Annotated in this window: 59 protein-coding genes and 2 pseudogenes (2 of these 61 running past the window's edge); 17 read left to right on the top strand and 44 right to left on the bottom strand. The window is 59.8% G+C overall.

The window, feature by feature from the left end; all coding sequences use genetic code 11:
- The 15 genes and pseudogenes from PK28_RS18590 to PK28_RS18525 all read right to left on the bottom strand — a co-directional run.
- Window positions 1–68 carry the 5' portion of a four-helix bundle copper-binding protein gene (locus PK28_RS18590; protein WP_044518425.1) on the bottom strand. The gene continues 274 nt to the left of window position 1, outside the view, so 68 of the gene's 342 nt are visible here — the first part of the coding sequence; it begins with the start codon at window positions 66–68; its stop codon lies beyond the left edge, outside the window.
- A 60-nt stretch (window positions 69–128) separates the two neighbouring features.
- Window positions 129–1,010: a hypothetical protein gene (locus PK28_RS18585; protein WP_197070540.1), complete on the bottom strand. Its 882-nt coding sequence runs from the start codon at window positions 1,008–1,010 to the stop codon at window positions 129–131.
- 290 nt (window positions 1,011–1,300) lie between these two features.
- Window positions 1,301–1,876 (bottom strand): helix-turn-helix transcriptional regulator, encoded by a 576-nt coding sequence (locus PK28_RS18580; RefSeq protein ID WP_044518419.1) that lies wholly within the window; start codon window positions 1,874–1,876, stop codon window positions 1,301–1,303.
- A 31-nt stretch (window positions 1,877–1,907) separates the two neighbouring features.
- Window positions 1,908–5,128 (bottom strand): annotated as a pseudogene (locus PK28_RS18575) (efflux RND transporter permease subunit).
- Between the two features lie 6 nt (window positions 5,129–5,134).
- Complete coding sequence (locus tag PK28_RS19455; RefSeq protein WP_048826648.1) at window positions 5,135–5,833, bottom strand: hypothetical protein; 699 nt, start codon at window positions 5,831–5,833, stop codon at window positions 5,135–5,137.
- A gap of 7 nt (window positions 5,834–5,840) precedes the next feature.
- Entirely contained in the window at window positions 5,841–6,377 is a 537-nt protein-coding gene (locus PK28_RS18565; RefSeq protein ID WP_231576268.1) for an efflux RND transporter periplasmic adaptor subunit, read from the bottom strand.
- Entirely contained in the window at window positions 6,347–6,982 is a 636-nt protein-coding gene (locus PK28_RS18560) for an efflux RND transporter periplasmic adaptor subunit (protein ID WP_044518414.1), read from the bottom strand. Before PK28_RS18560 ends, PK28_RS18565 begins: the two co-directional genes overlap by 31 nt.
- A complete protein-coding gene (locus tag PK28_RS19450) occupies window positions 6,966–7,577 on the bottom strand; it encodes a hypothetical protein (protein ID WP_048826646.1) in 612 nt (203 codons plus the stop codon). Before PK28_RS19450 ends, PK28_RS18560 begins: the two co-directional genes overlap by 17 nt.
- Complete coding sequence (locus tag PK28_RS18550; RefSeq protein WP_044518411.1) at window positions 7,577–8,824, bottom strand: TolC family protein; 1,248 nt, start codon at window positions 8,822–8,824, stop codon at window positions 7,577–7,579. Before PK28_RS18550 ends, PK28_RS19450 begins: the two co-directional genes overlap by 1 nt.
- Window positions 8,825–8,916: 92 nt before the next feature.
- Entirely contained in the window at window positions 8,917–9,444 is a 528-nt protein-coding gene (locus PK28_RS18545) for a heavy metal-binding domain-containing protein (protein WP_044518408.1), read from the bottom strand.
- 34 nt (window positions 9,445–9,478) lie between these two features.
- On the bottom strand, window positions 9,479–10,303 hold the full coding sequence (locus tag PK28_RS19445) for a DUF305 domain-containing protein (protein ID WP_048826644.1): 825 nt from the start codon (window positions 10,301–10,303) through the stop codon (window positions 9,479–9,481).
- A gap of 50 nt (window positions 10,304–10,353) precedes the next feature.
- Window positions 10,354–11,301, bottom strand: a complete 948-nt coding sequence (locus PK28_RS19440; RefSeq protein ID WP_156126591.1) for a DUF8832 domain-containing protein — start codon at window positions 11,299–11,301, stop codon at window positions 10,354–10,356.
- Between the two features lie 50 nt (window positions 11,302–11,351).
- Entirely contained in the window at window positions 11,352–11,483 is a 132-nt protein-coding gene (locus tag PK28_RS21195) for a hypothetical protein (protein ID WP_262489747.1), read from the bottom strand.
- A gap of 129 nt (window positions 11,484–11,612) precedes the next feature.
- Window positions 11,613–12,086, bottom strand: coding sequence for a hypothetical protein (locus PK28_RS18530; protein ID WP_156126589.1), 474 nt, complete (start codon window positions 12,084–12,086; stop codon window positions 11,613–11,615).
- A gap of 303 nt (window positions 12,087–12,389) precedes the next feature.
- Complete coding sequence (locus PK28_RS18525; protein ID WP_231576267.1) at window positions 12,390–14,000, bottom strand: hypothetical protein; 1,611 nt, start codon at window positions 13,998–14,000, stop codon at window positions 12,390–12,392.
- Window positions 14,001–14,276: 276 nt separating this feature from the next.
- Between PK28_RS18525 and PK28_RS18520 the strand changes: the two genes are divergently transcribed.
- Genes PK28_RS18520 through PK28_RS18510 form a run of 3 tightly spaced genes read left to right on the top strand, consistent with a single transcriptional unit; the run spans window position 14,277 to window position 17,567 of the window.
- Window positions 14,277–16,544 carry a heavy metal translocating P-type ATPase gene (locus tag PK28_RS18520; RefSeq protein ID WP_044518401.1) on the top strand — a complete coding sequence of 756 codons (2,268 nt, stop codon included), beginning with the start codon at window positions 14,277–14,279 and terminating at the stop codon, window positions 16,542–16,544.
- Between the two features lie 10 nt (window positions 16,545–16,554).
- Window positions 16,555–16,932: a cupredoxin domain-containing protein gene (locus PK28_RS18515; RefSeq protein WP_044518397.1), complete on the top strand. Its 378-nt coding sequence runs from the start codon at window positions 16,555–16,557 to the stop codon at window positions 16,930–16,932.
- Between the two features lie 11 nt (window positions 16,933–16,943).
- Entirely contained in the window at window positions 16,944–17,567 is a 624-nt protein-coding gene (locus tag PK28_RS18510) for a helix-turn-helix domain-containing protein (RefSeq protein ID WP_044518498.1), read from the top strand.
- Here PK28_RS18510 and PK28_RS20225 read toward each other — a convergent pair.
- Complete coding sequence (locus PK28_RS20225) at window positions 17,564–18,889, bottom strand: FRG domain-containing protein (RefSeq protein WP_156126587.1); 1,326 nt, start codon at window positions 18,887–18,889, stop codon at window positions 17,564–17,566. The genes PK28_RS18510 and PK28_RS20225 overlap by 4 nt on opposite strands.
- 195 nt (window positions 18,890–19,084) lie before the next feature.
- On the opposite strand from PK28_RS20225, the gene PK28_RS18500 reads away from it, so the two are divergent.
- The 4 genes from PK28_RS18500 to PK28_RS19435 all read left to right on the top strand — a co-directional run bounded on the left by PK28_RS18500 (window position 19,085) and on the right by PK28_RS19435 (window position 23,357).
- Window positions 19,085–19,717, top strand: coding sequence for a DUF305 domain-containing protein (locus tag PK28_RS18500; RefSeq protein ID WP_044518392.1), 633 nt, complete (start codon window positions 19,085–19,087; stop codon window positions 19,715–19,717).
- A gap of 78 nt (window positions 19,718–19,795) precedes the next feature.
- Entirely contained in the window at window positions 19,796–20,764 is a 969-nt protein-coding gene (locus PK28_RS18495) for a DUF4396 domain-containing protein (RefSeq protein ID WP_044518496.1), read from the top strand.
- A gap of 98 nt (window positions 20,765–20,862) precedes the next feature.
- Entirely contained in the window at window positions 20,863–22,110 is a 1,248-nt protein-coding gene (locus PK28_RS18490; RefSeq protein ID WP_044518389.1) for a type II restriction enzyme NmeDI-related protein, read from the top strand.
- 50 nt (window positions 22,111–22,160) lie between these two features.
- Entirely contained in the window at window positions 22,161–23,357 is a 1,197-nt protein-coding gene (locus PK28_RS19435) for a restriction endonuclease (protein WP_048826640.1), read from the top strand.
- An 87-nt stretch (window positions 23,358–23,444) separates the two neighbouring features.
- On the opposite strand, the gene PK28_RS18480 is transcribed toward PK28_RS19435, so the two are convergent.
- The 9 genes from PK28_RS18480 to PK28_RS18440 all read right to left on the bottom strand — a co-directional run bounded on the left by PK28_RS18480 (window position 23,445) and on the right by PK28_RS18440 (window position 28,745).
- Entirely contained in the window at window positions 23,445–24,353 is a 909-nt protein-coding gene (locus PK28_RS18480) for a DUF4238 domain-containing protein (protein ID WP_197070539.1), read from the bottom strand.
- Between the two features lie 46 nt (window positions 24,354–24,399).
- Entirely contained in the window at window positions 24,400–24,582 is a 183-nt protein-coding gene (locus PK28_RS18475; RefSeq protein ID WP_044518383.1) for a hypothetical protein, read from the bottom strand.
- A 94-nt stretch (window positions 24,583–24,676) separates the two neighbouring features.
- Entirely contained in the window at window positions 24,677–25,117 is a 441-nt protein-coding gene (locus PK28_RS18470; protein WP_044518381.1) for an arsenate reductase ArsC, read from the bottom strand.
- 35 nt (window positions 25,118–25,152) lie between these two features.
- Window positions 25,153–26,259, bottom strand: coding sequence for an ACR3 family arsenite efflux transporter (gene arsB / locus PK28_RS18465; RefSeq protein WP_044518378.1), 1,107 nt, complete (start codon window positions 26,257–26,259; stop codon window positions 25,153–25,155).
- Window positions 26,260–26,272: 13 nt separating this feature from the next.
- Window positions 26,273–26,767 carry a GNAT family N-acetyltransferase gene (locus PK28_RS18460; protein ID WP_044518375.1) on the bottom strand — a complete coding sequence of 165 codons (495 nt, stop codon included), beginning with the start codon at window positions 26,765–26,767 and terminating at the stop codon, window positions 26,273–26,275.
- Between the two features lie 12 nt (window positions 26,768–26,779).
- Window positions 26,780–27,553: a metallophosphoesterase family protein gene (locus tag PK28_RS18455; protein ID WP_044518373.1), complete on the bottom strand. Its 774-nt coding sequence runs from the start codon at window positions 27,551–27,553 to the stop codon at window positions 26,780–26,782.
- A gap of 72 nt (window positions 27,554–27,625) precedes the next feature.
- A complete protein-coding gene (locus PK28_RS18450) occupies window positions 27,626–28,090 on the bottom strand; it encodes a DUF6428 family protein (RefSeq protein ID WP_044518371.1) in 465 nt (154 codons plus the stop codon).
- 41 nt (window positions 28,091–28,131) lie between these two features.
- Complete coding sequence (locus tag PK28_RS18445) at window positions 28,132–28,482, bottom strand: ArsR/SmtB family transcription factor (RefSeq protein WP_044518368.1); 351 nt, start codon at window positions 28,480–28,482, stop codon at window positions 28,132–28,134.
- Complete coding sequence (locus PK28_RS18440; RefSeq protein WP_044518366.1) at window positions 28,479–28,745, bottom strand: hypothetical protein; 267 nt, start codon at window positions 28,743–28,745, stop codon at window positions 28,479–28,481. Before PK28_RS18440 ends, PK28_RS18445 begins: the two co-directional genes overlap by 4 nt.
- Window positions 28,746–29,340: 595 nt before the next feature.
- Between PK28_RS18440 and PK28_RS18435 the strand changes: the two genes are divergently transcribed.
- The 5 genes from PK28_RS18435 (at window position 29,341) to PK28_RS18415 (ending at window position 33,356) form a co-directional block, all read left to right on the top strand.
- Window positions 29,341–30,975 (top strand): class I SAM-dependent methyltransferase, encoded by a 1,635-nt coding sequence (locus PK28_RS18435; protein ID WP_044518362.1) that lies wholly within the window; start codon window positions 29,341–29,343, stop codon window positions 30,973–30,975.
- 106 nt (window positions 30,976–31,081) lie between these two features.
- Window positions 31,082–31,363, top strand: a complete 282-nt coding sequence (locus tag PK28_RS18430) for a hypothetical protein (protein ID WP_044518359.1) — start codon at window positions 31,082–31,084, stop codon at window positions 31,361–31,363.
- Between the two features lie 63 nt (window positions 31,364–31,426).
- Window positions 31,427–31,639, top strand: coding sequence for an antitoxin VbhA family protein (locus PK28_RS18425; protein WP_044518357.1), 213 nt, complete (start codon window positions 31,427–31,429; stop codon window positions 31,637–31,639).
- A gap of 122 nt (window positions 31,640–31,761) precedes the next feature.
- Complete coding sequence (locus PK28_RS18420) at window positions 31,762–32,076, top strand: antitoxin VbhA family protein (protein WP_044518354.1); 315 nt, start codon at window positions 31,762–31,764, stop codon at window positions 32,074–32,076.
- 89 nt (window positions 32,077–32,165) lie between these two features.
- Window positions 32,166–33,356, top strand: coding sequence for a Fic/DOC family protein (locus PK28_RS18415; protein ID WP_044518352.1), 1,191 nt, complete (start codon window positions 32,166–32,168; stop codon window positions 33,354–33,356).
- Window positions 33,357–33,385: 29 nt separating this feature from the next.
- Here PK28_RS18415 and PK28_RS18410 read toward each other — a convergent pair whose 3' ends face one another.
- The 17 genes and pseudogenes from PK28_RS18410 to PK28_RS18330 form a co-directional block, all read right to left on the bottom strand.
- On the bottom strand, window positions 33,386–33,931 hold the full coding sequence (locus PK28_RS18410; protein WP_044518350.1) for a hypothetical protein: 546 nt from the start codon (window positions 33,929–33,931) through the stop codon (window positions 33,386–33,388).
- 151 nt (window positions 33,932–34,082) lie between these two features.
- Complete coding sequence (gene traN, locus PK28_RS18405; RefSeq protein WP_044518347.1) at window positions 34,083–34,946, bottom strand: conjugative transposon protein TraN; 864 nt, start codon at window positions 34,944–34,946, stop codon at window positions 34,083–34,085.
- Window positions 34,947–34,958: 12 nt separating this feature from the next.
- Window positions 34,959–36,152 carry a conjugative transposon protein TraM gene (gene traM / locus PK28_RS19430; protein ID WP_048826637.1) on the bottom strand — a complete coding sequence of 398 codons (1,194 nt, stop codon included), beginning with the start codon at window positions 36,150–36,152 and terminating at the stop codon, window positions 34,959–34,961.
- Window positions 36,153–36,214: 62 nt separating this feature from the next.
- Window positions 36,215–36,775 carry a conjugative transposon protein TraK gene (gene traK, locus PK28_RS18395; protein ID WP_048826635.1) on the bottom strand — a complete coding sequence of 187 codons (561 nt, stop codon included), beginning with the start codon at window positions 36,773–36,775 and terminating at the stop codon, window positions 36,215–36,217.
- A gap of 39 nt (window positions 36,776–36,814) precedes the next feature.
- Window positions 36,815–37,350 (bottom strand): annotated as a pseudogene (locus PK28_RS19425) (TraJ family protein).
- A gap of 17 nt (window positions 37,351–37,367) precedes the next feature.
- Complete coding sequence (locus PK28_RS18385) at window positions 37,368–37,925, bottom strand: TraJ family protein (RefSeq protein ID WP_044518343.1); 558 nt, start codon at window positions 37,923–37,925, stop codon at window positions 37,368–37,370.
- A gap of 45 nt (window positions 37,926–37,970) precedes the next feature.
- The gene (locus tag PK28_RS18380; RefSeq protein WP_044518341.1) at window positions 37,971–38,357 is read right to left on the bottom strand and encodes a hypothetical protein; all 387 of its coding nucleotides are present in this window, start codon (window positions 38,355–38,357) and stop codon (window positions 37,971–37,973) included.
- A 36-nt stretch (window positions 38,358–38,393) separates the two neighbouring features.
- Complete coding sequence (locus PK28_RS18375; RefSeq protein WP_044518337.1) at window positions 38,394–39,041, bottom strand: hypothetical protein; 648 nt, start codon at window positions 39,039–39,041, stop codon at window positions 38,394–38,396.
- Between the two features lie 31 nt (window positions 39,042–39,072).
- The gene (locus PK28_RS18370) at window positions 39,073–39,720 is read right to left on the bottom strand and encodes a hypothetical protein (RefSeq protein ID WP_044518335.1); all 648 of its coding nucleotides are present in this window, start codon (window positions 39,718–39,720) and stop codon (window positions 39,073–39,075) included.
- A gap of 29 nt (window positions 39,721–39,749) precedes the next feature.
- Window positions 39,750–42,236 carry a TraG family conjugative transposon ATPase gene (locus PK28_RS18365; protein ID WP_044518333.1) on the bottom strand — a complete coding sequence of 829 codons (2,487 nt, stop codon included), beginning with the start codon at window positions 42,234–42,236 and terminating at the stop codon, window positions 39,750–39,752.
- A 28-nt stretch (window positions 42,237–42,264) separates the two neighbouring features.
- Window positions 42,265–42,597 (bottom strand): DUF4133 domain-containing protein, encoded by a 333-nt coding sequence (locus tag PK28_RS18360; protein ID WP_044518331.1) that lies wholly within the window; start codon window positions 42,595–42,597, stop codon window positions 42,265–42,267.
- Between the two features lie 9 nt (window positions 42,598–42,606).
- Complete coding sequence (locus tag PK28_RS18355; protein WP_044518329.1) at window positions 42,607–42,924, bottom strand: DUF4134 domain-containing protein; 318 nt, start codon at window positions 42,922–42,924, stop codon at window positions 42,607–42,609.
- Between the two features lie 49 nt (window positions 42,925–42,973).
- Window positions 42,974–43,801: a hypothetical protein gene (locus PK28_RS18350; protein WP_044518327.1), complete on the bottom strand. Its 828-nt coding sequence runs from the start codon at window positions 43,799–43,801 to the stop codon at window positions 42,974–42,976.
- A 221-nt stretch (window positions 43,802–44,022) separates the two neighbouring features.
- Window positions 44,023–44,787, bottom strand: a complete 765-nt coding sequence (locus PK28_RS18345) for a LytTR family transcriptional regulator DNA-binding domain-containing protein (RefSeq protein ID WP_044518325.1) — start codon at window positions 44,785–44,787, stop codon at window positions 44,023–44,025.
- A gap of 32 nt (window positions 44,788–44,819) precedes the next feature.
- On the bottom strand, window positions 44,820–46,688 hold the full coding sequence (locus PK28_RS19420) for a sensor histidine kinase (RefSeq protein WP_156126583.1): 1,869 nt from the start codon (window positions 46,686–46,688) through the stop codon (window positions 44,820–44,822).
- Between the two features lie 174 nt (window positions 46,689–46,862).
- Entirely contained in the window at window positions 46,863–47,564 is a 702-nt protein-coding gene (locus PK28_RS19415; RefSeq protein ID WP_048826628.1) for a hypothetical protein, read from the bottom strand.
- A 61-nt stretch (window positions 47,565–47,625) separates the two neighbouring features.
- The gene (locus tag PK28_RS18330; protein WP_044518323.1) at window positions 47,626–48,339 is read right to left on the bottom strand and encodes a ParA family protein; all 714 of its coding nucleotides are present in this window, start codon (window positions 48,337–48,339) and stop codon (window positions 47,626–47,628) included.
- 767 nt (window positions 48,340–49,106) lie between these two features.
- Between PK28_RS18330 and PK28_RS18325 the strand changes: the two genes are divergently transcribed.
- The 3 genes from PK28_RS18325 to mobC all read left to right on the top strand — a co-directional run bounded on the left by PK28_RS18325 (window position 49,107) and on the right by mobC (window position 52,444).
- Window positions 49,107–49,430 (top strand): plasmid mobilization protein, encoded by a 324-nt coding sequence (locus PK28_RS18325; RefSeq protein ID WP_048826626.1) that lies wholly within the window; start codon window positions 49,107–49,109, stop codon window positions 49,428–49,430.
- Entirely contained in the window at window positions 49,427–50,299 is an 873-nt protein-coding gene (locus PK28_RS18320; protein ID WP_048826624.1) for a relaxase/mobilization nuclease domain-containing protein, read from the top strand. Before PK28_RS18325 ends, PK28_RS18320 begins: the two co-directional genes overlap by 4 nt.
- Before the next feature lie 135 nt (window positions 50,300–50,434).
- Complete coding sequence (mobC, locus tag PK28_RS18315) at window positions 50,435–52,444, top strand: conjugal transfer protein MobC (RefSeq protein WP_044518321.1); 2,010 nt, start codon at window positions 50,435–50,437, stop codon at window positions 52,442–52,444.
- A gap of 17 nt (window positions 52,445–52,461) precedes the next feature.
- Here mobC and PK28_RS18310 read toward each other — a convergent pair whose 3' ends face one another.
- Window positions 52,462–53,283, bottom strand: a complete 822-nt coding sequence (locus tag PK28_RS18310) for a hypothetical protein (RefSeq protein WP_044518319.1) — start codon at window positions 53,281–53,283, stop codon at window positions 52,462–52,464.
- Window positions 53,284–53,353: 70 nt separating this feature from the next.
- Window positions 53,354–53,908 carry an NYN domain-containing protein gene (locus PK28_RS20650; protein ID WP_156126582.1) on the bottom strand — a complete coding sequence of 185 codons (555 nt, stop codon included), beginning with the start codon at window positions 53,906–53,908 and terminating at the stop codon, window positions 53,354–53,356.
- A 139-nt stretch (window positions 53,909–54,047) separates the two neighbouring features.
- Here PK28_RS20650 and PK28_RS18305 point away from each other — a divergent pair, with 139 nt between their 5' ends.
- Complete coding sequence (locus tag PK28_RS18305; RefSeq protein ID WP_044518316.1) at window positions 54,048–54,233, top strand: hypothetical protein; 186 nt, start codon at window positions 54,048–54,050, stop codon at window positions 54,231–54,233.
- Window positions 54,234–54,456: 223 nt separating this feature from the next.
- On the top strand, window positions 54,457–54,903 hold the 5' end (the start) of the coding sequence (locus PK28_RS18300; protein WP_044518314.1) for a DUF3945 domain-containing protein. It continues 1,764 nt past the right edge of the window; only the first 447 of its 2,211 coding nucleotides appear in the window; its start codon is at window positions 54,457–54,459; its stop codon lies off the right edge, out of view.

Below are 54,903 nucleotides of genomic sequence, written 5' to 3'. Positions count from 1 at the left end.
GCGCAATGCTCGCAGGCGGCGATGCAGGCGTTGAGGGCGTCGAGGAGGGATTGGTTCTGAGCGTGCATGGTTCAGCAGGTTAGGAGTGGATGGGAATGCTTTACAACTCCACCTTATACCCCCTAAGCCTACGCTGGTTTTGCATCAATTGCCCCGAGGCTTGCATCATTTGGCGCTGCCGGGTCGAGCGGTAGTTCCACCATTTTCTCGAAGGATAGGGAAAACCGATGCTCCTCTCCTACGCGCTTCTGATTGGAAGTGAAATCAACCCGCTTAAACGAGGCAGGGCCGTAATCTGCCAGCCACGTTTCCCCAATTAAGAGTGGGAAGACGGGTATATCAATAGTCTTCAAAGGAGGCGTAATCGCCAGGAATCGAACCTTATCGACCCGACTGAAGGGCAATGCCAACTGGAAATAGTAGTTGGCATAGTAGAGCACAAATACCTTTTCCGGGATGTCGGCTGGTGCTGTCTCGTTACGGGTGTAGAGCTGGGCAAAGGGTGCCGGAAATACCGGCGGCCCGGGAATGGAGTGCATCATCACGCTCAACAAGCCCATGCCCTGGGCCGCTTCATCATGCTCCTCCGAGGTAACGAACCGTTTGGCCCACGCATAGTCGGCCACTTCTTGCTCATCAAGTAAGCAAAGGGCCATTTTCAGCAACAGCTTGACCAGATGAATCGGAATGTAGCTGGGGCGAGTAGTTACCAGCTGCGCCGAGTTTGTAGCCGCATCAATGATGAGCGGGTCCTGGCCCTGAATCGTCTTGATGTGCAGACCTTCCGCGCCCATCGACACCTCCAGCCCGGTCTTGTTGTCCTTGAATTTGGGGACTTTCTTGTTCTTGCCTTTAATCTGGTTAAAGGTTCGGGCCACGCCCAGGTAGTTGGCGAACGAGTCTTCGTACTTCGCAAACAACGCGTTGCACGTGTCGCACTCGAAGTAGGAAAGAATATTGCGGTTGCCCATAAAGTCGGGCATCACGTGCGCATCCTTTCGGAACGACACCTCTGGTTCCGTTCTGCCACAAAACCGGCAAGCCCGAGGCGTGGGCGTCCCAAGATAAAATGGCGTGTCCAAAGGACCAACCATCATTTGACAAGTATATGCCCCAAAGAACTGTTGGGCACGCTGTTGATTTACTGCATCGGCCGGCATGGGTAGTTGCAGTGTTCTGGTAATTCTGGCCATGAAGAGGACGTGGTGCTGTGAAAGATTAAAGAGAAGCAAAACGCGGGGCGAAGCCTGGTAAGTTTCTAACTCGTCTTATTTGTCTTCAACAACCAGCAATGGTATTGCTAATCAATGTTCTGTGCCAAAACTACCTGTTGGCGATAGACGGAGGGCGAGCACTGCGCAAACCGTCGGAACTGCCCGGAAAAGTGCGCCAAACTGCCGTAGCCCAGCTGCCGGGCAATGCGCCCGATGTCGAGACGGGAAGTCTGCAGCAATTCCTGCGCGTAGGCCAGCCGCTGGCGGGTGATGTAGCTGATGAGGCTTTCGTGGCCAGGCAACTGGGCGAAGGCCGCGTGCAGGCGGCGGCTGTCCAGACCCACCTCCCGGGCCAAGGCGGGAATGAACTCGCGGTGCCGCAGCGTGTTGCCGGAGCGCCGCAGCAGCCCGGCCACGGCCAGCTTCACCTGGTCAACCAGTGCCTGCGCGGGGCTTTCTAACAGGGCAAAGCCCGCCGTAGTCAGGGCCTCACGAATACGCGCCCAGTCCAGCTGCTCGGCCGGGCCCGCTACCGTCGCCGCGCCCAGCCGCACGTCGAGCACCCGCAGGCCCAGGCCTTCCAACTCCCGCCGCACCACCCGAATACCGCGCGCGCAGACCATGTGCTTGATGTAAAGCACACAGCCGGCATCGTCGGGCATATGAAGCGGAGCGAGGGTCATAACCAGAAACTTAGACGGCCGGTTGCACCGGATTCAGGTCGGCGGGCGGGGTCAGGGGCTGGGCATCCAGCTCCTGCGGGTGAGCATCGAGGCTGACCTCGTGGTGGCCGCGCTGGTACTGGGCCAGGGCCTTTTCGCCGAAAAGCCAGAAGACGACCGGCGTGACGATGATGTCGAGGAAGGTGGAGCTGAGCAGGCCGCCGAGGATGACGGTGGCCACCGGGTAAAGGATTTCCTTGCCCGGCGCGTCCTTGGCCAGCGTGAGTGGCACCAGGGCCAGCGCGGCCACCAGGGCCGTCATCAGCACGGGCACCAGGCGTTCGAGCGAGCCCCGGATAATCATCTCCTTGCTGAACTTCTCGCCCTCGTGCTGCACTAGGTGGATGTAGTGCGAAATCATCATGATGCCGTTGCGCGAGGCAATGCCGGTGAGCGTGATGAAGCCCACCAGCGAGGCAATGCTGAACGTGCCGCCCGTGAGCAGCACGGCCACCACCGAGCCGATGAGGGCCAGCGGGATGTTGAGCATAATCTGCCCCACCATCAGCCCCGACTTGAAGTGCGAAAACAGCACCAGAAAGATGCCGGCCAGTGAGAAAAGGCTTAGCCAAAGAATCTTCTGCGAGGCCGACTGCTGGCTTTCGAACTGCCCGCCGTAGGTCAGATAGTAGCCCGCCGGCAGCTTCACATGCTGGCTGATGCGGGCCTGCACCTCTTTGACGGTGCTGCCCAGGTCGCGCCCGGCCACGTTCATCGAGACGGTAATGCGGCGCTGGGTGTTTTCGTGGTTGACGGTGTTCGGGCCGGGCTCGTAGCTCACGTCAGCGACCTGGCTTACCGGAATCAGCGCCCCCGAGGGCGTCTCGATGCGGGTCTGGGCGATGGTGGCGATGTCGTTGCGCTGGGCTTCGGGCAGCTTCACGATGAGGTCAAAGCGCTTCTGGCCGTCGAGCATCTGCGATACAACGTCGCCCTGAAACAGGGTTTCCAGCGTGGCCACCACTTGGCCCCGCTCCAGGCCGTAGGCGCGCAAAGCGGCGTCGCGGGGGCGCACCAGCAGCTGCGGAATCTGCACCTGCTTTTCCACCTGCAGGTCGACCACGCCGGGCACCGCGCCGGCCGCCGTGCGGATTTCGTTGGCGTAGCGGCGCAGCTCCAGCAAGTCGTTGCCGAATACCTTGATGGCGACCTGCGCCCGCACCCCGCTCAGCAGGTGGTCGAGGCGGTGGCTGATGGGCTGGCCGATGTTGACGTTCACGCCCGTAATCAAGCCCAGGCGCTGGCGCAGGTCGGCCAGGATTTCCTCCCGGCTACGCATCTTTTTCCCCTCTCGTTCCAGCTCCTGCTCGGTTTTGAAGGCCACCTCGATTTCCGAGTTATTGACCGACTCGGCGTGCTCGTCCAGCTCGGCGCGGCCGGTGCGGCGGGCGGTGTAGGCCACTTCCGGCAGCTGCAGAATCTGCTCCTCCCCCAGCGTGCCCAGCTTGTTGGACTCGGTGAGCGAGGTGCCGGCCGGGGCCGAGAAATTGACCGTGAGCGAGCCCTCGTTAAAGGGCGGCAGGAACTCAGTGCCGAAGAAAGGCACCAGCGAGGCCGCCAGCGCGAACAGCAGCCCGGTGACCGTAAGCACCATTTTCGGGTGGGCCAGGCCCCAGCCCAGCAGGCCGGTGTCCTTACGCTTGAGCCAGCGCACCAGGCCTCCCTCCTGCTCGGCCGCCCGAATCTGCTTCATCTTGGGCAGCAGGTAGTAGCAGAGCACCGGCGTGATGGTGAGCGACACGAACAGCGAGGCCACGATGCTGGTAATGTAGGCGATGCCCAGCGGGGCGAAAATGCGCCCCTCCATGCCTTCGAGCGCGAACAGCGGCAGGAACACCAGCACCACGATGATGGTGGCATACACGATGGAGTTGCGCACCTCCGAGGAGGCCGCGTAAATCACCTGCAAAGCCGGTTTGGGCTGCGGCAGATGCTGGTTTTCACGTAGTCGTCGAAACACGTTTTCCACGTCCACGATGGCATCATCCACCAGTTCGCCGATGGCGATGGCCAGGCCGCCCAGCGTCATGGTGTTGATGCTGATGCCCGCCACCCGGAACACCAGCGCCGTGACCAGCAGCGACAAGGGGATGGCTACCAGCGAAATGAAAGTGGTGCGCACGTTCAGCAGGAAGGCGAACAGCACGATGACCACCAGAATGGCCCCGTCGCGCAGGGCCTCCTCGACGTTGGTAATCGACGACTCGATAAAATCAGCCTGCTTGAACAGGCGGGTATTCACTTGCACGTCCCTCGGCAGCGAGGGCTTCAACTCGACCAGCGCCTTTTCCACGGCCTGGGTCAGGCCCACGGTGGCCGTGCCCGGCTGCTTTTCGATGCTCAGAATGACGGCGGGCTTGCCGTTCACGCTGCCGTCGCCACGCTTGAAGCGCGCCCCGAAGGCCACGGTGGCCACCTGCTTCACGCTGATGGGCGAGCCCTGCCGGTAGCCCACGATGATGTTCTCGATATCGGCCACCGAGCGCAGGCGGCCCAGATTGCGAATGAGCACCTCCGAGCCGTTGCGGTCGAAGAAGTTGCCGGTGGTGTTGAGGTTGGAGCGGCGCAGGGCTTCCTCCACCTGGGTCACGGTCAGGCCCGTGGCGTTCAGCCGGGGCATGTCCAGCAGCACCTGGTACTGCAGGTTGTCGCCGCCGATGGGAATGACCTGGGCTACGCCGGGAATGGAGAGCAGGCGCTGGCGTACCGTGTAGTTGGCCAGCGTGCGCAGGTCGGCCGCATTGGTCTGCTGGCCCCCGAGAGGCCCACGAGCATAATCTGGCCCATCACCGAGGAAATCGGCCCCAGCACCGGCGTAATGCCAGTGGGCAGCTGCCCGCTCAAGGTTTGCAGCTTCTCGGCCACAATCTGGCGGGCGGTGAAAATGTCGGTACCGTAGTCGAACTCCACGAACACCATGCCCAGGCCGATGGCCGAGTTGGAGCGCACAGCCGCCACGCCGGTGGCCCCGTTCAGGGCCGTTTCCACAGGCAGCGTTACCAGGGCCTCCACTTCCTCGGGGGCCATGCCGGCCGCTTCCAGGAACACGGTTACGCGGGGGCGGTCGAGGTCGGGCAGCACGTCCACGGGCAGCTGGCGCGCCGTGTAGGTGCCGGCAATGAGCAGGCCAACAGCAAAGGCCAGCATGAGCAGGCGGTTTTGCAGGGCAAATCGAATGATGCGGTCAAGCATGAGAATCTAGGGAAGAGCGGGTAAGAGAAGGCGCAGGCCGGGGCCGGGGCGCAGGCTGTCCACATGCGCGACGAAGGGTTGCGCCCCGGGGCGGGCGTGCAGGTGCAAGCGCGCCGGCTGGCGGCGTTTAGGAACTGGCAGCAGAAAGCCCACCAGGTCCACCGGCCCAGGGGCGAAGCGGCCGCGGGCACCCAGGCCCGAACCCACCACGTCGGCGGGGCTGGCCGTGGGGAAGGCCGCCACCTGCCACCACACGGCCGAGGGCTGACCCAACAGCCGGAAGGGCTGCCCGGCGCGGGTATCGAGGCCGGCTCGCCGGGCCGCTTCGCGGATAAAGTGCGCCAGCTGCGCCGGCGTGGTCACGGTGGCCGGCACGGCCCCCGCGTCGTTCCAGGAGGCGACCCGGCTCCGCAGCAACCAGGCCGCCCGGCCCCGGAAACCGACCGTGGTTTCGGTGGCTCCATCGGGCCGGTGGCGGGTGGTATGGGCCTGGCCGTTGAACACCAGCACCTCGCCGCCGCCCTCAGCCACGCCCACCGCGCAGAGCAGGGGCCGGGCCGTGAGCGTATCGAGCACCACCGCGCCGGCCGCCCACCGATGCTGCGCGGCCAGGGGCAGCGTCAGCACCAGCAACAGCAGGCCGGCCCCGCCGCGTTGCAGCGCGGCGAACAACCAGGGCAGGCGGCGAACGAGAGCGGGGTGCATGGCCGGGTTACTGGTTCAGGTAGATGGACTTGAGCTGGTAGGTGCCCACACTCACCACCCGGTCGTTTTCGTTCACGTCGCCGGCCAGCAGCACCGTCTGCTCGCCGTTGGCGGAGCCGGGCTGCACGTAGCGGATTTTGAAGGTTTCCGGGTCGGTGTGCACGAAGACCACGGGCTTGCCGTTCAGGTCGGTCAGGGCCGAAGTAGGCACCACCAGCTGCTTTTTGCCGCCGCCGCTGCGGCCCAGCACCTGCACGTTCACGGCCTGGCCGGCGCGAAACAGGTTAGTGCCGGTGGGGTCGAGTTCGAGCACCAGCTGGCGGGCCTGGTTCACCGGGTTCACCACGTTGCTGAACACCACCAGCCGGGCCGGGGCGCTGCCGGTTTGACCTTGCAGGCCTTCCACCTGAAACTGGGCTCCGGCCGGAATCTTGTCCAAGTCCTGGGCGAACACCTGGGCTTCGACGCGCAGCTTGCCGGGGTTGAGCACCCGAAATAGTTCGTCGCCCTGCGTCACCTGCTGGCCCACGGCGAGGGTAAACACGTCCACCGTGCCGCTGATGGGCGAGGTAATCGTGACGCGGCGGTTGCTGGCCTGCCCGTTGAGAATGCCGCGTTCTGGCGGGCCTGGCGTAGGCGCAGCTCGGCGGCCACCACGTCCTTGCGGGCCGCGATGTCGGCGATGGTTTGCAGGCGGGCGTAGTCCTGCTGGGCGGCCCGCAGTTCGGCCTGGGCGTTGGCTCGCTCGGTGCTGAGGCCGATTTGCTGGGTCGCGTCCAGGGTCTGGTCGATGACGGCCAGCACCTGCCCGGCGCGCACCGGCTGGCCTACCTTGGCCGACAGGCTCACAACGCGCCCGGTCTGGGGCACCACCACGCGCCCTTCGCCCCCGGCGGCCGAGGCCACGGTACCGTAGAGCGTCAGCCGGTTATAGGTATCGGAGTAGCCGGCCAGGGCCGTGCGCACCCCGAACAGGAACTGGCTTTCCTTGGGCAACGCCACGGCATCGGTCAGGGCGGACTCGGAGCTGGGCTTAGCTGCTTCGTCGTGCCCGGGGTGCGCCAGCAAGGCAGCGGGCGGGGGCAGCAGCACGGAAAAGGCCAGCCCAAGGGCAGCCGTGGCAGCGAGAAACTTATGCGTGGTTTTCATAAACAGCAGGCGTTGAGGTGGGGACGGCAGCGGCCGGGCGACGGCGGCGCATAACCAGGGCAGTGGCGGCAATGCCCAGCGCGAAGGCCCCGAAGAGCAGCAGCACCGTTTTCCAGGAGCCGATGAGGGGCGCGGCGACGGGGGCAGGAGCCGCCGCTACGGGCAGCAGCTTGCCGACTTCGATGCCGGAGAGCAGCATCAAATCGGCCTTGTCGCCGGCCACGATGTTCACGGCCAGGCTGTATTTCTTATTGGCCGGGAACGTGCCCTCGACCAGGTAGGCCCCCGGCGACTTTTCGGATACCGTGAATTTCAGGTCGGCCGCTTCCGGGCAGGTCACCGTCAGCTTAGCCCCCTTGATGGGCGCGTTGGTGGCGTAGTCCGACACGAACAGCCGCATATCGGCGTCTTCGCCTTTTTTCAGGGGCTCGAAGCGCAGCAGCAGCTCGAAGCTTTCGGACAGGGCGGCCACCGAGAAGGTGGTGGCCACCGGCCCGGCCGAGGGCTTGGCCGCGTCGCCGTGGTCTTCGCCGCCGTGGGCGCGGGCCCCGGTGGCCAACAGCAGGGCCAGCAGGAGCAGGAGGAGATTCTTCATTATTGTCCCCGCAGGTAGTTAAGTGCAACGATGGCCTGACGGTAGTCCCGGATGGTGGTCAGGTAGGTATTCTGAATGGTGAAGGCCTGGTTCAGGCTCTGTATCAGCACGAGGTAGCTGATTTCGCCGGCCTTGAACAGGCGCTGCGACTGGCTGATGATGGCCCGCGACTGGGGCAGGCCCGTCTGCTCGTAGTAGGTGAGCGAGGCGGCAAACTTGCGCGTGTCGGCCACCGCCTGCTGGTACTGGGTGCCCAGGTCGAGGCGCTGCACCTGCAGCTGGGCCTGCGCGGCCTTGCTGCGCGCCGTGGCGGCTTGCAGCTGGGAGCGGTAGGTCCAGAACCAGATGGGCACCGACACCCCGAACTGGAAGCGGTAGCGGTAGGGCGAGTCGCCGTAGGCCTGATTCTGATAGCCCAGCGTCAGGGCCGGGGTGCGCCGCGCCCGCACCAGGCTGATGCCCGACTGGCTCAACGCCACGTTCTGGCCGTAGTAGGCCAGTGTGGGGCTCAGGGCCACGGCGGCGCTATCCTGCGTGGGCAGCGTGCCCAGCAGCTCCGCGCCGGCGCGGGCCAGCTCGGGGCCGGTCTGGCGCAGGTCAGTATCGGCCGTGAGGTTGGCTTCCGGCTGCCCGAGCAGCAGGCCCAGCCGCCGCTGCGCCGAGCGCTGGTCCACCAGGGCCTGGTCGAGCTGGTTGCGCACTTGCCGGGCTTCGGCCTCGGTGCTCACGCGCTGCAAGGCCGTTACCTCGCCGGCCTTGAACAGGCGGTCGGTGGCCACTTGCAGCGCCCGAAACAGGCTGTCCTGGTAGGTGAGCTGGCGCACCTGCGCTTCGGCAAACTGCAGGCTCAGGTAGGCCTGGCGCACGTCGCGGCGCACGGTGGCCCGGTTCACGTCCAGGCCCCGCTCGGCCAGGGTGATGCCGGCCTGCGCGACCTGGGCCTGCCGGCGGTACACCGTGAGAAAGTCGATGGTTTGCACCACGCCCGGGGCCCACCGCTCGCCTGTGGGCGCGGAGAACAGAAAGTCCGGGTTGGTGGGCGAAAAGCTGCCGCGCTTCAGGGCGCGCTGCTCCGCGATTTCCTCGGCCGACTGGCGCAGGCGCGGATGCCGGCGCAGGGCCTGCTGCTCGGCGCTGTCGAGGCGCACCACGACCTGCTGCGCCCCCGCCGGTCCGGCCAGCAGCACCAGCAACAGTAGCAAGAGCACCAGCCCGGGCCGACGGCGATGAATGGGAAGATTGTTCATAAGCATTGGTTAGGCCGCTGGCCCCTCCGCCGGCAGCAGCCGACGGAAGGGAGCTGTACACGAAGGGTGGCCCGGAAACGGACCGCCGGCAGCTAGGATTTTTTGACCAGCGCCATGCCGCACTTCGGGCATTTGCCCGGCTCGGCGGCGGCCACTTCCGGGTGCATGGGGCAAGTGAAGGCCGCGCCCACGGCTTTGTGGGCGTGGGCCTCGTCCAGCTTGTCGAAGCGCACGGTCAGGGCTTTGCCGTCGGCCGTGTTCAGCGTCACGATGGCGGTGCGCACCTTGGCCCCGGCGGGTAGCCTGGCCGTGAGGTGGTCATCGCCGGCCAGGGCCAGCGGCACGGTCACGGTGGCGTTGGTGCTCAGCTGCACCAGCACCGAGCCGCTCATGCCCTTGTTGGGCACGGCGCTCATCTTGGCTCCCAGCAGGTAGAAAGCCAGTTCGGTAGGTTGGGCCACCAGCTCCAGGTGGTAGGGGCTGGCCGAGCGCACCACGCCGCCGTGGGGGGCCACGTGGGCGTGGGTTTCGCCCGCCGCCATTTCAGCGTGCTGGGCGTGGGCGAGGGGCGCGGCGGCCAGCAGGGCCACGGCGGCGAGGAAGGGGCGAATCATTTTCATGGGGCGGTTAAAAAGCAGGGTCGAAAGGGATGGGCTACGCTTTTTTCTCCAGGTCCATGCCGCATTTCGGGCACTTGCCGGGGGCATTGCTCTGGCCGCCGTCATTCATCGGGCACACGTAGGCCGCGCCGGCCGACTGCATTTTGCCGGCGTTTTTGGCGTGCCAGGCTTTGAATTGCTCAATCTCCTTTTTCTGGGCGTCAATCATCATTTGCGCCATCTCCTTGAGCTTGGTGTCCTTGCCGTGAGCCAGCTCGGCTTCGGCCATGTCCATTGCACTCTGGTGGTGCACGGTCATGAGCATGTTGAAGTTCATGTCCGGGTCGGCCACCGTCGCGGGCATATTTTTCATCATATGGTCCATCGACGTCTTCATCTGGGCCGTGAAGGGGTCGGCCGGGTCCTGCGGCTTGTAGTTGGTCGGGGCCGAGTCGAGGCGCTCGGCAATGGGCTCCAACTCACCGATTTCCTTCTGCTGGTCGGCCTTGATTTTCTCGGCCAGCTGGCGCATGGTGGCATCCTTGCCGTCGCGCAGCTCGATGTCGGCCATGGCAATAGCCCCCTTGTGGTGCTCCAGCATCATGTGGGCAAAGTCGTGGTCGGTGTTGCCCTTGGGCTTCATGGCGTCCATCTTGGCCATCATCTCGTTCATCGACGCCACCAGGGGCGAAGTGCCGGCGGCACCGTCCGCCATTTTCGAGTGGTCCATGCCGGCCATGTCGCCGGCCGCGGCGGTGGTATCGGCCGTGGCCGAAGTCGTTGCAGTGGCCGTGGCGTCGGCCGACTTATCGGAGTTGCAGCTGCCCAGCAGCAAGGTACCCGAACAGAGGGCGGCGAGTAAAAACGCGGACTTTTTCATGGGTTTGGGTTGGGAATTGAAAGTGAAAAAATGAGGTGCTGAGGTGCGGGCTAGGCCTTCACGTTGATGGTGAAGTCACTGGTGTGAATCTGCCCGCCGTGGTTGAATTGCAGGAACACACGGTACAGGCCGGGCTTTTCGAAGTTGGTGTTGAAGCCGATGACCGGGCCCTTGTCGGCCTGTTCGTTGGGGTGCACGTGCAGGTAGCGCTCGGTGTCCTCGCTGATGACCACCACGTGGCCCAGCGCCCCGAGGTACTTGTCGAGGTCCGTCACCGGCTGACCATTCTTGCTGAGCGTGATTTTCATGCCCAGCAGCTGCCCAACTTTCAGCTCCTTGTCAAAGGCGAGGGTGGCCTGGTAGCCATCCTTGCTCCACTGCATCTGGTCCTTGCTGAACTTGACGGGCGTGTACTTGGGGCCCTGCACGCTCACTACCTGGCGGCCGAGCTGATGGCCGCTGCCATCGGGCGTGTAGTCCTGAAACAGCACGTAATCACCGCCTTTGGGGAAGGTGAACGGGACTTTGTAGTTGCCATCGGCCGTGAACTCGGGGTGCTCGTGGTCGAACACCGACAGGTCCTTGCGGACGATGATGAGGTGGATTTTCTTCTCATGCACCACCGCCAGCGGCACCGGCGCTTTCTCGTTGCCGATTTCCTGCGGGGTGTAGGTGAGCGTGGCGGGCTGGCCGGCCACCAGCTGCATGGGCTTGGGCTCGAACTGCATCTGGTAGCTCTTGCCGTTGCTCACCTGGTCGTTGTGGACCAGCTCCATGCCGCACTTGGGGCACTTCTCGCCGGGCTTGGTGCTGGTCACCTCCGGGTGCATAGGGCAGGCGTAGGTATGGCCCCCGGCGTGCGCGGCCGTACTGTCGGGGGCGGTGCCGGTGGGCGTGGTAACGGTGTTGGTGGCGCTGCTGCTGGACGAATCTGAGGAGCAGCTGGCAACAGTGAAAACGCTGGCAGCGGCCAGCAGCGGAACAAGGAAACGGTTCATGAGAACGGGGAATGGATGGGAAATGCGGCCCTTGAAAGGGCCGTTGGGGCCTACGCCTGCCACTGCTGCCAGAGCACGAAGCCCAGCGCGGCAGCCAGCGCGGCGTAGAGCAGGTAGGACAGCCAGCGACGGCCCGGCCCACGGGGGGGCGGCGCGCTGGCCTCCTGGCAGCAACTCTTCATTGCGGGGGAGGGAAAACCAGGAAAATGGGGGAAGGGGGGCGTGGCCTAGCCACGCGGGCGAGCAAACGAAAAGGCCCGCCCCGGACATAGCGTAGCTATGCCGGCGCGAGCCTTAGCGCGTCGGAAGAATCAGACAGTCAGCGACTGGATGAAAATGCGGATGTCAGGTATTTTGGGCGGTAGGTGCTCTCTGGGCACCAGCGTGACCGCGCAAGTACGGTCCCACTTGCCGGCGGAGGGCCGGAAGTGAAAATCCATGGCTTCGGGCAGCAGCGCCGGAACGGGCACCAGCAGTTGCTTCTGCGCCGGCGAAGTCAGCGACGAAAGTAGCGAAGCCGATTTGTCCTTGCAGCAGTCATGGTTGCGGGTCGACTTGCTCGGGTGGCCGTCGTGCTTGCCGTGATGCTCGGCTACTGCGCCGTGGCCGTGGCAGCCCGGATGCGCGGGCTTCTCCGTTTCGTGGTGGCCCATGGCCGCCAGCTGAGGAGCTGCCGACGCCGGGTTTACGGTCGCGCACCAGCACTGCCCCACGAACACGTTGACGAAGACGAGCAGGAAGCTCGTCGCCAGCAAACGGCGGAAAGGGAACAGGCTACGGAACATAACGGGCGCTAAGCAACCGCAAAATTAGACTTATCTCCGGTAAGGAGTAGGACTGCTTATCTACCCGCAAGGCCGCGAAAGGGTTCCGTCAGCAGTATGGAAGCATTTGGAGTGAAACGGTAAAAAGGCCTAGATGAGCAGTTCAAGGCCATCAGTGGGTATATGCCGTGAGCAGCGAACCGTAAAACTGAGCAAAATTATGCAAGTGTGGCGCGTGATTTTATAAGGATACAAATGGCGAGAAGGTGAGTCTGGCAGGTGTACAGACATATTCTTTCTGTAGTTTGTCGGCCCACCCGCGGATTAAATAATGCCTTCCTCCGCCATGCGATGCAGGTTTTTGAAGTACGGATAATGTACTTCATAAGTAGTCCGGTCCTTGCGCCGAAATTCAAGGAATGGATAACGGTATTGAAATCCGTTGTCCAGAAATTCGCTAATATCCTTCACTGTCAATACCAGGAAAGCGCCGTCGTACTTGTAGATGGATGCGGTCATCAAGAAGAACACGGCCTGGACCGTCCAATCCGAAAAGTCAAATTCAGTGTTGAATTTGTGATTGAAATGGTCTTGTACTTGCTGCTTATGCTCGCTCACCCAGGCGTGCTTTCGCGCTAGTTTGGTTTCGTAGCCTTCCGCAAATTGCCGCTGCTCGCCCTTCCAGTAGAACACATCAAATCGGGGACGGTTGTTTTTGCACTCACCGACGTAAATCACCTTATCGGCTTCATTAAGAAAAATGATGTCGATTTCTCCCAATCCGGTGGTAGCGATATTGAACGCTTGTCCTTTGAGATTAAGCAGGCGCTTCAAATTAGTGTCGTGCGGCACACCGCGTTCGACCAGGATACCCGCAATTTGGTCAATCATGAGGTTCTCCCGGCGCGATTCGAGGCCTTTGGCGAATTCGCGCATCGCTGCGTTGGTCTTCCATTCATTAGGCAAGTGCCCCCACAACAAGGCGTTTGTTTGAAGCGCGTGCATGCTCTCATAAGCTTTGCCAGAGCCTACTATCCAGTAAGGATTACCGGTTTTATCTTGAAATTCAATGATGGGCCGGTAGATGAGGCGAGTATTGCTTTGCATCTTCTGAAAGGAGTCAGCCAGTGCCATCTTGTTAGCAGCGGTTAAAGTCAGTCCGGCATAGAAAGGGCGGGCATCATCTTGCTTATCAGCTGCTACTTGTTCCTCAATCCACTGCTCACGAGGAACGATAAACGTGCCCAGACCGGGGAGGCCCTGAAGAAAGTGGGTGAGGTTACTACCAAAATTGGCCTGAAGCGAATCGTCAAGCTCCTCGTTAATCCCTTCATATGCATTGTTGCGGTAGCTGGCTATATCCCGCTGCACGGTGTCAAAAACGTGATTGTAAGGGCTTTTCAGCAAGATAACCAAGCGGTTTTTCCAGCTTGACTGCAAAGCCACTGATTTCTCATACAGCGAGCAGATGTTGATGTACTCTTTTATCTCCAACGCATGGCCACCTAAGTACAGTAGTTCCTCTAATCGCGCTACATTTTGCGGGTTCACAAGGGCTTCACCCACGACCTGTTCGTTAATGTCTTCCGCAAACTGCTCCTTCAACACTGCTTCCATTATCAGCTTAAGCACCCGACGGGTATTGGGAAGCTCTTTTAAGTCCTGAGCCGATAGTTGGGCTTCAATCTCTGTACTCCCACTGTGAAACAGATTGGAGATTAGGACAGATGATTCATGCATTCGATGCACAAACATGAGGAAGCCAACACTTGAAGACGCGGTTGCAACCCGTTCGAAATTTTCAACGAGCAGAGCATAGATATCATCCAGTGCCTGACGGACAACCGCTGGGTCAGTGAGCTTGCCTACCCCGTATTCGAACCGAACCAGTTTGCTGATTTGCAGCCAATAGTCATCACTAAACCGGGGGTTCAAAGTAACATACCGTATATTCTTTACTCCTTGGGAGGGTAGGGCTAAGCTTTTCAGCATGTTACTGTGATTTAGATGAGCAAGGAAGAAACGTAACAAGGTAAGCCAGTAATGCCCCCTAAATGACAAATAAGGTGTGGGTGCACCCGTCAAATTATGCAATTCTGCGGCGGTATTTAGTACCAACTTCGCCCGCTGACAGCCGTTCCTTTGTAGCGTGATTATGGGCCTGCGCTAATGCGCTAACCTGCTCAGAAAACGCTTATTACGCTGCTCTTTATGGAACCCGTCACCAAAACCGAAACCCTTGACATCGAAGGCATGACCTGCGCCTCGTGCGCGTCCTTCGTGGAGAAGTCGCTCAGCCGCACGCCGGGCGTGCAGCGGGCGATGGTCAACTTTGCCACCGAGAAGGCCACCGTGGACTACGTACCTACCCAGGCTTCCCCGGCCACGCTGAAGGAAGCCGTTATAAACGCCGGCTATGGCGTGGTGGAGCGGGCCCCCGATACCAGCGCCGCCGAGCGCAGCGCCGAAATCGACCGCCAGAAAGCCGTGGCTTACCAGAAGCTCAAGCGCCGCTTCGGGGTGGCTGTGGGCCTGGCTCTCATCATCATGCCCCTGAGCATGCTCATGCTCTGGCCAGCGATAATGCAGCGCATCAATATGCAGTGGCTCAACTACGCCCTGCTGCTGCTCACGCTGCCCGTGCTGCTCTACTGCGGGCGCGAGTTTTACGTGTCGGCCTGGAACGGCTTCAAGCACCGGGCCGCCAACATGGATACGCTCATTGCCGTGGGCACCGGCGCGGCCTTCCTCTACAGCCTGGCCGCTACGGTGGTGCCCGGCTTTTTCACCAGCCGGGGCCTGATGCCCGAGGTGTACTACGACACGACGGCCACCATCATTGCCCTGATTCTGCTGGGTAAAGTGCTGGAGCTGCGGGCCAAGACTCAGACCTCGGCCGCCATGCGCAGCCTCATTGGCCTGCAAGCTAAAACCGCCCGCGTGGTGCGGCCCGATGGCGCGGAGGTGGACGTACCCATCGAGCAGGTGCAGCTGGGTGACTTAGTAGTCGTGCGCCCCGGGGAGAAGGTGGCCACCGACGGCCTCATCACCGAGGGCAGCTCGGCGCTCGACGAAGCCATGCTCACGGGCGAGAGCCTGCCGGTGCAGAAGCAGGTGGGCGACCCCGTGTTCGGGGCCACGCTCAACAAAACCGGCTCCTTCCGCTTTCGGGTAACCAAAGTGGGAGCCGATACCATGCTCTCGCAGATAGTGAAGCTGGTGGAGGATGCCCAGGGCAGCCGCGCCCCCATTCAGCGGCTGGCCGACAAGGTCAGTGCCATCTTCGTGCCCACGGTGGTGGTCATTGCCATTCTCACGTTCGTGCTGTGGTTTGATTTGGCCCCGGCCGGCACCCGCCTGCCGCTGGCGCTGGTTAACTTCGTGGCGGTGCTCATCATTGCCTGCCCCTGCGCGCTGGGCCTGGCCACGCCCACGGCCATCATGGTGAGCACGGGCAAGGGCGCGGAGCATGGCGTCCTGATTCGCAACGCCGAGGCACTGGAAAAGGCCTATCAGGTAAACACTGTGCTCTTGGATAAAACGGGCACCATCACCAAGGGCGAGCCCAGCGTGACGGATTTCTGGACGCTGCCCGGGCAGGAAGCTGGCCAGCTGCTGCAAGTAGTGGCCGCCGTGGAGCGGCAGAGCGAGCACCCACTGGCCGAAGCCGTGGTGCGCCATGCCGAGGCGCAGGGTGGGGCGAACCTGCCTGCCACTGGCTTCCGGGCCGTGGAGGGCAAAGGAGCAGCCGCCACTGTGAACGGCCAGGTCGTGCTCATTGGCAACCGCCGCCTGCTGGCTGACGAGGGCGTAAGCCTATCCCCTACCCTGATAACTCAGGCCGAGCAGCTTTTAGGTCAGGCCAAAACGGTGCTCTACATTGCCGTGGCCGGCCAGGCCGTGGGCTTAATTGGCGTGGCTGATACGGTGCGCGCCACCTCGGCCGCGGCCATCAAAAAGCTCCAGGCGCTGGGCATTGAGGTGGTGATGATGACGGGCGACAATGCCGAAACGGCCGCCCAGGTGGCCGGGCAGGTGGGCATCACGCGCTACTTCGCCGAGGTGCTGCCCGCTGATAAAGCCGGCAAGGTGAAGGAATTGCAGGCCGAGGGCCGCACCGTAGCCATGGTCGGCGACGGCATCAACGACGCGCCGGCGCTGGCCCAGGCCGACATCGGCCTGGCCATCGGTTCGGGCACCGACGTGGCCATGGAAGCCGCCGGCATCACGCTGATGCGCTCCGATTTGGGAGGCGTGGTGACGGCCATCGAGCTGAGCCGCCAGACCATCCGCACCATCAAGCAGAACCTGTTTTTTGCCTTCGTTTACAACACGCTGGGCATTCCCGTGGCGGCCGGGCTGCTGTACCCCTTCTTCGGCATTCTGCTCTCGCCCATGCTCGCGGCCGGGGCCATGGCCCTCAGTTCGGTGTCGGTGCTGACCAACTCGCTGCGCCTGCGCAGCTTCAACAATCATTAATTCCGCTCCTATGGATACGCCCGCCATTATGGTAACCGTCATCGGCCTGGCCCTCGCTGGCTTCGTGCTGTGGTACTTCTTTTTCTCGGCCCGCCAGACGGCCAACGCCGTGTCTTCGTCCAGTGGCGTGCAGGAGGTGGCCATCACCGTCAAGGGCGGCTACTCGCCCGACGTGATTGAGGTGGAGCGCGGCAAGCCCGTGCAGTTGAGCTTCTACCGCGACGAGGAAAACAGCTGCTCCGAGGAGCTGCTGATGCCGGATTTCAGCATTCGCCGCGACCTGCCCGCTTTCAAAACCACGCTGGTGGAGCTGCTGCCCAAAGAAGCCGGGACGTTCACCTTCACCTGCGGCATGGGCATGCTGCGGGGTAGCTTAGTGGTGAAATAATGCCGCATCCCATGAAAGCCGACGTCAGCATTGCCCACGTCCTGCCCCCGCCCGGTTCGCACCGGCTGCTGATTAAGAACATGGTGTGCCCGCAGTGCATCCGGGTGGTACGCGAGGAGCTGACGGCGCTGGGCCTGCACGTGCACCGCGTGGCGCTGGGCGAGGCCGACGTGTCCACGCCCGACGGCGCGGCTCCCGACTGGGCAGCCATCCGGGCCAGCCTGCAGGAAGCTGGGTTTGAGTTGCTGGAAGACCCGCGTGACCAGCTCGTGGACCGCATCAAAACCCTGCTGGTGGCCCTGATTCACTACCCGCCGCCCGGCCCGCGCCTGCTCAATTACTCGGATTATCTGGTGGAGCACCTGAGCAAGGACTACCACTACCTTTCCCATTTGTTCTCCGCTTCCGAAGGCCTCACGATTGAGAAATTCATCATCCGCCAGAAGGTGGAGCGCGCCAAGGAGTTGATTGGCTACGGCGAGCTGCCCATTGCCGAAGTGGCCCAGCAGCTGGGTTACAGTAGCCCGGCGCACCTCTCGCGGCAGTTCCGGCAGGTGACCGGCCTCACCCCGACCGAGTTCCAGCGGCTGGGGCCCGCGAGCCACGCCCGCCGCAGTCTGGACTCGCTGATTTAAGCAAACTCGGCTGCTGTCTTATCGAATATCGCCCAAACTACCTCGCGCAGGTGCTGTTGGTCTTGTTCCGGGAAAACGAAGGCATCCGTCATTCCCAGCTGTGGTAAACGTTCTCGCAAATGAGGGAGTAGGGATTTGTGAATGTTAAAGCAGTGCGAGTAGAAGTGGTTGGCATCGGGGTTGTCTTGGATAACCTGTTCGTGCACCACATACTCCATGGGCTCGGTAGATGAGCTGTTCCAGGCAAAGACACCTTTTTGATTGATGACGTTGGGGTTGTTTTCCAAGCCGATACGAACAAAATCGTCGCCCTGGTCTGAGAAATAAGAATTGGGAATCCGTTTGAGGTGTTTTACCTGGCAGAAGTAATTGGTGAGCCCGCCCCCCGGAAAAGAGGCCCGGGCCCATCGTAGTGCGGCAGCATCGTCGTTGGCAAAGTTGTTCATGTTCTCGTCCGAAAACGTGGGCGAAAAGCTCGCCATAATGCCCCGACGCTCTTTCAACGCTTCCACATTGGCCTGAAACACTTCCTTAATCAAGGGCAGGTTGCCCTCAATACTCATGGCCACCATTTCCCGCAGGCCAGCCTGAGCAAAACCTTGCTCCTCGATATAATATACACTCACGTAGTTGTCTATTTCCCGGGCGGGCGTAGGCTGGGCATCGGTGGCGCCCATCGCCGCAAAGTAAAGTGCCACTGGAAAGCTATAGGTCCAGTCCAGTAAGGGAGTGGGGCAGCTGTAATGCTGCAAAATGCTCAGCACGCTCACGTCGTTGCCAGCATCTCCCCCATTGGTTTCAATGTACTTTGCCAGGAGGCCACCGCAGTACAGTCGGGCGTTATCCATCAGCCGCTCTAAAAACAGTTGGTGGTCGGTGGGCTTCGTTTCGCGCTTATTCAGAATCCAGTTCCGCTGCATCGAGCTATACAGCATAAACTTAGCTTCGTTTATCCCCCGAAACAGGTGGTCGGTTTTGGGGGTGAACTCCGAAATGAGAGCTTCCAGCTCGGCCGGCGTATCAATGCGCTGTTGGTCAAAGTAATTGTTCTTCTGAACGAAAGACCCGTACATAGATAGGTGCTCGGGATGCAGCAACGGCGGTAGTTGCTGACTACCGTAGAGTGCATTTGCTAGGGCGCGCACCCGGGAAGTCAGCGTTTGAGGATTGACATGGCCGCTGCCATCAGGCATTTCCCGCACCTGTGTTATTTCCCTTACTAGCTGAGCGTCGCGGAGGGTAGCCCAACCGCCACCCTGCCCCCACTCCCACAGAATCTTTATCTTTTCGTCAAGTAAGCTTTGTTCGTCAGTAGGTTCCATAAGTTGATGTAAGGCGGCTGCACGAAGGTAGCCAAGTCATGGAAAGCAGGTTGCCGAACCAAAGTAGTGCCTCCAAATGCCATGGAATAGGCTGCTTAGGATAGAAATTATGCAAGTCTGCGCAGGCATCTTGTAAATCCAGTGGTACAGCAGGCCGTTTTAGAAATCAGGAAAACTTCACCACGACCTGATATTATGAAAAAGCTATTTCGCCTTCCCCTGCTGGCCATTTTGCTGGCTTCCATTACCCTCGTTTCCTCGTGCAGCAAAGACGACTCGGATAGCCTGAAAGTGCAGGCGCACGACCAGAACACCATGATGACCCTCATGCACGACATGATGAAGAAGATGGATGCCATGATGAAAACCCAGGACCCCGACCAGGACTACGCCATGATGATGGTGATGCACCACCAGGGGGCCATTACAATGGCCCAGGAGGAATTAAAAAATGGCAAGGACACCCAGATGCGGGACCTTGCCACCCGCATCATTGCCGCGCAACAGGCCGAGATTACACAGTTTAACGCGTTTCTGGCGGGGCACCGGGTGGAGACGCCACTCGTGCCAGCGTTTAACACGCGCCAGATGATGGCCATGGATAAGATGATGCGCGCCAACGACCTGCGCGTTATCACCGGCAATACCGACCGCGATTTTGCCCAACTCATGCAGGACCACCACCAGAGCGCCATCGAGACGTCGCAGGCGGATTTGGACCTTGGCCGTCATTCCGAAACTAAAGCCTTGGCGCGGCAGATAATTGACGAGCAAATGATGGAAATAAAGGAGATGCAGGAGTGGCTGCTGACCAACAAAGGCTACTAATCTCATCCTCCCCTTCAACTAAAAAGCAGCAGGCTACATGGCCTGCTGCTTTTTAAGTTATCCCCTCACCCAATGGAAATGCACAATACTCCCTGGGCTCCGGAATGGCTGCTGTGGGTCTGGTTCGGCCTCACACTGTTATCCGTGGCCTACGTCGCCTGGGACTTGTTTACCAGCACCCCGGAAATGAAAGTTATGAAGTGGGGCTGGGTGCTGGTCACCCTCTACACTGGGCCGGTAGGGCTGCTGGTGTACTGGTTTTCGTGCCGCGAGCCCTCGCCCGGCACCCATGAGACGTTCGTGGCCCCGCTCTGGAAGCAGGCCGTGGGCTCGACGATTCACTGCGCCGCCGGCGACGCCACCGGTATCATCGTGGCCGCCGCCATCACTGGCTACTTTGGTTTGAACATGGGCACCGATATCTGGATTGAGTACGCCGCCGGCTTCTTTTTCGGGCTTTTCATCTTTCAGGCCCTGTTTATGAAGGACATGATGAGCATGAGCTACGGGCAGGCCGTGCGCAGCTCGTTTCTGCCGGAGTGGATGTCGATGAACGCCATGATGGCCGGCATGCTGCCCACGATGGTACTACTCATGACCCGCGACATGCGGGCGATGGAAGCCACCTCGCCCTGGTTCTGGGCCTCGATGTCGGCCGCCACGCTCGTGGGCGTCGTGGTGGCCTATCCCGTCAACTGGTGGCTGGTCAAACACCAGCTCAAGCACGGCATGGGCACCGAGCGGGCTCTGGGCAAGGGCGGGGCCCCGGTTGACGCAGAACATCAGCACGCCGGGATGGTCATGGCCGGCATGACGCACGCCATGCCCCCAATAGCGCCCAGTTCGCCCGCCGGCCACCCCATGCCAGGAATGCGCATGGAGGGCGACGGCCAGGTATCGGCCGGGCGCAAAGCCCTGGTAACGGTGCTTACCCTGCTCATGCTGGCAGCGGGCTACTACGTAGCGGCCCGGTACGGGGACCTCGCTATGCGGCCCGGCCAGCCGATGAGCAAGCCGGAAATGGCCATGCCTGGGATGACGCATTAGCCCGCAACGGCAACCCGGACGACGGATTTTGGGTGCGGCGGCTTGCGGACCCCGGGGTTCTGCGCATCTTCGTGATTCCAATTATCCCGCCCCATTATATGTCTGCCGCGCTACCGCCCCTTATTCAGCAATACAAAGCTGATTCCGAGTCCGTTTACAACACCTGGTTCATCAATAACGAGGAGCGCCTGAAGGCCTTCCGCTCCATTCGGCGCGGGGTGCAGCAGGTGGTCAAGGACATCAAGGCGGGCAGCTTCGGCAACGATTTCAAGGGCACTTCGCTTGAATTTGTGCTCAGCGTTATCAGCGAGCAAAAGCAGGTGTTCCAGGGCGCGGCGCACCCCTTCTACTGGAAGCCCAAGCTGCGCATCCCCGACATCTACGAGCACGAGGACAACAAGCGGGCGTTCGGCCAATTCTTGGAAAGCTGCCTGGCGGCTACCACCGAGCAGCAGCTGCTGCGCGAAATCGACATTCTGGACTGCCGCAAAATCAAGGGGCTGGGGCCGGCCGTGGCCAGTATCCTCTACTTCCTGCACCCCACGCTGATGCCGCCCTGCAACACGGCCATCGTCAACGGCTTCAACGCCCTATTTGGGGAGAAAATCAAGCTGGGCTCCTGGTCCGAGTACCTGCGGATGCGCGACCGGCTGCGCGACCTTAATCAGGAGCACCGCCAGCACCTGAGCCTCGACTACGGCGCGCTGAGCGGGCTGCTTTTCGACGTGGGCGTGAAGAAGATGATTGCCGGCGACCAGCAGTTTGCCACCGACGAGGACCGCGACAAGTACCAGCAGCAGGCCCAAAAGCGCCACAAGGAGGTGCAATCCGAGGCGCAGGAGGAAAACCAGCACACCGAGATGCAGCACCACCTGCTGCGTGTGGGCAAGGCCCTGGGCTGCGACGTGACCACGGCCATCAACGACCGCAACCGTCTTTGCGGCGGCCAGAAGCTCTCCTTTCTCTGCCTCGACCAGCACCCCGAACTGCCCGTGCCGGCCGAGGTGGCCAGCACCATCCGCCTCATCGACATCGTGTGGTTCGCTCCCGGCACCAACCGCGTGGTAGCGGCCTTTGAGGTGGAGAAAAGCACCAGCATCTACAGCGGCATCCTGCGCCTGACGGACTTGGCGTTCTCCATGCCCGAGCACGAGACGGCGCTCTATCTTGTGGTGCCCGATGCCCGCGAGAAGGAAGTGCAGGCCCAGCTCTCGCGGCCGGCCATCCGGGCCGCCGGCGCGACCATCCGCTACATTCTGTTTTCGGAGCTGCGCCAGCACTGCGAGGCGCTATGCAAGTTTGGTGATTCGCCGGCGGCCATGCTGAAAATTGCGCGCTCGGTGTGAGGGACCGTGTCTGTACTTTAGTAGAATATTAAGAGTTGGCTTGACTTTTTATGGCCGAGTATCTGTATCTATGGTTGGTGTTGCTCGGATTTCTGGTCGGATTGGGGCTATTAGTAATTCGAAAAAACCGGCTTGATAAGCAGCTGGCGCAGGAAAAGAGTAGTCTTTACAAGGATTACCAAACCAGGAATTCCGAGTTAAACGTCCGGGAGAAAATACTCGACAAGCGGGCCGCTGATGTGGCTCGATTGGAAAAAGTGTTAACCGAGAAAAGCAAAAGCTTTCCTTGGCTGGCTGGTGCAATTGCGGACCTGGTCTTGCTTAACAACAATCAGGTTGCTGACTATTTGGCCTTTAAGCCCCGGCCGGCCAAGTCCTCTGCCCAGGCAGTGCGCGAGGTAGGGAAAGAGAAACGTATTCTGGCTGCTCAGTTGAAACACCTGCAATACGTTATCAACCAGTACGAAGGCCTGTTTCCATTTCTGACGGAGTTTCGCGAAGGAGAAATGGAGGAGGCGCTCCTGGAAATAAAGGATACGTATGGCGAGCAAGCACCGCAGGAGGCCGACCCAGTGAGTGTTTTTCTGACGGCTGGAGAATATAGCAGTCTCTCCACGACCGAGCGGAACCAGCGGGCCTTGGAGCGATATATGCAGGGCCGGAAAAGCCCTTACCAGTTGGGCCGTGACTACGAGCGCTTTGTGGGGTATTTGTATGAGTGCGAAGGCTATACCGTAACCTATTTTGGGATTGAGAATGGCAAGGAAGACTTGGGAAGAGACTTAATCTGTCGTAAAGACGGCAACACCCTAATCGTGCAGTGCAAGTACTGGAGCAAGCACAAGCTCATCCACGAGAAGCATATCAACCAGCTGTTTGGTACCACCGTCAAATTCTACCTGGACTCAGCGCAGAAAAAGTTAGCTGAGCAGCAGCTTCACCTTTTTCCGCAGTTACTTTCCGCCAGTAACATTCTGGGGGTGTTTTGCACCTCCACTGATTTGTCGGATACGGCCCGCAAGTTTGCCCAAGCTTTGGGCATCCAGGTGCGGGAGCAGGTCAGGCTGGGCGCTTTTCCGATGATAAAATGCCACATCAGTCCGGCAACGGGTGAACGGATTTATCACCTGCCATTTGACCAGATGTATGACCGAACCAAGCTGGATAAAGCAGGCGAGTTTTATGCCTTGACGGTAGCGGATGCCGAGGCTAAGGGCTTTAGAAGAGCTTGGCGGTGGCGTGGGTAGTTAACCGCACCCTGTTGAAGATTGCGCGAAACGTGGGGAGTAAACTTGGCTGATAATTGCTCAGGGTTTCGAATGTCGCTAAAGGAATTAGGCGATAAAGTCAAATAAGAGCTCAGTGAGCTTTTCTACTTGGTTTTGAGCTTGCATCACACTGTACATCTGCATGATGGTTTCCAAGTGCGTTTTGCTCATGCAGGCAACGTAACGCGTGGAATAGTGAAGGGTAGCCAGGTCCTTCTGGATAGTGAAAATTGGGCTTTTAATCCGCTTCTGGGCCCCGTGCTTGTAAATAAACGTGTCGGTAGCGCTTAGCGGAAAGATGAAGTCTTCTAATTTGCTATAGTCAGCATTGGGCCTTTCCAGCACGGGGCAGTCTCCAATCACGGAGGGAAACCGTTCATCGGGCTGCGAGTGAATAAACCAGCTGGCGTGAATGTCGGTAAGCTTGTTCTCGTCAAACAACGGCAGCAGAGGCAACAATATTCGCTTGGCCTCTTTGATAGCATCCGAATCCACCAACTGGTTCAGCGCATTCAGGTCGACTGGGTTAGCTTGGTCGATGGGCCGGATTTCAGCTTTTAAGTCGGCCAGGCTCAACTCCTCTTTCAGTCGGCCAAACTGCGGGTCGCTCGCCGGTATGCGCCATTTAAGGGAGCTGGCCAGCGCAACAATGCTCACCACTTCTTCGAGAGAAGCTTTTCGGGAGAGAAGGACATTTTGCAAATCGGCGGCGGCCTTGTCATCCAAAGCTGCATACAAGGCCTCCAGATGGTCTTTGGGCTGGCCGTGGAAGAGAACCGTATTCCGGTCCATCTCAAACAATATAGCCTTTGGGCTTTGCCGCTGCTTGGCTATTCTACCCGTCTGCTTATCAAGCAAGTAGAGCATTCCATCCGCATCCGCGAAATTCTTAATGAGGAATTGGGGAATGTAGTGGTGTCGGCGTGATACCTGCATCAGTGGTGGGCAACAATTAAAATAAAAAAGCGACTCCAATTTCGGAGCCGCCTTTTTACTGACAAAAGACAGAGTAGAAGTAGTGCTATTTGCCTCCCTTCTCTTTTCGCACGCCTTTGAAGGGCGTACCATCTTGCTTCACGTCCATGAACTGGCCGTTGGTGGTGTTCCGCTTCACGTATTGCTCCGTGACGGGGTTGAAAACTTGCGAACGGTCGCGCACTGCGCCGTTGCGGTGGCCGTCGCCGGCCGGTTTGTTCGTTGCCATATAGCAGGGCGAGAGGGAAAAACTCTCTTTACCTCAACGGTGAGTTTGAACGAAGAATTCCGCGTAAGGATTCACTAGCATAAACACCTATTATTCAGATGCTTTGAGTTGTCTTGAATTGCGCCTGCACGAAGTCGTGGGCATAGGCTTTCACCTGGTCGCGCACGCTCTGGAACTGGTTCATGATTTCTTCCTCGCTGCCCGTGGCCTTAGCCGGGTCGGGAAAGTTGTGGTGCAGCTTCTTGGCGGTAGACGGAAACACCGGACACACCTCGTTGGCATGGTCGCACACGGTGATGACGTAGTCGAACGGCACGGCCGCGTACTCATCGACGTGGTTGCTGGTGTGATGCGAGATGTCCACCCCGTCCTCGGCCATCACGCGCACGGCGCGGGGGTTGAGGCCGTGCACTTCGACGCCGGCGCTGTAGACAGCAGCCCGCTCGCCTAGCTCTTGGGCGAGGTAGCCGTGCAGCAGCTGGCTGCGGCAGGAGTTGCCGGTGCAGAGCACCAGCACGTTTTTCTTATCAGACATGAGCAGGGAAAAAAGCAGGAGGAAGAGGGGAAGAGTTACGCGGCCGAAGCCACCGTTTTGCCGCCGTACCAGCGGCGGCGGAACCAGAAGGCCAGGTTAACCAGCGCAATCAGCGCCGGCACCTCAATCAGCGGGCCGATAACGCCGGCGAAGGCTTGGCCCGAGTTCAGCCCGAATACCCCGATGGCCACGGCGATGGCCAGCTCGAAGTTGTTGCCAGTGGCCGTGAAAGCAATGCTGGCATTCTCGGCGTAGTCGGCCCCTAGGTACTTGCCGGCCGCGAAGCTGAGCACGAACATGATGCCGAAGTACAGGGCCAGCGGCAGGGCGATGCGCAGCACATCGAGCGGCACCTGCACGATGGTTTCGCCCTTGAGGCTGAACATGACCACGATGGTGAGCAGCAGCGCCACCAGCGTAATGGGGCTGATGGCCGGGATGTAGACGTTCTCGTACCATGCGTCGCCTTTCAGCCGGCGCAGGATGGTGCGCGAGAGAAACCCCGCCGCGAACGGAATGCCCAGGTACACGAGCACGCTCCGGGCAATGTCCCAGATGCCGATGTTCACCGCGTAGCCCTTCAGGCCGAAATAAGGCGGTAGCACGGTGATGAACAGCCAGGCCAGCACCGAGTAGAACAGCACCTGAAAGATGGAGTTGAGCGCCACCAGCCCGGCGGCGTATTCGCGGCTGCCATCGGCCAGGTCGTTCCACACGAACACCATGGCAATGCAGCGGGCGATGCCGATGAGAATCAGGCCCATCATGTATTCGGGCTTGTCGGGCAGCAGCCAGATGGCTAGGAAAAACATGAGCAGGGGGCCCAGAATCCAGTTTAGGAACAGGGAGAGGCCGATGATGCGCGTGTTTTTGAAGACCGTGGGCAGCTGCTCGTACTTGACCTTAGCCAGCGGCGGGTACATCATCAGAATCAGGCCGATGGCCAGCGGCACGTTCACCGTGCCCACTGAGAAGTAGTTGATGGCCCCGTTGATGCCGGGCACAAAGTAGCCCAGGCCGACGCCCAGCGCCATGGCCAGGAATATCCAGAGCGTGAGGCCCCGGTCGAGGCCCGAAAGTTTCTTTTCAGCCAGCGCGGCGGGGGCCGGGGCGGCGGGCAGGGGTTGATTCAGGGTTGTCATAGAAAATAGTGAATTAAGCGACCCCGACGGAGGAGCTGCGCCGCTCCATCTGCACCGTATTGCGCCACACGCCGTGGTGCTGGCCAATCCGTTCGCGGTGGCCGATGACGCGAAAACCCGCCTGCGTATGCAGGCCAATGCTGGCGCGGTTTTCCTCGAAGGTGCCGGCTTGCAGCGTCCAGATGCCGTGGGCCTCCGAGTCCGCAATCAAGGCCTGCAGCAGCTGCCGGCCCACGCCCTGCCCCCGGGCGTCAGTGGCGATGTAGATGCTGAGTTCGGCCACCCCGCCGTACACGCAGCGGCTCGACACCGGCGAGAGCGCAGCCCAGCCCAGCACCATGCCGGAGTCATCGACGGCGACCAGGCGGCTGTGGGCCAGGTGCGCCCGGTCCCAGGCCTCCCATTCGGGGGCCTGCGTTTCAAACGTGGCGTTGCCCGTGGCAATGCCTTGCTCGTAGATGGCACGCACGGCGGGCCAGTGGGTTTCCGCGAGTGGTTGAATGGTCATCGGGTTGGTAGCTTAATAGGCTTTGCGCAGCATGTCGGCGTATTCGTTCGGCAGCGGGGAGGCCTCCACGGCCTGGGCGGCTTTCTCCACGTCGTATTCGACCCGAATAAGTTCCGAGCGCACGCTGCCAGGGTCCGTGAGCTTCGTGTTTTCGTCGAGGTGCAGCAACTGGTAAGCCGCGCGTGGGTCACCGTCCTTGGGCTTGCCCACCGAGCCGATGTTGAGGGCGTGGCGGTAGCGGGTTTCGCCTTCCACTTCGTAGGCGAAGGTGCGGTGGTAGGGCTTGTGAGTATGCCCGAATAGCATAATATCGGCGTTGGCCTCGGCCAACACCCGCAGAAAGCTGGCCTCGGGCCGGTCTTCAAACAGGTACTCATTAATTTTGCGCGGCGAGCCGTGCACCATCAGCAGGTTCAGGGTGCAGGGCTCCTCCTGAAACTCCAGCCGCATGTGTTTGGGCAGCAGGCGCAGGTAGCGCCGCTCCTCGTCGCCCATGATATGGTTGGTATAGGCAATGCTTTGCGCGCCCAGGTCCTTTTCGGTGTCGGTTTTGTAAGCGCAGCCGCAGTTGCTGCTGGCCAGCCCGATGCCCTGGTCGTAGTTACCGGCCAATGTGGGGATGCCGCGGCGGCGCACCTCGTTAACCACTTCGTTGGGCCAGGGCGCGTAGCCCACCAAATCGCCCAGGCAGAAAATCATGTCGGGCCGGCGCTGCTCCATATCGGCCAGCACCGCTTCCAAGGCCGGCAGATTGCCGTGCACGTCGGAGAAAAAGGCAATTGTCATCGAAATCGGGCGGAATGGATTGGGGGATAAGTCACGCGGCGCGACCCGGGAGGGCCGCGCCGCGTGGTCATTTTAGCAGCACCCGCCGCCCGGCGTGCAGCCGCCGGCCGTTTGCAGCTGGGGCAGCGCGAACTGCTGGGCCGCCGGAATGCCGCAGGCATCCTGGGCCAGGCAGGCGGTTTGCTTGGGCATGAGCACGAAATCGGTGCCGTCGAAGGTCAGGCCGAACTTGCCGATGGTGGCCTGCTGATACTCTACTTCAATGTCCAAGTCTTCCTGTCCCAAGATTTTCTCCGAGAGCTTCAGGATGTGCAGGAATTTCTGGGGAGCTAGGCGGTGGTCGTAGTCACCGGCCTCCCAGAGCTGAAAGTTGGCCACGGTTTCCTGGCGCTCCACGCCGCCGCAGTCGATGAAATGCTTGCTCACCAAGCCCACTTCCGTGACGTGGAAATGGGAAGGCAGGTACTCGCCCGTGGGCAGGCGGAAGTTGATGGCGTCCACTTCGGTCAGGGCCTTTTTGATTTCAGAGATTTTCATGGCGTTGCTTCGTAAAAAGGGGAGAGTTAGAGGGAGGATGGTTAGCAGGCGCAGGCATCATCGGGGCCGCAAGCGGCGCCGCTCGTGGCCTCGATGAAAAAGGCGGTGAACTGCTGATGTACCTGTTGCAGCAGCTCGGTATTGAGGCAGTAGCAGACGGTGAGCCCGTCGATTTCGCCGCGTATCAAATCCAGCGCCTTTAGCTCTTGCAGGTGCTGGAACACCGTGGTGCGCGAGAGCGGCAGCTCGGCGGCGATGTCGCCGGAGATGCAGGTCTTTTTGCTGGCCAGGAACTGGATGATGGCCACTCGCGCCGGGTGGGCCAGGGCCTTGGCCACGCGGGCTAGGTGCTGCTGCTCTTCGGTGAAGGCGGCGGTTTTAGCGTAGGTCATGAGGAGGAATCGGGGAGTGCGTTGGGAATGGATGCTGGCGTGGCTGCCGTCGCGGCCAGCAGTTGGGTGAGCAGGATTTCGGCCCGCTGGTAGGCGCGCTGTTCGGCAGCTTTCAACCGCTGCTCGCCGCCGCCGCCGGGTTGGCCGTTGTAGCTCTGGGTCTGGAGCCGCAGGCCTTCTAGGACGAGGCATTCGGTGCGCAGTACCCGTTCGAGCACCACGCGCAGCAGGGGATGAATCAAGGTATCCGCGTTGGAAGACATAGCAGTCAGGAGCAAAGTCGGAAGTATGTCGCAAATATACGACATAGAATGACGTAAGTTTACGACATAGCTAAAATATTTCTTCCTGGGCGGAAAACGAGCTGTTTTAAGGTATTGCTGGCGGCGCGAGCCCATTGGGCCAGGCTATGCAGGAGTTCGCTGCGCTGCCGTGCTATTCACCGCTCCCGTTGGTCGCGCCCTTCCTATCCTTCTCGCAAAAAAATCCTCCCACCGGCCCGGCCCAGGCAGCGGCGCTTACTCGGGGGCGGGGCCGGCTCTCCTCTGCTCCCGCTGGTCGCGACGGAAGGCCTAGCCCCGCCCCCGAGTAAGCGCCGCTGCCTGGGCCGGGCCTTCCTCCTTGTTTAATGGCTGCTGGCCGAACCGGCAAGGGCCGGTACCGCCAGCGCAGTGTTTGAGCCAGCGTGCCGCTGGCAAAATCAATATGGAACAAAGGGGAAGAAGGGTTTAAGCGGCCAAAGCGGACAGTTGATTTTAGTGAAATATTGTTGTCTTTTTAGCAACAAAAACATTTGAAATGGCGTTTAATAGGATAAGCAAGTGGTTGTTCACTATCATTTTAGCCCCGTCAGACGTCATGCTTAATCCTGAATTCTTTCCTACCCCGGCCGCCGTTATTCAGCGCATGCTCGAACCGTTTTTCAATCCCGCTCCTACCGGCGACGAAGCCGAGAGCGGCGACCGGTACCGCCGCTACAATCCGGCCGCCGCGGCTTTGCGCAAGCTTACCATTCTGGAGCCCAGCGCCGGCAGCGGGGCCATCGTGGACGAGCTGACGGCCTGGCTGGACCGGGAGGATTACCATAGCCGCAGCGGCAAGCAAAACGTGTATTGCTGTGAGGCCGACCCCGAGCTGCGCGCCGTGCTGCATGACAAGGGTTACAAGGTCATTGCCAACGACTTTCTGAACTACCGGGGCGACCATTTTTTCGACCTCATTATTATGAACCCGCCATTTTCCAACGGCGACCGACATTTGCTCAAGGCCTGGGACGTGGTAGCTGCCGGCGGCGACGTAGTATGCCTGCTCAACACCGAAACGCTGGCCAACCCCTACACCGAAACCCGGCAGCTGCTGGCCCGCCTCATCGAGGACCACGGCACCAGTGAGGAGCTGGGGGCTGTGTTTGCCGAGGCCGAGCGCCCCACCAACGTAGGGGTTAGCTTGGTCCGGCTGCACAAGCCCGCCAAGGCCGACCGCCTCACGTTTGAGTTCAGCAGCCGGGGCCGCCGGGGGCCGGAGCTAAACGAAAACCTCTTCGCTAATGCCGTGGCCACCCGCGACGTTATCGGCAACATGGCGGCCGAATATGAGGGCCTGAAAGCGCAGTACGCCGCCTATTTGCAGGCCCGCGAAGGGATGAAGTTCTACGCCAAAAGCCTGTTGCGCAACGACTATCAGGACGTGCTTAAACTGGCCGAGGCCAGCTTGGAGCGCGGCAGCCTGCGCACGAGCTACAACAACTTCGCCGACGATATGAACCAGCAAATCTGGGGGCTGGTACTCGATAAGGTGAACATTCAGAAGCTGATGACGGCTGACGTGCGCCGCAACTTCGCGGCCTTCAGCAAGGCCCAAGGCTACCAGGAGTTCACTCACGAGGCCGTAGCTGAGTTGGTGGCGCTGGTGCTCGACAACCGCGAAACCATCATGGAACAGGCCGTGGAATCGGTATTCGACACCTTTACCAAGTACCACAAGGAAAACCGCCTGCACGTCGAGGGCTGGGTAACCAACTCGCAATGGAAAGTGAACCGCAAGGTGATTCTGCCCTACGCGGTGGAAGAAAGCTTCTCCGGCAAGGGCTTTCGGGTGAACTGGAGCCGCCGCGACGACTACGCCGACATCGACCGGGTGATGTGCTACCTGACGGGTGAGAACTACGATACCTGCGTGGGCATCGATACCGCCCTTGACCGCTACGGCAATCAGAACCCCAACCCGAACGGCGTGTACACGGTCTACAGCCGGTTCTTTGAAATCCGGGCCTTTAAGAAGGGCACGGTGCACCTGATTTTCCGCGAGGAATTTCTCTGGCAGGAGTTCAACCTTCGGGCCTGCGCCGGCAAGCAGTGGCTGCCCGGCCCTGAGATGACCGCCTATCGCGCCCGCCAGGACAAAGCCGCCACCGCGAAGACCCACCCCCTAGTGCCCGAGGCAGAGCCGCTGGCCGCGCCCGGTACCCAAATGCAACTGCAGCTTGCGGCCTGAGCACCGATGCCAGCGGGCGGGCTACCGTCCGCTGGCACGTGACCGGGTAAGTGGAGTATCGCCCTGCTCCTTCTCCCGTAATGCCGGGAAGCGTTATACTGCTTGCATGAAAACCCCCTCCCCTCCCTCGGCTCCGCCCGGTGCTGCCCGGCCGGCGGGCCAGCAGTTCAGCCACCTGCTGCGCCACGGCCGTTTCTCCTTCACCGAGCGCGAGCTGCAGGAACACCTGCAAATGACTTACCGCACTATCAAGCAGCGCGAAGCCGACCCATCCAGCCTGACCGTGGCCGAGGCGCTCCGGGTGGCCGAGTTGCTGGCCGTGCCCGTACAGACGGTACTGGACGCGGCCCTGGCCGATGTACAGACTGCTCAGCAGATTAATTCCTGAGCGGTGGCACAAGCTCTTGGTAATCTTGGCTGCTTGAAAAGCTACTAAATCGGGCAAAATAGCATGGTCATCAACCCGAAATTCAGTCCCAAAGAGGCAACTCAGGAGCAGCGCCAGGCGCTGGCGGACCGGGTCGCCGCGTTGAATGCGACGCAGGGCCGCAAGTTGAGCCCCTTTGCCGAGCAGTTGAGCCAGCGCTACATTAAAGGCGAGTTGAGCTTGGCCGAAGTAATCGCGCAGTTGGAAGGCTACTATCCGGTAGGTCAGAGCAATTAAGTCGGCTGAGTTGTTGTTGAGGGAGAAAGCCACGCATTTTCCCCTCTTGTTCAGGCTAAGCAACCGGGACCGATTAACCGCTCAGGACCGCCCTTATCGCCAATTCTACGTATCTTGTATCGATGGAAAAGACTCCGTATTTCTCCGAAAACGAGCGCACCGAGCAGCAGCGCCGTGACGTGGTAAAGTTTGCGGTGGGCGTGTCGCTGAGCCAGAGCCAGCCACCCTCGGCGCAACTGGTCGAGCTGCAGAACCGCTACATTGCTGGGCAGATTGACCTGGAGCAGCTGGCCGCTGTGCTCGATGCCGAGTATGGTCCCGCGCCCGGCCCGGACCCGCACGCCAAGTACGTGCAGGGCGAAGGCCCGCTCGTGGAGCCGGCCCAACCCTACGAACCCTATCTGCAATTCGAAGAGCGCATCGTGAGCCTGGCCTAATCAGCTGGCGCTGCTGCATTTTGTATTCTCCGCAAAGCCTGGCGCGTTGCCGGGCTTTTTGCTAGGCTTGCCCTGGTACTTACCACCTTATGGCCGACCTCTTTGCCAACCCCGCCGATGGGTTGCTCTACAATAATGTGCGCGCCACCAGCGAGGTGCAGCTCGACCGCCTCGAAGCTGACCTGTCCATCAAGCGCCTGATGCTCATCCGGGCGCAGGTGGGGCTGGCTACCCCCCGGCCGGTCGATGAGGCCATCGTGGGTCCGGCTTATCCCATTCCACCTACCCCATTGCGGTTTGACGAGCAGTACCTGCGCGCCATGCACCGGTATCTGTTTCAGGATGTGTACCCGTGGGCCGGCGAAACCCGCCAGGACCGAGCTTTTCAAGGCTACAAGCCGGCCCCCAATGTGCAGGCCGACCACCTGATGACCTATGCCAACCACCGCCGCGTCGGTGCCGACGTGGAAGCGCTGGCGGAACAGCTCACGGCCGAAAACAATCTGAAAGGCCTGCCCAAGCCGCAGTTCGTGGAGCGGGCCGCCTACTACCTCGACCACTTCAACCACGTCCATCCATTTCGGGAAGGCAACGGCCGCATTATGCAGGCGGTGCTGATGCAGCTGGGCCACCAGGCCGGCTACCGCATCAGCTTTGAAAAAGTCTACCGGGATTTCAACCTGGCGCGGGACACCGGTGTGGTGGGCGTTTCCGCCAATCAGCACGAGAACCAGACCCGCCTGCGCTACCTACTCGACGCGGCGACCACGCCGCTGCCCGGAGCCGCCGGCCTGCTGGCCCGCCTGCCCAGCCAGGCACAGCCCTTGGAGGCACCCACGCTGGAAGTAGCGCGTATCGAGGCGCTGCGCGAGCTGAAGGCCAGCAGCCAGCGGGTGGGGATTCGCCACGCGGAAGAAACCGGGGCTGCACTGAAGGCGCCCAATGGGGCGGTGCTGACCTCGCCGGTGATGAACTACGTGCAGGCCGCCATTATGGCCCGGCCGGCGGCGCTAACGGAGCAGGCCACGCTGGATGAGCTGAAGAGTGCCTACCTCGTTATTGCCCGCTCGGCCAAGCCCCAATTTAGTGATAAAGCCATCCTGCAGCGCTTCACCCAAGCCACCGAGCAGGCCGTGAAGCTGCATCAGCCGCAGCGCGTGGCTCCGCAGCAAGTAATGATGCCGACGGAACCCAAAGGGGCAGTTGTGCCACCGGGTACGGCAACGCCTACCCAACAAAAAGCCCCCGCGCCGAAGCGCCGGGGGCCGAAATTGCGATAGTCTGGTGTGAAAGAAATCAGCTGTACATATTAGCGAAACGCCCAGTGGTAGCCCCGGCGGTAAGACCACAGCGCAAGGTTGGGGGCAACGTCTTCGGTAAAGCGGTAGCGTCCATAGGCAAACAGGGCAAAGGCTGCCCCGAGGCCCCAGCCCCACACTGCGCTGGCTGTAGGAAACGAACTGATGACGAATAGTCGGACCAGCCAGCCGGGCAGCAGGCACGCAACCGCCACGCACACCGAAAACGGCAATAGCCACAGCCAGCCCTCGCGGCGATGCAGGGCAATCACGACTCCTTTCAACCAATAGAGGCCGGCATAAAATAAGTAGGCCAGGGCACCGATTCCCAGCAAGCGGATTGCGCCAAGCGTAGGCCCGAGAAAATCCATTGGAGCCATCACAACGAAACCCAGCATCAGAAACGGAGCCGCCAGTAATACTTCCACCGCCAGGCGGGTCCCCGCTATCAACACCCAGCCAATCAGCTTGCCAAGTCCTTGCCCCACCTGCCGCGAGGCTTGGTAGGAGTACTGCTCGTTGCGGCCTTCGTCGAGTCCTCTCTGGTAGTCTGACATAGAAGTGCAAATAGTGGAAGGGAACCTGCCTCACCGCTGTTTCAGCAGGAAAACGAATGCCCTTGGTCTGCTTCTAAACGGCGGATGAAGGCGCGGTGTTCCTTTTTGGACGTTTATGAGCTGGTGGTCCGCATCGGTAATGAGCCAAATGCTACCTGAACGTGCGGGCTTTCAGCAGGTCGGCGTTGGCGAGCTTGAGCTTGACGTTGCGCCCGCCGCCCTTCTCGTACACCTCGATGATGAGTTGCTTCTGCTCGGGGATGGTGAATTTTTTGAAGATGTAGACCTGTTCGAGTTTGCCTTTGGCATCAATCTTTTTCAGCCCCCCATTGAAGACGTAAATGGGCGTGATTTCCAAGGCCTGCTCGGCCGTGCGCTTGGCCACCTGCTTGTCCTGAATGTAGAATTTGACGAAGTCCACGTCGTAAGTCACGTTCGACTTGTTGGCGATGTGCAGCGGAAAAAACAGGGTTTCCTGCTTATAGCCCACGTTGCCGGCACGCACACTGAGTTGATTGGCACTCTCGCTGGCCGAAACACCGCCTGCTGCCAGCGCCTGCCGGGAGTAAGCGTCCAGATTCCCTTGCGGGATGGGTGAGTTCGACAGGATGGCTTCCCCCTGCGCCGACGAGGCAGACCCAGCCGCGCCCAGGTCGAGGCTGAGCACCTTAGGGTCGTGCTGGTAGTTCACCACGAAGGAGTACAGCTTTCCATCCGAGGTGAGCACCGTCATATTCGACTCGGGGAATCCGGCCGAAGCCGCTTTCACGCGCACGATGTTTTCCGCGCCGGTAGCCTTGGCCGCAATCAGGCCCGAACTACCCAGGTCGACGTAGGTGACCGGAAAAGGAAATACCAGGTGGGTCGTTTTCTGGTCGCTGATGTAGAGCGGATAGGTCGGCAGCTTGTTGGCTTCCGAGTATTGCAGCATCCGGGCGGCCGAGGTCTGGGCCCGCACCGGGGCAGCCGCCAAGCCAAGTAAAAGGGCACTGGTAGCGAATAGGGTGGTTTTCATGGGAAGGAGTCGTTAGTCTTTGTCTACTTTGAGCATCACGTTGTAGCCAGCCTTCAGGCGGACCTTGACCAAGCGTATTTTCTTCTGGCCAATGCCCTTCACGGCGCTCACGGCCACGCCCGCTGCGGCGGTCGCGGGGTTAGCACTCATGGTCATCATATCGGCCGCGCCTAAGCTCTCCGCGCCGGCCTGCTTCGCGGCATCGCGGGTGATGGCCCCGGGAATGTGCAGGCCTTCCAGCCCGTCCACGTCATACACTTCCAGCGCCGCCGGAAACACGCTGTTGCCCGATTTCAGCGTTTCGATAGCAATACTTAGCCGCTCACCGGCCAGGCTGCACTTGCCGTAGATGAAGGTGTTGGCAGGCAGAGAGTGGCCGTTGATGACGGCCGACTCGGTTAGCCGCATCTTCACCAGCGAGCCGCTGACGACTTCCTGCGATTCGTGAATGACGGCCGGCAGCGTGTTGCCATCGCCGCCCGTACCGGTTTCAGCATCAAAGCCCTGGAAGGAAGCCGTGCGCTTGCGTCCCGGCCCATTGGAGCCCAGGCGCGATACTACGGCATCATCATCCACGGCGCGCAGCCGGGTACTGGGCTTCTTCTTTTTAGGGGCTACGGCCACCGCCCGAGGAGCCGCCCCGCCCCCACCGGCGCTGTTCGACTGGGCCAGCATCGCGGCCATTTGCAGCTGCGCCTTTTGCTCGGCCAGGTCGCGTTCGTGCTGCGTGCGCATCAGCTCCATTTGTTCCTGCGGCGTGAGGGCTCCGGGTTGGGCGGCCGGTGCAGCGGTGGTATTGGCCCCGCCATTGAGTTGGGCCTGCTGGGCAGCAATCAGCTGCTGCTGGGCGGCGGCCACCGATTTATCCACCGAGCCACTGGGCCCGGCTTTCCCATCGGCTCCAATGCCGTAGGACAGCCCGGTGCCTTTCGCCGTATCCAGCTTGGCATCGACCAAGCCCCGGTTCCGCATCGAATCCACCGGGCTGGCGTAGGCTTCTAGCTTGCTGGTGGTGATGGTGGCTTTTTCCGCCTTGGGTAGGTTGGTGTTGAACCCGGATTCGGTGCTCTGCGCTGCGGCCGGCGTGCCCTTGCCACCTCCGCCCAGATAGAACAACACGGCCAGAAAAGGCACGCCCACCACCGGCAGGAAGGTAGCCATCTTGCGGGTGCGAAGAAATTGCGCGTCGTGCGGTTTGGTTTCCATGGGAGCAGATTAGCGGGGCTGGGTGTTCAAATCCTCGTTCTTCAGTACCCGCCAGTTCTCCATCAGAAAGCCGTGGGGTTGTTTTCCGAGCGAGTAACGTCGCGCAGCGAGCATTCTGAGAGGAAGTTGCGGTTCGTAACCGAGGTGGCCCGGATGACCCGTTGGTGCCCGTAGCAGCGGGCTACCATCGGCCGCGAGTTGGTGACCACGACGCTGTCCACGGTCATTTCCAGGCTGATGTTGGCGGCAATCAAATCATTGTAGAAGCCCTTCTCTTTGAAGTTCTCATACTGCCGCTTGGCTGAATTGTCGGCCAGGTACAGTGCCTTGTTGACGTTGCTGTCGATGGCCTTCTGGTCGGGGTCAAGGGTGAAAAACAGCTCGTGAAAGCGCGTTACATGGCTGCGGGCTTCCACCGGCCGGTTGGCCCGCGCATCCTGCGCTCCGGCCGTAAGCAGTTGCCCGCCCTCCAGCACGTAGATGCGGTTGGCGGCCGCGTTGGTGGACTGAAACGCGAAGTAGGCAATGGTGCCAGCCAACACCAGCACCGCGACGATGAAGAGCAGCGCCAGCGTTTTGACCTGCTGAAAAGCCGAGTCGATGGTTTTGAGGGACGCGAACATGACGTAATGGATAAGTGGAAGAATAGTAGGCCGCTCCGGCTAGCCGCGCAGGCGGTTGATGCGCTCGCGCACCGCTGTGCCTGCCCGGTGCCCGAAGGATTCGCCCCGCGTGGCGTTGCTGCCACTGCCCATGCCGGCTAGGCCCTGCCCCGCGCCGACAGCAGCTCCTAAGCCATCGGCCCCGGTGCGCAGGCCTGCTCCGCCCGTGGCCCCGGCAATACCGGCCGCCCCCACCGTGGTGGTGGTGATAAACGAGGTAGCGGCGCGGCCCACGCCCGAGCCGTCGATAAGCATATCGGCTGCTTTTGGGACCATCAGATAGCCCACGATGGCCAGTACCAGCAGGCACAGGTAGCCGATGTCGGCCGACTCGACGCTGCCGCCGGCCTGCAGCTGCTGGATGTTGCTGTTGAGCATCGTGACCTGCACGTGGCCAGCACGGCAGCATAGATGTTAGCCACCGGCACCCAGAGCGAAATCGTGATGAAATAGCCGAACCACTTCATTAGTCCGCCGCCAAAACCGGGGATGATGGCAATACCAAACGCCAGCGGCCCGGCTACGCTGAGCAGCACCAGCAGGAAAGTAGAAATCAGGCTAATGGCCAGCTTAGCGGCCAGTGCCCCAGCTCTAAGATGGATTTGGTCCACTCCCGGAAGTTCTGGCCGACCGAGTATTGCACCTGATTCATAGCCAGTGTGGCCTTTCGGCCAATGTCCAGCGCACCGAGCTTGCCCAGGTCTTCCTCGTACTTTTCGTTTATCTGCATATCCGATTTGGCTTTGGCATCGGCGGCCAGTCGGTCCCGCTCACCCGTCAGCCGGTTCACTTCCCCCAGTTGCCCGAGGCGAATGGCATCGGTGCCGTGGGCCACAGCCATGGTGATGCCGCGCAGGCCCGAGCACAGCGGCACAAATAGCAGAATGGCCAGCCCGATGGCGAACGGCCGCAGCAACGGGAAGAAGTCAATGGGCTCGGCCCGGGCAATATGGCCCCACACCCGGCTGCTGATGAATAGCAGTGCCCCTACCCCACCAATGGCGCGGCCCAGGTTGATGAACTGCGCGGTGAACGTCAGCATCTCGGTGTAAATCCCTTCGAGCTTTTGCTCATACAGGGCCATGTTGAGGTCGATGGAAGTTGGGTCCATGGGGTAGTTCGAAGGGTGGAGGGATAGGCAGTCAGGAAAAGCAGCTTAGGGTAGGTAGTGCTCGTCGTGCACGTTGGCCAACCGCCGAGTGCCCCGGGCCAGAATGCCTGCTTCCTTGGTGGCCAGCTCTCCGACCAGCGCGGTTTGCGCCGGGTCCTGGGCCTTGGCCGGGTCGAGTTGGTCTAGGGCGGTCAGGTTGTCTTGGCTCTGTTGCACCATATCGGCGAAGCGTTGCTCCGAATCCTTGATGTGGGCCGGACTAAGCTTTTCGGGGCCGGTGAGCGTGCCGAGCAGCGCGACGTACTGCTTTTGCTGAGCCAGCAGCTGCTCGTGTTGCTGGTGAATTGTGGCCACGCGCGGGTCTGGCTTGACCACCTCGGAACTGCAGCTGGTAGCCAGCAGCACCAAGGGTAGGAAAAGGAAAGTTTTCATAAGTCGGAAGTAGGAGTTGGGTAGGAAGCTGCCGCGCTAGCGCGCCGTCATGAAAGCGCGCATCGATTCGCGGTCCTGCACCTGCTGGGCCTGTTGTTGCGCGATGGCCCGGCACTTGCTGCTGAAGTAGTTCATCAGGTTGTGCTGCTCGCTGATGCGGTCGGCGATGTTGTCGATGAATTCGATGCGCTCCGGGTCGGTCATCTTCGCCTTGCTGGCGCTGAGCACTCCCGCCAGCTCGCCCATCAGGGCAATGTTCTCCGTGAGAATGCCCTGGTACACTGTTGAGGCCTCGCCGAGCTGGGTAGCCGATAATTGCTTGGTGCGCAGCTCTGGAATGATGGCCGAAAACTGGCTTATCATCTCGCTCTGATGCGTGTAGATTTCCCGAACCCGGCGGTAGTTGCGCACGCCGGCGCTGATTTGCAGCAGGCTGCTGTACCACTGGTCGTGCAGCGCCTGCGTCTGGTCGATAACGCCCTTAATCTGGCCGCTGACCTTGGTCATATCGCCCGCCAGCACCTTGCCTTGGCCGAGCAGGGTAGTCGAAATACCTTGGTGCACGACCTGCTTACGGGACTGGTCTTCGGCAATCGGGGCCGAGATTACAGCCGGCATTTGCGCGTAAGCCGGGCCTGCCAGCAAGGCCAGCGCCACAACGAGCTGTTTTGTGCCTGATTTCATAGTAGATAGCCGGGAAAAGTGGAAGTAGAACTTAGCGGGTACCCATCAGCGCATTGAGGGCCTGCGCATCCTGCGCTTTCTGCTCGGCCAGGTGCATCTGCACGAGGTTGCGCTGGGTGAAGTAGTTGATAAGGCCCAGCTGGTCGGTGATTTTCACATCGAGCTTGTCGATGAAGCGCATCCGGTCGGCATCGGTCATTTTGAGCATAGCCGGACTCACGATGGTCTGCAAATCCGAGAGCGTGTTGGCACTTTCAGTCAGCATCTTGGTGTAAATCGTCGTCATGGCCGATAGCTGTTCCGGGGCCACGTAGGGCGACTGGCGCAGCGTTTCAATGGCCGTCGAGTAGTTCTGAATGATGCGGCCCTGCTTCTCAAAAACTGACTGCACGCGCCGGTAGCCGCGCACCGCCGCGCTGACTTGCAGCAGGCCGTCGTACCAGGTTTTGGCCAGCTGCAGGTTCTTTTCCGAAAAGACCTTGGTCAGTTCCTGCTCCTTCACGCCGGCTTTCACGAGCACATTGGCCGCCGAGGAAAGGCCCTTCATGGTGTTCTGCAAGCCGGTTTGCACACCCGACTGCACTTCGAGCACCGGAGCCGTCACCACGAGCTGCGCGGAGGCTTTAGTGATGCCAAGGCCCAGTAGGGCCAGGCCCAGGAGCGTGATTCTCGTTTTCATGTTTTTCCCTTTGGTTGAAATCAGCCGCCCTACCCTTCGCGGAGCTCGTTGGCGAAAAGCTTAATAGCCGTGGGCATATCGCCGGTCTGCTTGAGCTTCTCAAACAGCCGCACTTTCTCGGTTTCCTCGGTGGTGTAGGTCACGTATTCTTCCTTGGACACCTCGATGGCGTAAACCTTCGACACGACCCCACCCAGGCTGATGAATACCTCCGTGTAGCGGCCCCGCGTGGCCTTGTTGTCGCGGTTGATGCTCAGCACCAGGTCTTTTTCCTTAGGCGTGAGCGAGAGCAGCGCCTGAATCTCATCGAAGCGGTTGATGAACTTGCGCTGGTCGAGCAGAATCTTGCAGTCCGAGTTATTGATGATGGCGTCCTTGACAATCTCGTTGCCGATGATGTCGTCGATTTCCTGGGTCACCACGATGGCCTCGCCGAAAAACTTGCGCACCGTCTTAAAGAGGTACTTGATGTAGGCGGCCATGCCGGGCGTGGTGAGGGCCTTCCAGGCCTCCTCAATCAGAATCATCTTCCGCACCCCTTTCAGCTTGCGCATCTTGGAGATGAAGGTTTCCATGATGATAAGCGTGACCACCGGAAACAGAATGGGATGGTCCTTAATGTTGTCCAGCTCGAACACGATGAAGGGAGCCTGCACGAGGTCCAGCTCTTTCTCGGAGTTCAGCAGGTAGTCATACTCGCCGCCCCGGTAGTAGGGCTTGAGCACGTAGATGAAGTTGTCGATGTCGAAATCCTTCTCCCGGACCTTCTCCTCCTCCAGAATCTTGCGATAAGGTCCTTTAACAAATTCGTAGAACGTGTTGAAGCTCGGCTTGATAAGCGCGTTGGCTTCCAGCATCACGTAATACAGACTCACGGCCGTGGAGAGCGATACGTACTCCGACTGGCTCACGCTTTCGTCGTCCTTTTTCCAGAGCGCCTGCAGCAGCGTTTTGATGGATTCCTTCTTCTCCACATCCAGCTTGCCCGAAATCAGGAAGGGGTTGAAGGCAATTGGGTCGTCCTCCTCGTAGGTGAAATACACCCCGCCCACCAGCTCACAGAGGCCCTTGTAGGAGTTGCCGGTGTCCACCAGCAGCACGTGCGCGCCCTGCTCGTAGTACTGGCGCACCATGTGGTTGGTGAAAAACGACTTGCCCGAGCCCGAGGGGCCGAGCACGAACTTGTTGCGGTTGAAGATGATTTGCTTCTTCATCGGCTCATCCGAAATGTCCACCAGCACGGGCTTGCCCGTAAGGCGGTCGGAAAGCTTAATGCCCTTGGTGGCCCCGGTGCTGCGGTAGTTGGTTTCGGAGGCCCAGAAGCAGACGGCCTGCTCGATGAAGGTGTAGAAGGTTTCCTCGCTGGGAAAGTCGCCCGCGTTGCCCGGAATGCCGCCCCAGTAGAGCGCGGCGATGTCCACGGTGTTCTGCCGGGGCTTGCAGTTCATGGCGTTGAAGGCGGCGTTGACCAGCTTGCGCACCTCGGTCAGCTCCTCCTCGTGCCGGCCCCAGGTGAGCACGTTGCAGTGCACCCGCACCGGCCGGCGCTTGTGGGCAATCAACTCATTCAGAAAGGCATTGTAATACTCGAAGTTGATGGCGTTCTGCCGCGAGTAGAGCGAGAGCGAGTTGAGCCGGTCCTTCTTCTGCTCGAAGGTTTTCACCGTCTTGGTGGTGTTATCCAGGAACACGTACTGGTTCAGGATATGGTTGGCACCCAGCAGCAGCCCCAGCGGGGCGGCGAAGCTGATGGGGAAGTCCGAGTACTCGGTGCTGTATTGCTCGTAGCGAATGTCGGTTTCCACCGACGTGGGCAGGTCATCGAGGTTGGCCACCGAGAACATCTGGCAGAACTCCGCCCCTACTTTCAGCCCTTCGGTCAAGTCGAGGTCGACCTGCAGCGCCTGGTCGGACAGGTCCAGCGCCAGGTACTTTTCCAGCAGCCCGGCCTTTTCGGCCGTACCGGCCAGCTCATCCGAGGTCAGCCGGTGCGAGCGGATGTAGGGCGCGTTGGTGGGTCCCACTCCTTCCAGCGTGCGTACGAACTGGCCCACATTGTCGAAAAAGCTTTCCAGCACCTTGGTGTCGAGCATGTCCTTGGGCACGATGTTGCGCCGGGCCAGCAGCCCCGAGGTGCTGCCCCAGTTGGGCCGCTCCGACGAGGTTTTGGTGATGTAGAGGTAGCAGAAGTGGTTCAAGAACGGCCGCTCGTTGAAGTGGCGCTCGTAGGCTGAGGAAAGCAGCGTGCGCTCGGCCTCGAAGCCGGGGGCGTATTTATCCTCCACGTACCAGTCCTGCTTGTGCACCACGCAATGGTCGGGCAGCAGGCGCACGGCCTTCACGAAAGCCGCCTGCAGCTGGGCGTAATCGTCCCGGGAGAGGGTAAAGATTTCGGGCAAATCCAGTCGGAACGCCACGGTCACGTCCGCATTTTTCGAGATAAGGCAATCCTTCTCCACCTTGTAGATGGGCTGCTTGGATTCGAGGGAAACGGAGGGCAGAACCTTATTGCTCATAAGCTGAAGAATGCACCCAAACCAGCCGCTAGGCGCGGCTGGTCGGGTCCTCGTTGAGGCGTTGGAATAAGCGGCTGTGCCGGTTGGTGATGTACCTGGGCGAGGAGCGCCGGGCGGCGGCCTTCATCAGCCCGTGCTCGCCGTAGCGCCGGTTCAGGGCAAAGACCCCGGCCCACATGCCGCCCCCGGCCAGGAAGGTGACCAGCACGGTGAGCACCAGCGGCACGCCCAACAGGTAGCAGGTCACGAACAGGGCGAACACCAGCCCGATGCCGGCGGCCAGAAAGTAGATGTTGCTGCCCACCAGGCCCTTGAATTCGACGGGCTTGTTGATGCCGCGATTGAGGTCGTAGATGGGCATGGCGGCGGCCTAGAGGAAGAACGAGCGCACCACCGTGGCCACGATGACCAGGAAAATCATCGAGCCAAACCAGGACACGGCCGTTTTCTGCGTGTCCTGGTCGCCGGCGTTCCATTTGCCATACACCTTGATGGCTCCCACTAGGCCCAGCACCGCGCCGATGGCGTACATGAGCTTGGTCAGCGGGTCGAAGTAGCTGGTGACCTGGGTGGTGGCATCCTGTATGCCGGCCGTGCCATTGCCACCCCCGGTCTGGGCGTAAAGCAACTGCGAGCTGAGGAGTAGGACCGCGAGGGCCAGCGAGGTAATGAAGGGTTTCTTTGTCATGGCAATGGAAGTGGAATCGGGAATCTGAGAGGTTGGAAAGAAGCGCCGGCTACTCCTCGTCGGGGCCGAACAGGTCATCCAGTTCGGCGTGGTTGAGGGCCATCTGCCGGGCCATTTGCTCGGCCAGGCTGGTGCCGGCCAGCTCGATAGGCTGTGCAGGCTGTTGGCCGGTTTGCAGCAGGGTCAGGTATTCGGCGACCGAAGCAGCGGCCACCAGCTTGGGCGGGTCCACAGGGACAATGTCTAGCCGCGAGGCCACCGGCTCATCGAATGTGGCCAGCGGCTTGTAGCTATCCGCCATTGGGGCTAGCTGCACGGTTTCGGGCTCCAGTACCCCATCAGCGGCCGTATCTGCAGTCACAGGCTCCGTGGGCAGGCTGTGAGCTTCGCGCCGGACCAGCGCAGCCAAGTGCTCATCGGCTTGGTCGGCTTCTTCGGTGCGATTCTCATCCTGCGCCTGCGCCTCGTCACCCGCGGCGGCCGATGCCTCCATCGGGGCGGTGTCGCTGGTGCTTTCGTCGTGGCCAGTGGCCGTGCCGGTGGAATCGGGCAGCGCCCCGCTGACCAGCGGCTCGGCCGCTGCCGGCAGGTTCTGGTCCGCCCCGGCTTCGGGACGTTCCGCGTTATCGGCGTCTTCCTGGGTTTCCGTGGCCACTGGCGTGACTTTTACAAAGGCTGAGGTGGGGCGCACAAGCGAGGGAGGCGCCACCACGCTGCTGCTCGCGCCGGCGAGCTGGGCACCGGCCATTTTTTTGCCCGGCGTCAGCAGGGCCGTGAGTTCCGCCCGGTAGTAGAGCAGGCCCACCACCAGGTAGTAGAGAAGAACCACAACCAAAACGAAAAGGCCAAACTGGCCCCAGGAATAGGCGCTGAGCATCGCGGGGAAATAGCGTGGCACCCCAGGCCGACCGGCCCGGGCGTGAACTTGCCAAACCGTGATTTGACGCTACAAACCTATCCGGGCTATAAACCGCTTGGGTAGAAAGTTGACGAATGGTTAGAATTCAATGGTGAGGTGCAGCCCCGACACACGAACGGCACGCAGCTCCGGGGGTAAAACCGGGCTGCGTGCCGTTGAAATGGCCATTGGGGCGGGGACTAGCCCACCAGGTGAATGCGGTTCTTCAACTCGTCCTTGCACGAGCGGCTCACCGGCACGTACTCCTTGCCCAGCAGCACGCTGCTTTCCTCGTAAGCCTGCACGTGGTCCAGATTCACGATGTGGGAGCGGTGGGTTTTGAAAAACTGGTCGGGCAGCTTCTGCTCCAACTCCTTCATCGTGGAGTCGAACACGAAATTCTCCCGTACCGTGTGCATTCGCACGTAGTTCTGCAGGGCCTCGAAGTAGAGAATGTCGGCGAGCAGCACCTTGACGTGGCCGGAGCCCTTGCGCACGAACAAGTAATCCTTGAACTTGGGGCAGCGCTCAGCCGGCCCCAGTACTTCCGTGCCGGCAGCATTGGCGGCATCTAAAACAGGGCCGGTGGGCCCGGCCTGGTAGGCGTTGTAGAGGGCCAGCTCCACCTGCACCCGCAGGGAGTCATCGGTGAAGGGCTTGACCAGGTAGCCGTAGGGCTGGGCCAGCTTTGCGCGGTTCAGGGTGTCGGCGTCGGAGCGGGCGGTGAGAAATACCACGGGCACGGCAAACTGCCGGCGAATGAGCAGGGCGGCCGCGATGCCGTCGCAGTCGCCGGCAATATTGATGTCCATCAGCACCAGCTCTACGGGCTGCGTGGCCAGCACGCGCAGGGCCTCATCGCTGTTGTCGACGGGTTCGAGCGGGGTGTGCCCCAGCCGAACCAGCGTGCGTTCTATCTCGGCGGCAATAAGCAATTCATCTTCAACTATGAGAATGGTAGACATAGGGTGGGATAAGGGGCATGCCGCGTGGCTCGTCATTCACGAGTAACCTCCATGCGTGTGCCCGTGGGAAAGGAACCGGTCACCGACAGCTTCGCTTTCAGCTGTTTGGTGAGCGTGCGGACCAGCTGCATACCCAGGGAGTGGGCCTTCGCCGGCGCGTCCTGGGCCGGCATTCCGGCCCCGTCATCGGCGATGGTGAGCTGAAAGCCGGTGGGGCGGCTGGCGAAGGAAACGTGCAGGTTGCCCTGGGCAAGGTCCTGAAAAGCGTGCTTGTACGCATTGGTCACCATTTCGTTGACCACCAGTCCCACCGTGCTGGCCTCTTTGGGACTCATGATTACCGGGGCCAGGTCCGTACTCAGCTGGATAGCTTGCTCGGGCTTAGTAAGCGCCGTTTTCAGAGAATCAAGCAGTTCGCGCAGGTACTGGTCCATGCGCACTTCGGCCAGATTGTCGGCTTGATATAAGAATTCATGTACCATGGCCATGCTCTGAATTCTGTCCCGGCTGGCGGTTAGCGCGGCCACCAGGGCAGGCTCGGGCAGGGTGCTGGCCTGCCAGCCCAGCAGGCCGCTTACCAGTTGCAGGTTATTTTTCACCCGGTGGTGAATTTCCTGCAGCAGCACCTCCTTTTCGGCTACGGACCGGCAGTTGGCCTGATTGGCCACGGCCAGCAGGGCTTTTTGCCGCCGCAGCCGCCAGTACAGCCAGCTGCCCACCCCGATGGTCGTGGTCAGCCCGCCCAGCAGCAGCCACAGCGAGTGCAGCTGCGCCCGCTGGCTGCGCTGCTCAAACTCGGCGGCCCGCTTCTGCTCCGTCAGCAGCTTCACGTCGTAGCGCACCTGCAGCTGGGCTAGGGCCTGCGCCTTGTCTCCGTTGAACAGAGAATCGCGCAGGTCCTGGGCCCGGTTGTCGAGGTCGAAGGAGCGGCGCATCCGGCCCTGGTCGGCGTGCGCCCAGGCCAGGTTGGCCAGCGCGTCGGCCTCGTAGTCGGGCATCTTCAGCTCGCGGGCCAGGGTGAGGGCCAGTTCCGCCATCCGCTGCGAGACGGCCGGCTGGCCTTGCAGCCGGTACACACGGGCCAGTGCCAGGGCCGAGCTGGCGGTCTGGGGCCTAAATCCGTGGCGCTGCATGATGCGCAGGGCCCGGTTCATGTTCGTCGCCGCTGAATCCAGCGTGGCCGTGGTCTGGGGCTTAATCATGGCGTACACCTCGCCCCGGAACTGGTACACGTAGCCCAGGCCCCGGGCATCCTTGGCGCGCTGCATGTAGGGCAGGGCCCGGGTCGCATAGTGCAGCACCGAGTCGTAGCGCTGCATCACCAGAAAGGTGTTGGCCAGGTTGAGCAGCAGCCCGCCCCGCTCGCGGGGTGGAACGTTGCCCACGGCTCCTTGCTGCTGGTAGGCCTGCCGCATGTACTTCAGGCCCCCGGTCACGTCTTTGGTATCCACTGATACCAGGCCCATGCACTGCGTGAAGCGCCATTCGTCGGGTAGCCGGTGCACCCTGGCCACGCCGGCGCCTTCCTGGCTGTACTGCATGGCGGCCACGTAGTCGGCCGCCCGCTCACAGTTCACCACCAGCTGGTACAAGCCATCGGCCACGCGCGGCCAGTCCCGCCGGTGGCGGGCCAGCTGCACGGCCTGCTCCCCTACCCGGCGGGCCTCCGGCTCATCCTGCGCAAATAGCGCGTCACTTAAAGCGCGTAACGTCTGAAACCGGACCGAGTCCGGCAGTTGCCGCCGCCGGGCCACTTCGCGCAGCGAGTCAACGGTGGCGCTGTCCCCGGGCGAAGCCAGGCTGTTTTCGGCCGGCAAACCAGTTGCGCGGGCTACCGTACCGGCCCACAGCAGGGCCAGCACGGTCAAACGCTTACCGCCCGCCACGTCGCTTCGACGCACCTTGGGGGCTGGAAATGGAAGTACTGCTGTTGCGCATTGCTGGTAGAGAATAGGGCCCCTCCCCTACCCTGCCCAGGTGGGCCGGCAGCGGAGGGGATAGTTTGAAATAGGGAAGGAAGAACCGACCGGCCCAAAATGGCGCCGCGCCGGCGAAATAGCCCCTAACGGATACGCTTACTTTTTGGGCGACATCATCTGGCGCAGTTGCCGCTGAAACGCTTTCTGAATCTGGGCCTCGTTCGCCGCCTTGAACTGGGCGAGGATGTTGTGAATAACATCAGTCGAGGAGGCTCCCCCACCCAGCAGCAGGCCCATCTGCTGGAAAAACTGCTGGTGGCTGGCCGTGATGCGAATCTGAAAGGTCTTCTTCTCCGCCGAATCGGCAAAGAGGGAAGTCAGGTCCAGCTTATCCTTGCCGTCCCCCGTGGCAGCTGGCGTCGGCGCAGCTTCCACTGCCACCGCCTCTTCTTCCTCCTCATCTGCAACGGGTAGCACAGCCGCCGGAGCTGCCGGCGGTGCCGGTGCCACCACGGCAGATGCTTTTTCTCCCTTTGGTTCTACTGGCACTGCCCTGGCGGATGGCTCGGGAGCCGCAGCAAGCTGAGGCGCGGGCTCCGTGGTGGCAATGGGTGCGACTGGCACCGACGGTTCCGGTTTTGCTGCTGGGACCGGGGGCGCGGCTTCGACGGGCACCGCTGCTGCATCCGGGGCCGTAGTCGCCGGGGTGGGAGTAGCCTCCGGGGCCGGGGTGGGCAGTACGAAGGGCTGACTGGTCCCCATGTGGCTGATGGCCGCGACGGAGCCCGTCAGGCGGGCCAGCTCAGCCATTTGTTCTTCCGGGGTGAGTTTAGGTTTCTTGGTGGAGGCTTTGGCCATGATGAAGGAGGATGCAGGCTTGAAATTTTAAAGGAAAAGCAGCGGCGGATGGGCCGTGAGGCTACGCGCCGGGGGCTGACTCGACAGCCGGGGCCGTAAACGCAATGGTTTTACCCGAGGGCGTAACGGCCCCCTCGCCTACCACGAGGGTGAGGATTTCCAGAATGAGCTGGCCCAGGCCAAGGCGGTTGAGGTCACGCTCCGGCAGCGGAAACATCGTGGAGCGGTTTTCCTTGTAGGTCATCAGCAGTTCCACCCGGCTCTTGAGCAAGGGCAGGCCCTTCTCCTGAAACAGCTCCTCCGTCTTATCATAAATCCCCTTCTTCTCGGACTTCACGAACTTGTTCCAGAAGGCGTAGAAGCCCAGCAGGTTGGAGTCTTCATCGCGAGACTGCACAAACTGACCCAGGATGCCCATGTAGGACATGGTGGAGGCAATCGAGCCCTTGTCAGGCTCAATCGGCAGAAAGATGTAATCCACCAGCCGTAGCAGTTCGGGGAGCCCCACCACGTTCACCGTGCCGGGCGTATCCACCAGGATGAAATCATAGTCCTGCTCAAACAATCCCTCGATGGAACTCACGGCTTTTTCCACGCTGGAAATGATAACCGGATACGGCGGGATGCCCTGCTTCAGCAGGCGGGCCTGAAACGGCGCTTCCGACTGCAGCCGGTTCTGCTCTTCAAGGCGGTAGGCGTGCAAGGAGTTTTGCGGGTAGTCGCAGTCCACCATGGCCACCTTGTAGCCATAGTAGTAGCACAGCGCCGAGGCCATGTGCGTGCCGATGGTCGACTTACCAGCGCCCCCCTTCTGGGTGCAAATGCGAGTACGTGGGGTTGATTCATGCGAAGGGCCAGAGTGTTTGAAGATGTTAGATTGTTAGTTGCAAAGTGGCGTTGTGGCATAGCCACTTAGGTGCAATGGTGCAACACAATAAAGTTGCTTTGTTGCAAAAGGCAAAAGTTGCCTAGTTGCAAAGTTGCAAAACAACAAAGATTGGATGTGACAATGTTGTTTAGTTGTAATGTGGCGAAGGTAATTAGTTGTATTGTTGCAAAGCAACTTTATGGCAAAAATTTGTGAAGAAGCTGTGTGGTAAAGTTGCAAAGTTGTTTTGGTGTATTGGTGCAATTAACTAAACGCCCAAGCGCAATGCGTTCTGTCCTGTCTCAAGTTGTATAGTTGCAAAGGTGCAATGGGGTAATGTGGCAGAATTAACCAGAGATGACTCTATGTAGTAAAGGCAAAATTGTTGAGACCATAGGGTGTAAAGTTGCAAAGGGTTAAAGTTGCATTGTGGCATAACTCACTAAGCCTAGCCCTAGTCCTAGCACCGTGCAACGCCCCCGTTCCAATAGCTCGTTCATCGTCCAGCAAGCCATGTCATTGTCCGGACAAACTTCGTTTGCCCGATTCAATGACACCGCCAAGTTCGCAGGCTCACATGGCTTGGCTTGCTAGTTTAGCGTATAGCATCTAGTGAGTCAAAATTCTAAAGTAGTTTTAGTAAACCTCGGTAAGCTAATGTCCCGAGAATCATCATGGAACCAGATAAGCAAGCTGAAATTAGCGTTGAAGCAGGCCGTACTTTGCGTATTGACGTGCGGGTAAGTCCGGATGAGAAAAAGGATTTGCAGGCAAAAGCAACGGCCGCTGGCTACAAAAAAGTGTCGGCTTATTTGCGCGACGTAGGCCGGGGAGTTGAGGTCAAAGAAAATATCCCGCCGGAGCTGCGACGGCAACTGGTAGGTATCGGTACTAACCTGAATCAGATAGCTCGACTGGCGCAGGCTGGCAAGTCCTTTAGTTCCCACGAAGCCCAGTTAGTGCAGGCACTGGCCATTATCAGAGGGTACTTGGTATGATTGCAAAGACCACCACCGGTAATGACTTCGAGGGGGCGCTAACGTACGGTGCGGGGCAGCGGCAGGGCAAGGGCAAAGAGCCGGGCGAGGCTCCGCTTCTAGTCGTGGCTAATCTGATTCCGGGTAGTCCCAGGGAGATGGCGCAGGACATGCGGGCCGTCGCGGCCCAGAGTAAAAAGATTCAGAAACCAGTGTGGCATACGGTGCTCTCATGGAAGGCGGGGGAGGTGGTGAGCCAAGCGCAGAAAGTGGCGGCGGCTAAGCGCTACTGCGAACTGATTGGCGCGCCCATTGACCGGCACCAAGTGGTGGTGTATGAGCACCGGGATAAGCGGCACGCCCACGTTCACATCTATCTGAACCGGGTGCCGATTGATGGGGGACCGGCCCTGCGGACGGATAATAACTTCTACCGGCAGCCAGCCATTACGCGGCAGATAAGTCAGGAGCTGGGCATGGACCCTATTCCCGAGCGAAGGCGCAGCCTGCGGGCGCTGGACCCAACGAAGGAGGCGGCGCGGGAGCAGGTAAGCAGGACGTTGGAGCACTTACTCAGCCAACCTGATAGGGGAGGGGAGGAGTGGCTGACTTTACAATTGCAAAAAGAGATGATTGGGATTCGCTACACCCACGACAAGGGCGGCGTTTTACGCGGGGTGGGCTTTGAAACAAACGGCGTGGCGGTGAGGGGGCAGGAGGTGGGCTATAAAGGGGCGCAGCTGCGCGAAGCCCTGGCCGCGCCGATAGTGCAGGCCACGCTAGTGCCGGAAGCTGATTCTGCTCCCGCCGTGGTCGAACTACCCCCATTGCCAAGGCAAAGCAGACCGGAGCCGCCAAAGCACCCCCGCAGGAAAGGGCCTGCGCGTTGAGTTCTGGGCGGGGGAGTGGTTTGGTTCGTGTGGCCGATTTGCACCTCACCGCTGACTTTGAACCGCTCGTCAAATAATCCGCGTCGGGCGTTGCCGGCGGGGGTAAGTTGCTTGATTCACCAAGCGTTTCAAGCGATGGAAGACGAGAAAGGGTTACGGAAAATCATGGAGTTTATGCGCCTGTTTGCCATTGTGCTGATGGGCATTAACATCTACTATTACTGCTTCGGCTACTTCAAAAGCATGGGCTGGACACCGGCCGTGGTCGAGCATGTTCTGGAGAGCTTTACCAAAAATACCTTCCTGTTTAAGGCCAGCTGGGTGAGTAAGACGCTATCTGTGGTGTTCCTGCTGCTGAGCTGCCTCGGCACGCGGGGGCGGGCCAATGAAAAGCTCAAAGGGGCTTCGGTGGTGGGTTACGCGGTCATCGGGTTGGCGCTGATTTACGGGTCGGATATCGTGCGCAGCTTCGCGCTGGGGGCCGGGCTAACAACGGCGCTATATACCGGGCTGCTGTCGGCGGGCTTTCTGCTGCTGCTGAGCGCCGGGGCCTGGCTGAGTAGGTTGTTTAACAACGACCTGATGAAGGACATCTTTAACAAGGCCAACGAAAGCTTCCCGCAGGAGGAGCGGCTGATGGAAAACGAGTACTCGGTGAACCTGCGCACCGAGTACCAGCTGCGCGGCAAGAAGCACCACGGCTGGCTGAACGTGGTGAATCCGTTTCGAGCTACCATGGTGCTGGGCACGCCGGGCTCGGGCAAGTCGTTCGCCATTATCAACGAGTTCATCCGGCAGCACTTGGCCAAGGGCTTCTGCATGTACATCTACGACTACAAGTTTGACGATTTGAGCCGCATCTGCTACAACACGCTGCTGCGCCACCAGGACAAGTTTGATAAGCCCGTGGGCTTCTACGTCATCAACTTCGACAATCCTCGCAAGAGTCACCGCTGCAACCCGCTGCTGCCCGAGCTGATGACCGACATCGTGGACGCCTACGAGAGCGCCTCTACCATCATGCTCAACCTCAACAAGAGCTGGATTCAGAAGCAGGGCGACTTTTTCGTGGAGTCGCCCATCAACTTTGTGGCGGCCATTATTTGGTTTTTGAAGCTGTTTGAGAAGGGTAAATACTGCACCTTTCCCCATGTCATCGAGTTTCTGAGCCGCGACTACGAAGAGATTTTCCCGGTGCTGGCCTCGTACCCCGAGATTGAGAATCTGGTAAAGCCGTTCGTGTCGGCGTTCCAGAAAGATGCCATTGAGCAGCTGGAAGGCCAGATTGCTTCGGCGCGGATTCCGCTGGGCCGGCTGGCCTCGCCACAGCTCTACTGGGTGATGTCGGGCAACGATTTCACGCTTGACATCAACAGCAACGAGGAGCCCAAGGTCTTGTGCGTGGGCAACAACCCCGAGCGCCAGGCCATTTACGGGGCAGCGCTGGGCCTCTACAATGCCCGGCTAGTGAAGCTGGTGAACCAGAAGGGCAAGCGTAAATCGTCCATCATCATCGACGAGCTGCCCACCATCTACTTTAAGGGGCTGGACAACCTCATTGCCACGGCCCGCAGTAACAAAGTGAGCACCTGCCTGGGCTTTCAGGACTTCTCGCAGCTGGAGCGCGACTACGGCCAGAAGGAGGCCGAAGTCATTAAGAACACCGTGGGCAACGTGTTCAGCGGGCAGGTGTCGGGCAACAGCGGCAAGTGGCTGAGCGAGCGGTTCGGCAAAATTCTGCAGCAGCGCCAGAGTCTGAGCATCAATATGCGCGAAACCAGCACCAGCCTTTCGACTCAGATGGATAGCATGATTCCGGCCAGCACCATTGCCAACCTCACCCAGGGCAACTTCGTGGGCGCGGTGGCCGACAACTTCGGCGAGGAAATCGACCAGAAGGTGTTTCACGCCCGGATTCAGGTGGACGTGAAGGCGGTGGCCGCCGAGGCCCAGGCCTACCAGCCCATTCCCGACATTACCAGCTTTATTAACCCGGCGACGGGCAAGGACGAGGCCGAAGAGATGATTAAAGCCAATTTCAACCGCGTGAAAACCGAAGTGAAGGAGCTGTGTGCCCGGGAGTTGCTGCGCATCGGGCAAGACCCCACGCTACGGCACCTCATCAAGGAGAAAACGGAGAAATAGAGGTGTTAATGAGTCTTTTACTTTATTGCTAATTGCTCAATTGATTGTTCAACAGGATTATATTCAATTGCCATATCGAGCTTCAATAAATCTTTTGCTTTTTTTTCTAAAGCAGTAGATTCTTCAATCATTCGTCTGATGTAAGAGGCCGTATATGCTGATTCGATGTCAAAGACAATAAGTGCTCCGTACTCTTTTGTTTCGACGCGCGTGCATTGATTAGCCAAGTTAGATATGATTAGTTTTCTTAAGTATCTATCTTCTGGCATGTTTCTTATCTCTGCTTCAATCCAAAAGAAGTTATCTTTTCCTACTCTATTGATGCTGTTATCGAAAAAGACAAACTCTAAACTATCAATTGCACTAATAATTATTGATTTGTCTTTCAAATCCAAATCAATCTTTGAAAAACAATTGAAATCAATCAGTTTTATATCTCTTTCAGAATTGATATATTGATTTATAAAATTTATTACTTTACCAATTATTTTGAAATCAATATTCCACCTTTTAATCTCAATTTTAGCATTCACATAGCTTGAAAGTGTTTTGTTAAATGCTTTTATATTAAGCTCTATGATAGAACTGTGCCCATGTTGTGGTAAAATTTGCTTGGCTGAATTGACCTGAACGTAAGAGATTGCGAGAGGACAGCTAAAAAATATATTGTCAGTATCAATGAAGCCAGGGGCAAAGTAGTAAGCCTGATTTTCTGTCTTTTCTACTTTGAAAACAGGTCGTATAATAGTGCGTTTGACCTCGGGATTATGGTCATGCACGTAAACTTTTCCTAAGTCGGAAAAATTATCAATATGTAGAAAGCTGCCATTTGGGTTCATATATGAAATGGTGTTTTGGCTGGCTCTAGTATTAATCAATATGATGCTGAATGTAAATCATTAGAACAGTCTATTTTGCCCATCGTTGATTGTTGACGAAGGTGACTTTGTCGTAAACTGATTCTAGTGAGCGATAAATGCCTCTGGCTTCTGCAAATTCTTTCAAATGCCTGTTGCATCCTTTATCCCAACTCACAACCTCAATACTCCATCCGTGTTTGAGGGCTCTTTCTAATTGTTTAATAAAGCCCTTGCCGTTGAGATATCCACTTCCATCTCCTGTTAGTAATAGCATATGACTTGGTGCTTCGCTATCTAGGATTCTATTCGCCATCTGTAGTTGAATGGATTCATCCACAGCTATTTCGCCGCCTGAGGTTTGTCCGCGTTCTTGCTTTTCAACTTTAATATCTAGTTTAGAAAAGTAATTCCAGAGCGGGTCAGAGTTTGGTGGAATAGAACCACCTACATATGCGTAATCTACCGTTCGTGAATCAACAGCAAAATCAAACAAATTCTTTACGTGAATCCGAAAATCAAATTCATAACCAGGCTCTCGCATCTTGCAAACTTGTTGCCCCACAAGCCATATATTGGAATTGTCCCAAAATAAGTTAATACTCATAATCAAGTCGTTTTATCTAATGATGTTGTCAGTGCGAACATTGTTATTACTTCGCCTATAGCAATTCTGCTGCAGGGTAATCGCAAGTTAGTGCAGTTAAAGCAACACGGCTACTAAGTTGCTACTGGATGGACGCGCCTTGTCAGCTCTTTGTTACGCCGGCTTCATCAACCCACCCACGGGCAAGGACGAGGCCGAGGATTTGATTAAAGCCAACTCCAGCCGCGTGAAAACTGAAGTGAAGGAGTTGTGCGCAAGGGAACTGCTGCGCATTGGGCAGGACACCACGCTGCGGCACCTCATCAAGGAGAAGGCAGAAAAGTAAGGCCTGGACAGGTGGGCAAGCCGAACGGCGCGGAGTCAGGGTTAGCGCCCGGGCTCCGCGCCGTTCGTGTGTCCGGGTGGCACCTCACGGCCCAATTCCGGCCACTCGTCAACTTTCTTCCCATGGCCTGGTGGGGGCCGGTAGGTTTGCAGGGTCGAATTCCGGGCCGGTCGCGCCTGCGCCGGCCGGAAGGACAGCTTTTATTCACCTACCCATTTCTCCTATGGCTGAGCAAGATGAAGTGAATACCCCCACGCCGGAGCGCTGGTACCTGAGTGCGGTGCCGACCTCCAATGGCAACCTCAGCGGGCAGAGCCTGCAGCGGCAGCCCGCCGGGCACTCCCTCTATGAGATTCAGATAAATCCCGCCAACCCCAACCAGGCGGCGCTGCTGCCGGCCCCCGGCGCGGATGGCCAACTGCTGAATGCATTTGACCACGCCCTGATGCGGGCCTTTACCACTAACCGCCTCCCCGGCCGGGAGGATAAGTTTCTCACGGTAGAAAAGCCCACGCTGCTGGAAAAGGTGGGCGATAACTGGAAAATCACCGAGCAGGGCCGCGTGGGCTACAGCGCAACCGAACCCGAGCAGCGGTTGCTGGTATTTGGCCAGGCAACCCCACAATCTACTCAGCAAGCTGAATTGACGACGCGGGCCGAGGAACTGGCT

Source organism: Hymenobacter sp. DG25B (assembly GCF_000801315.1).
Lineage (GTDB): Bacteria > Bacteroidota > Bacteroidia > Cytophagales > Hymenobacteraceae > Hymenobacter.
Note: the sequence above shows the minus strand (reverse complement) of the source record. Positions and strands in the feature narration are given on the sequence as shown.

What these genes read in the sequence shown, in the direction of transcription:
- PK28_RS18580 (WP_044518419.1), bottom strand. Translation starts at nt 1,876, where the DNA reads ATGCCCGACGATGCCGGCTGTGTGCTTTACATCAAGCACATGGTCTGC.
- PK28_RS19455 (WP_048826648.1), bottom strand. Translation starts at nt 5,833, where the DNA reads ATGCACCCCGCTCTCGTTCGCCGCCTGCCCTGGTTGTTCGCCGCGCTG.
- PK28_RS18560 (WP_044518414.1), bottom strand. Translation starts at nt 6,982, where the DNA reads ATGAAAACCACGCATAAGTTTCTCGCTGCCACGGCTGCCCTTGGGCTG.
- PK28_RS19450 (WP_048826646.1), bottom strand. Translation starts at nt 7,577, where the DNA reads ATGAAGAATCTCCTCCTGCTCCTGCTGGCCCTGCTGTTGGCCACCGGG.
- PK28_RS18550 (WP_044518411.1), bottom strand. Translation starts at nt 8,824, where the DNA reads ATGAACAATCTTCCCATTCATCGCCGTCGGCCCGGGCTGGTGCTCTTG.
- PK28_RS18545 (WP_044518408.1), bottom strand. Translation starts at nt 9,444, where the DNA reads ATGAAAATGATTCGCCCCTTCCTCGCCGCCGTGGCCCTGCTGGCCGCC.
- PK28_RS19445 (WP_048826644.1), bottom strand. Translation starts at nt 10,303, where the DNA reads ATGAAAAAGTCCGCGTTTTTACTCGCCGCCCTCTGTTCGGGTACCTTG.
- PK28_RS19440 (WP_156126591.1), bottom strand. Translation starts at nt 11,301, where the DNA reads ATGAACCGTTTCCTTGTTCCGCTGCTGGCCGCTGCCAGCGTTTTCACT.
- PK28_RS21195 (WP_262489747.1), bottom strand. Translation starts at nt 11,483, where the DNA reads ATGAAGAGTTGCTGCCAGGAGGCCAGCGCGCCGCCCCCCCGTGGGCCG.
- PK28_RS18530 (WP_156126589.1), bottom strand. Translation starts at nt 12,086, where the DNA reads ATGTTCCGTAGCCTGTTCCCTTTCCGCCGTTTGCTGGCGACGAGCTTC.
- PK28_RS18520 (WP_044518401.1), top strand. Translation starts at nt 14,277, where the DNA reads ATGGAACCCGTCACCAAAACCGAAACCCTTGACATCGAAGGCATGACC.
- PK28_RS18515 (WP_044518397.1), top strand. Translation starts at nt 16,555, where the DNA reads ATGGATACGCCCGCCATTATGGTAACCGTCATCGGCCTGGCCCTCGCT.
- PK28_RS18510 (WP_044518498.1), top strand. Translation starts at nt 16,944, where the DNA reads ATGAAAGCCGACGTCAGCATTGCCCACGTCCTGCCCCCGCCCGGTTCG.
- PK28_RS20225 (WP_156126587.1), bottom strand. Translation starts at nt 18,889, where the DNA reads ATGGAACCTACTGACGAACAAAGCTTACTTGACGAAAAGATAAAGATT.
- PK28_RS18500 (WP_044518392.1), top strand. Translation starts at nt 19,085, where the DNA reads ATGAAAAAGCTATTTCGCCTTCCCCTGCTGGCCATTTTGCTGGCTTCC.
- PK28_RS18495 (WP_044518496.1), top strand. Translation starts at nt 19,796, where the DNA reads ATGCACAATACTCCCTGGGCTCCGGAATGGCTGCTGTGGGTCTGGTTC.
- PK28_RS18490 (WP_044518389.1), top strand. Translation starts at nt 20,863, where the DNA reads ATGTCTGCCGCGCTACCGCCCCTTATTCAGCAATACAAAGCTGATTCC.
- PK28_RS19435 (WP_048826640.1), top strand. Translation starts at nt 22,161, where the DNA reads ATGGCCGAGTATCTGTATCTATGGTTGGTGTTGCTCGGATTTCTGGTC.
- PK28_RS18475 (WP_044518383.1), bottom strand. Translation starts at nt 24,582, where the DNA reads ATGGCAACGAACAAACCGGCCGGCGACGGCCACCGCAACGGCGCAGTG.
- PK28_RS18470 (WP_044518381.1), bottom strand. Translation starts at nt 25,117, where the DNA reads ATGTCTGATAAGAAAAACGTGCTGGTGCTCTGCACCGGCAACTCCTGC.
- arsB (WP_044518378.1), bottom strand. Translation starts at nt 26,259, where the DNA reads ATGACAACCCTGAATCAACCCCTGCCCGCCGCCCCGGCCCCCGCCGCG.
- PK28_RS18460 (WP_044518375.1), bottom strand. Translation starts at nt 26,767, where the DNA reads ATGACCATTCAACCACTCGCGGAAACCCACTGGCCCGCCGTGCGTGCC.
- PK28_RS18455 (WP_044518373.1), bottom strand. Translation starts at nt 27,553, where the DNA reads ATGACAATTGCCTTTTTCTCCGACGTGCACGGCAATCTGCCGGCCTTG.
- PK28_RS18450 (WP_044518371.1), bottom strand. Translation starts at nt 28,090, where the DNA reads ATGAAAATCTCTGAAATCAAAAAGGCCCTGACCGAAGTGGACGCCATC.
- PK28_RS18445 (WP_044518368.1), bottom strand. Translation starts at nt 28,482, where the DNA reads ATGACCTACGCTAAAACCGCCGCCTTCACCGAAGAGCAGCAGCACCTA.
- PK28_RS18440 (WP_044518366.1), bottom strand. Translation starts at nt 28,745, where the DNA reads ATGTCTTCCAACGCGGATACCTTGATTCATCCCCTGCTGCGCGTGGTG.
- PK28_RS18435 (WP_044518362.1), top strand. Translation starts at nt 29,341, where the DNA reads ATGCTTAATCCTGAATTCTTTCCTACCCCGGCCGCCGTTATTCAGCGC.
- PK28_RS18430 (WP_044518359.1), top strand. Translation starts at nt 31,082, where the DNA reads ATGAAAACCCCCTCCCCTCCCTCGGCTCCGCCCGGTGCTGCCCGGCCG.
- PK28_RS18425 (WP_044518357.1), top strand. Translation starts at nt 31,427, where the DNA reads ATGGTCATCAACCCGAAATTCAGTCCCAAAGAGGCAACTCAGGAGCAG.
- PK28_RS18420 (WP_044518354.1), top strand. Translation starts at nt 31,762, where the DNA reads ATGGAAAAGACTCCGTATTTCTCCGAAAACGAGCGCACCGAGCAGCAG.
- PK28_RS18415 (WP_044518352.1), top strand. Translation starts at nt 32,166, where the DNA reads ATGGCCGACCTCTTTGCCAACCCCGCCGATGGGTTGCTCTACAATAAT.
- PK28_RS18410 (WP_044518350.1), bottom strand. Translation starts at nt 33,931, where the DNA reads ATGTCAGACTACCAGAGAGGACTCGACGAAGGCCGCAACGAGCAGTAC.
- traN (WP_044518347.1), bottom strand. Translation starts at nt 34,946, where the DNA reads ATGAAAACCACCCTATTCGCTACCAGTGCCCTTTTACTTGGCTTGGCG.
- traM (WP_048826637.1), bottom strand. Translation starts at nt 36,152, where the DNA reads ATGGAAACCAAACCGCACGACGCGCAATTTCTTCGCACCCGCAAGATG.
- traK (WP_048826635.1), bottom strand. Translation starts at nt 36,775, where the DNA reads ATGTTCGCGTCCCTCAAAACCATCGACTCGGCTTTTCAGCAGGTCAAA.
- PK28_RS18385 (WP_044518343.1), bottom strand. Translation starts at nt 37,925, where the DNA reads ATGGACCCAACTTCCATCGACCTCAACATGGCCCTGTATGAGCAAAAG.
- PK28_RS18380 (WP_044518341.1), bottom strand. Translation starts at nt 38,357, where the DNA reads ATGAAAACTTTCCTTTTCCTACCCTTGGTGCTGCTGGCTACCAGCTGC.
- PK28_RS18375 (WP_044518337.1), bottom strand. Translation starts at nt 39,041, where the DNA reads ATGAAATCAGGCACAAAACAGCTCGTTGTGGCGCTGGCCTTGCTGGCA.
- PK28_RS18370 (WP_044518335.1), bottom strand. Translation starts at nt 39,720, where the DNA reads ATGAAAACGAGAATCACGCTCCTGGGCCTGGCCCTACTGGGCCTTGGC.
- PK28_RS18365 (WP_044518333.1), bottom strand. Translation starts at nt 42,236, where the DNA reads ATGAGCAATAAGGTTCTGCCCTCCGTTTCCCTCGAATCCAAGCAGCCC.
- PK28_RS18360 (WP_044518331.1), bottom strand. Translation starts at nt 42,597, where the DNA reads ATGCCCATCTACGACCTCAATCGCGGCATCAACAAGCCCGTCGAATTC.
- PK28_RS18355 (WP_044518329.1), bottom strand. Translation starts at nt 42,924, where the DNA reads ATGACAAAGAAACCCTTCATTACCTCGCTGGCCCTCGCGGTCCTACTC.
- PK28_RS18350 (WP_044518327.1), bottom strand. Translation starts at nt 43,801, where the DNA reads ATGCTCAGCGCCTATTCCTGGGGCCAGTTTGGCCTTTTCGTTTTGGTT.
- PK28_RS18345 (WP_044518325.1), bottom strand. Translation starts at nt 44,787, where the DNA reads ATGTCTACCATTCTCATAGTTGAAGATGAATTGCTTATTGCCGCCGAG.
- PK28_RS19415 (WP_048826628.1), bottom strand. Translation starts at nt 47,564, where the DNA reads ATGGCCAAAGCCTCCACCAAGAAACCTAAACTCACCCCGGAAGAACAA.
- PK28_RS18330 (WP_044518323.1), bottom strand. Translation starts at nt 48,339, where the DNA reads ATGGCCTCGGCGCTGTGCTACTACTATGGCTACAAGGTGGCCATGGTG.
- PK28_RS18325 (WP_048826626.1), top strand. Translation starts at nt 49,107, where the DNA reads ATGGAACCAGATAAGCAAGCTGAAATTAGCGTTGAAGCAGGCCGTACT.
- PK28_RS18320 (WP_048826624.1), top strand. Translation starts at nt 49,427, where the DNA reads ATGATTGCAAAGACCACCACCGGTAATGACTTCGAGGGGGCGCTAACG.
- mobC (WP_044518321.1), top strand. Translation starts at nt 50,435, where the DNA reads ATGGAAGACGAGAAAGGGTTACGGAAAATCATGGAGTTTATGCGCCTG.
- PK28_RS18310 (WP_044518319.1), bottom strand. Translation starts at nt 53,283, where the DNA reads ATGAACCCAAATGGCAGCTTTCTACATATTGATAATTTTTCCGACTTA.
- PK28_RS20650 (WP_156126582.1), bottom strand. Translation starts at nt 53,908, where the DNA reads ATGAGTATTAACTTATTTTGGGACAATTCCAATATATGGCTTGTGGGG.